Origin of the sequence: Actinomadura sp. SCN-SB (assembly GCF_043906805.1) — a bacterium.
Taxonomy (GTDB): Bacteria; Actinomycetota; Actinomycetes; order Streptosporangiales; family Streptosporangiaceae; genus Spirillospora.
The window spans coordinates 1-45,956 of the sequence record NZ_JBIMPP010000063.1 but is presented as its reverse complement, the minus strand read 5'-3'; the positions used below and the strand labels follow the sequence as shown (position 1 = coordinate 45,956).

At 72.0% G+C, this 45,956-nt stretch carries 38 protein-coding genes; 21 read left to right on the top strand and 17 right to left on the bottom strand.

What is annotated here, in order from left to right; all coding sequences use genetic code 11:
- Positions 1–103 precede the first annotated feature (103 nt).
- Positions 104–2,470, bottom strand: a complete 2,367-nt coding sequence (locus tag ACGWYJ_RS30895) for an MMPL family transporter (RefSeq protein WP_395109973.1) — start codon at positions 2,468–2,470, stop codon at positions 104–106.
- 183 nt (positions 2,471–2,653) lie between these two features.
- Here ACGWYJ_RS30895 and ACGWYJ_RS30890 point away from each other — a divergent pair, with 183 nt between their 5' ends.
- Positions 2,654–3,499: a TetR/AcrR family transcriptional regulator gene (locus tag ACGWYJ_RS30890; protein WP_395109972.1), complete on the top strand. Its 846-nt coding sequence runs from the start codon at positions 2,654–2,656 to the stop codon at positions 3,497–3,499.
- A 7-nt stretch (positions 3,500–3,506) separates the two neighbouring features.
- Here ACGWYJ_RS30890 and ACGWYJ_RS30885 read toward each other — a convergent pair whose 3' ends face one another.
- Together ACGWYJ_RS30885 and moeZ are read right to left on the bottom strand one after the other, a co-directional pair.
- On the bottom strand, positions 3,507–4,517 hold the full coding sequence (locus ACGWYJ_RS30885; RefSeq protein ID WP_395109971.1) for a carcinine hydrolase/isopenicillin-N N-acyltransferase family protein: 1,011 nt from the start codon (positions 4,515–4,517) through the stop codon (positions 3,507–3,509).
- Positions 4,518–4,585: 68 nt separating this feature from the next.
- On the bottom strand, positions 4,586–5,767 hold the full coding sequence (moeZ, locus tag ACGWYJ_RS30880) for an adenylyltransferase/sulfurtransferase MoeZ (RefSeq protein WP_395109970.1): 1,182 nt from the start codon (positions 5,765–5,767) through the stop codon (positions 4,586–4,588).
- Positions 5,768–6,202: 435 nt separating this feature from the next.
- On the opposite strand from moeZ, the gene ACGWYJ_RS30875 reads away from it, so the two are divergent.
- The 3 genes from ACGWYJ_RS30875 to ACGWYJ_RS30865 are packed head-to-tail and all read left to right on the top strand — an operon-like array spanning position 6,203 to position 8,749.
- Complete coding sequence (locus ACGWYJ_RS30875) at positions 6,203–6,934, top strand: hypothetical protein (protein WP_395109969.1); 732 nt, start codon at positions 6,203–6,205, stop codon at positions 6,932–6,934.
- A complete protein-coding gene (locus tag ACGWYJ_RS30870) occupies positions 6,935–8,386 on the top strand; it encodes a S8 family serine peptidase (protein ID WP_395109968.1) in 1,452 nt (483 codons plus the stop codon).
- A gap of 57 nt (positions 8,387–8,443) precedes the next feature.
- Positions 8,444–8,749, top strand: a complete 306-nt coding sequence (locus tag ACGWYJ_RS30865) for an MGMT family protein (protein ID WP_395109967.1) — start codon at positions 8,444–8,446, stop codon at positions 8,747–8,749.
- 25 nt (positions 8,750–8,774) lie between these two features.
- On the opposite strand, the gene ACGWYJ_RS30860 is transcribed toward ACGWYJ_RS30865, so the two are convergent.
- Together ACGWYJ_RS30860 and ACGWYJ_RS30855 are read right to left on the bottom strand one after the other, a co-directional pair.
- Positions 8,775–10,049 carry an MFS transporter gene (locus ACGWYJ_RS30860; RefSeq protein WP_395109966.1) on the bottom strand — a complete coding sequence of 425 codons (1,275 nt, stop codon included), beginning with the start codon at positions 10,047–10,049 and terminating at the stop codon, positions 8,775–8,777.
- A 19-nt stretch (positions 10,050–10,068) separates the two neighbouring features.
- Positions 10,069–11,256, bottom strand: a complete 1,188-nt coding sequence (locus ACGWYJ_RS30855; RefSeq protein WP_395109965.1) for an LLM class flavin-dependent oxidoreductase — start codon at positions 11,254–11,256, stop codon at positions 10,069–10,071.
- Between the two features lie 220 nt (positions 11,257–11,476).
- Between ACGWYJ_RS30855 and ACGWYJ_RS30850 the strand changes: the two genes are divergently transcribed.
- Positions 11,477–13,186 carry a thiamine pyrophosphate-requiring protein gene (locus tag ACGWYJ_RS30850; protein WP_395109964.1) on the top strand — a complete coding sequence of 570 codons (1,710 nt, stop codon included), beginning with the start codon at positions 11,477–11,479 and terminating at the stop codon, positions 13,184–13,186.
- Between the two features lie 14 nt (positions 13,187–13,200).
- On the opposite strand, the gene ACGWYJ_RS30845 is transcribed toward ACGWYJ_RS30850, so the two are convergent.
- Positions 13,201–14,118 carry a LysR family transcriptional regulator gene (locus ACGWYJ_RS30845; protein ID WP_395109963.1) on the bottom strand — a complete coding sequence of 306 codons (918 nt, stop codon included), beginning with the start codon at positions 14,116–14,118 and terminating at the stop codon, positions 13,201–13,203.
- A gap of 139 nt (positions 14,119–14,257) precedes the next feature.
- Here ACGWYJ_RS30845 and ACGWYJ_RS30840 point away from each other — a divergent pair, with 139 nt between their 5' ends.
- From ACGWYJ_RS30840 to ACGWYJ_RS30825, 4 genes are all read left to right on the top strand, one after another.
- Positions 14,258–17,497, top strand: a complete 3,240-nt coding sequence (locus tag ACGWYJ_RS30840; RefSeq protein ID WP_395109962.1) for an ATP-dependent helicase — start codon at positions 14,258–14,260, stop codon at positions 17,495–17,497.
- A 119-nt stretch (positions 17,498–17,616) separates the two neighbouring features.
- Positions 17,617–20,970 (top strand): ATP-dependent helicase, encoded by a 3,354-nt coding sequence (locus tag ACGWYJ_RS30835; protein WP_395109961.1) that lies wholly within the window; start codon positions 17,617–17,619, stop codon positions 20,968–20,970.
- 169 nt (positions 20,971–21,139) lie between these two features.
- A complete protein-coding gene (locus ACGWYJ_RS30830) occupies positions 21,140–21,976 on the top strand; it encodes a class I SAM-dependent methyltransferase (protein ID WP_395109960.1) in 837 nt (278 codons plus the stop codon).
- A 54-nt stretch (positions 21,977–22,030) separates the two neighbouring features.
- Positions 22,031–22,336 carry a hypothetical protein gene (locus ACGWYJ_RS30825; RefSeq protein ID WP_395109959.1) on the top strand — a complete coding sequence of 102 codons (306 nt, stop codon included), beginning with the start codon at positions 22,031–22,033 and terminating at the stop codon, positions 22,334–22,336.
- Here ACGWYJ_RS30825 and ACGWYJ_RS30820 read toward each other — a convergent pair.
- The 5 genes from ACGWYJ_RS30820 to ACGWYJ_RS30800 form a co-directional block, all read right to left on the bottom strand.
- Positions 22,333–23,919, bottom strand: coding sequence for an AMP-binding protein (locus ACGWYJ_RS30820; protein WP_395109958.1), 1,587 nt, complete (start codon positions 23,917–23,919; stop codon positions 22,333–22,335). The two genes, ACGWYJ_RS30825 and ACGWYJ_RS30820, sit on opposite strands and share 4 nt — an antisense overlap.
- A gap of 74 nt (positions 23,920–23,993) precedes the next feature.
- Positions 23,994–25,088: a type III PLP-dependent enzyme gene (locus ACGWYJ_RS30815; RefSeq protein WP_395109957.1), complete on the bottom strand. Its 1,095-nt coding sequence runs from the start codon at positions 25,086–25,088 to the stop codon at positions 23,994–23,996.
- Positions 25,085–26,707 carry an IucA/IucC family protein gene (locus tag ACGWYJ_RS30810; protein WP_395109956.1) on the bottom strand — a complete coding sequence of 541 codons (1,623 nt, stop codon included), beginning with the start codon at positions 26,705–26,707 and terminating at the stop codon, positions 25,085–25,087. Before ACGWYJ_RS30810 ends, ACGWYJ_RS30815 begins: the two co-directional genes overlap by 4 nt.
- Positions 26,698–28,218 carry an IucA/IucC family protein gene (locus tag ACGWYJ_RS30805; protein WP_395109955.1) on the bottom strand — a complete coding sequence of 507 codons (1,521 nt, stop codon included), beginning with the start codon at positions 28,216–28,218 and terminating at the stop codon, positions 26,698–26,700. The genes ACGWYJ_RS30810 and ACGWYJ_RS30805 overlap by 10 nt, the downstream gene beginning before the upstream one ends.
- Positions 28,215–29,426: an acetyl-CoA carboxylase biotin carboxylase subunit family protein gene (locus tag ACGWYJ_RS30800; RefSeq protein WP_395109954.1), complete on the bottom strand. Its 1,212-nt coding sequence runs from the start codon at positions 29,424–29,426 to the stop codon at positions 28,215–28,217. The genes ACGWYJ_RS30805 and ACGWYJ_RS30800 overlap by 4 nt, the downstream gene beginning before the upstream one ends.
- 145 nt (positions 29,427–29,571) lie before the next feature.
- Here ACGWYJ_RS30800 and ACGWYJ_RS30795 point away from each other — a divergent pair, with 145 nt between their 5' ends.
- Positions 29,572–30,210: an HD domain-containing protein gene (locus ACGWYJ_RS30795; RefSeq protein WP_395109953.1), complete on the top strand. Its 639-nt coding sequence runs from the start codon at positions 29,572–29,574 to the stop codon at positions 30,208–30,210.
- Here the strand turns inward: ACGWYJ_RS30795 and ACGWYJ_RS30790 are convergent.
- The gene (locus tag ACGWYJ_RS30790; protein ID WP_395109952.1) at positions 30,207–30,470 is read right to left on the bottom strand and encodes a DUF4031 domain-containing protein; all 264 of its coding nucleotides are present in this window, start codon (positions 30,468–30,470) and stop codon (positions 30,207–30,209) included. The two genes, ACGWYJ_RS30795 and ACGWYJ_RS30790, sit on opposite strands and share 4 nt — an antisense overlap.
- 98 nt (positions 30,471–30,568) lie before the next feature.
- Between ACGWYJ_RS30790 and ACGWYJ_RS30785 the strand changes: the two genes are divergently transcribed.
- Both ACGWYJ_RS30785 and nudC read left to right on the top strand, forming a co-directional pair.
- Entirely contained in the window at positions 30,569–31,957 is a 1,389-nt protein-coding gene (locus tag ACGWYJ_RS30785) for a dipeptidase (protein WP_395109951.1), read from the top strand.
- A gap of 67 nt (positions 31,958–32,024) precedes the next feature.
- Positions 32,025–32,963, top strand: coding sequence for an NAD(+) diphosphatase (gene nudC, locus ACGWYJ_RS30780; RefSeq protein ID WP_395109974.1), 939 nt, complete (start codon positions 32,025–32,027; stop codon positions 32,961–32,963).
- Here the strand turns inward: nudC and ACGWYJ_RS30775 are convergent.
- Complete coding sequence (locus ACGWYJ_RS30775; protein ID WP_395109950.1) at positions 32,960–33,253, bottom strand: mycoredoxin; 294 nt, start codon at positions 33,251–33,253, stop codon at positions 32,960–32,962. The genes nudC and ACGWYJ_RS30775 overlap by 4 nt on opposite strands.
- A gap of 231 nt (positions 33,254–33,484) precedes the next feature.
- Here ACGWYJ_RS30775 and ACGWYJ_RS30770 point away from each other — a divergent pair, with 231 nt between their 5' ends.
- The 5 genes from ACGWYJ_RS30770 to ACGWYJ_RS30750 all read left to right on the top strand — a co-directional run bounded on the left by ACGWYJ_RS30770 (position 33,485) and on the right by ACGWYJ_RS30750 (position 38,179).
- Positions 33,485–35,572 carry a UvrD-helicase domain-containing protein gene (locus ACGWYJ_RS30770; protein ID WP_395109949.1) on the top strand — a complete coding sequence of 696 codons (2,088 nt, stop codon included), beginning with the start codon at positions 33,485–33,487 and terminating at the stop codon, positions 35,570–35,572.
- A 401-nt stretch (positions 35,573–35,973) separates the two neighbouring features.
- Positions 35,974–36,834: an acyl-CoA thioesterase II gene (gene tesB / locus ACGWYJ_RS30765; RefSeq protein WP_395109948.1), complete on the top strand. Its 861-nt coding sequence runs from the start codon at positions 35,974–35,976 to the stop codon at positions 36,832–36,834.
- Positions 36,835–37,147: 313 nt separating this feature from the next.
- Entirely contained in the window at positions 37,148–37,474 is a 327-nt protein-coding gene (locus tag ACGWYJ_RS30760) for a hypothetical protein (protein ID WP_395109947.1), read from the top strand.
- Positions 37,475–37,595: 121 nt separating this feature from the next.
- Positions 37,596–37,874: a WhiB family transcriptional regulator gene (locus ACGWYJ_RS30755; protein WP_395109946.1), complete on the top strand. Its 279-nt coding sequence runs from the start codon at positions 37,596–37,598 to the stop codon at positions 37,872–37,874.
- Positions 37,875–37,882: 8 nt separating this feature from the next.
- On the top strand, positions 37,883–38,179 hold the full coding sequence (locus tag ACGWYJ_RS30750) for a hypothetical protein (RefSeq protein ID WP_395109945.1): 297 nt from the start codon (positions 37,883–37,885) through the stop codon (positions 38,177–38,179).
- Positions 38,180–38,361: 182 nt separating this feature from the next.
- Here the strand turns inward: ACGWYJ_RS30750 and ACGWYJ_RS30745 are convergent, their stop codons facing one another.
- Positions 38,362–39,684 carry an ABC1 kinase family protein gene (locus tag ACGWYJ_RS30745; protein ID WP_395109944.1) on the bottom strand — a complete coding sequence of 441 codons (1,323 nt, stop codon included), beginning with the start codon at positions 39,682–39,684 and terminating at the stop codon, positions 38,362–38,364.
- 185 nt (positions 39,685–39,869) lie between these two features.
- On the opposite strand from ACGWYJ_RS30745, the gene ACGWYJ_RS30740 reads away from it, so the two are divergent.
- On the top strand, positions 39,870–40,691 hold the full coding sequence (locus ACGWYJ_RS30740; RefSeq protein WP_395109943.1) for an enoyl-CoA hydratase/isomerase family protein: 822 nt from the start codon (positions 39,870–39,872) through the stop codon (positions 40,689–40,691).
- Positions 40,692–40,715: 24 nt separating this feature from the next.
- On the opposite strand, the gene ACGWYJ_RS30735 is transcribed toward ACGWYJ_RS30740, so the two are convergent.
- On the bottom strand, positions 40,716–41,087 hold the full coding sequence (locus ACGWYJ_RS30735; protein WP_395109942.1) for a hypothetical protein: 372 nt from the start codon (positions 41,085–41,087) through the stop codon (positions 40,716–40,718).
- 411 nt (positions 41,088–41,498) lie between these two features.
- On the opposite strand from ACGWYJ_RS30735, the gene ACGWYJ_RS30730 reads away from it, so the two are divergent.
- On the top strand, positions 41,499–42,023 hold the full coding sequence (locus tag ACGWYJ_RS30730) for a M48 family metallopeptidase (RefSeq protein ID WP_395109941.1): 525 nt from the start codon (positions 41,499–41,501) through the stop codon (positions 42,021–42,023).
- Complete coding sequence (locus tag ACGWYJ_RS30725) at positions 42,020–42,688, top strand: hypothetical protein (RefSeq protein ID WP_395109940.1); 669 nt, start codon at positions 42,020–42,022, stop codon at positions 42,686–42,688. Before ACGWYJ_RS30730 ends, ACGWYJ_RS30725 begins: the two co-directional genes overlap by 4 nt.
- On the opposite strand, the gene ACGWYJ_RS30720 is transcribed toward ACGWYJ_RS30725, so the two are convergent.
- Together ACGWYJ_RS30720 and ACGWYJ_RS30715 are read right to left on the bottom strand one after the other, a co-directional pair.
- Positions 42,678–43,241: an NUDIX hydrolase gene (locus ACGWYJ_RS30720; protein WP_395109939.1), complete on the bottom strand. Its 564-nt coding sequence runs from the start codon at positions 43,239–43,241 to the stop codon at positions 42,678–42,680. The two genes, ACGWYJ_RS30725 and ACGWYJ_RS30720, sit on opposite strands and share 11 nt — an antisense overlap.
- Positions 43,242–43,413: 172 nt before the next feature.
- Positions 43,414–44,778, bottom strand: coding sequence for a zinc-dependent metalloprotease (locus tag ACGWYJ_RS30715; RefSeq protein ID WP_395109938.1), 1,365 nt, complete (start codon positions 44,776–44,778; stop codon positions 43,414–43,416).
- Between the two features lie 134 nt (positions 44,779–44,912).
- Here ACGWYJ_RS30715 and ACGWYJ_RS30710 point away from each other — a divergent pair, with 134 nt between their 5' ends.
- A complete protein-coding gene (locus ACGWYJ_RS30710; RefSeq protein WP_395109937.1) occupies positions 44,913–45,953 on the top strand; it encodes an NAD-dependent epimerase/dehydratase family protein in 1,041 nt (346 codons plus the stop codon).
- Positions 45,954–45,956 lie beyond the last annotated feature (3 nt).

Here is a 45,956-nt window from a genome sequence, read left to right as displayed (position 1 = left end):
GCCCCCCCACATATGTCACAGCCCCCCCACATATGTCACAGCCCCGGCGGCCTGGTCCAACCGCCGGGGCTGTTTCTCCCGCCCCGTTCTCCCCGTGGCAGGTCTAGGTGCCGGCGGGTTCCAGCGTGCGTTCGTCCGCGGTTTCGTTGGCGCGTTCGCGGACGGGTGGTGTCGTTTCGCTGATTCCGTACCGGCGGTGGATGCGGGCGAGGGGGCCGGGCGCCCACCAGCACGCCGGGCCGAGCAGCCGCATCGTGGCGGGGACGAGCAGGGCGCGGACGATGGTGGCGTCCACCACGATCGCGATGACCATGCCGATGCCGACCATCTTGATGAAGGTGATCCCGGAGGTGGCGAACGCGCCGATGACCACGACGAACAGCAGCGCGGCGCTGGTGATGACCGTGCCGGTGCGGCGTAGCCCGCCGGCGACCGCGAGGGTGGTGTCGCCGGTGGCCTCGTAGCGTTCGCGGATGCGGGACAGCAGGAAGACCTCGTAGTCCATGGAGATCCCGAACAGCATGGCCAGCATGAGGATCGGCATGGCGGGGGCGATGGATCCGGTCGCGGTGAAGTCCAGCGCCCCGGATAGCAGCCCGTCCTGGAAGATCACGACGACGGCGCCGAAGGTGGCCGACAGGGACAGCAGGTTCATCACGATGGCCTTGACGGGCAGCACCAGTGAGCCGAAGGCGAGGAAGAGCAGCACGAACGTGGCGACGCCGACGGTCAGCGCGAGCCATGGCAGGTGCGAGCCCATGCTTTCGAGCTGGTCGACGACGACCGCGGTGACGCCGCCCACGTACACCTGCGCGCCTGCGGGCGCCTGTACGTCGCGGACCTTGCCGACGAGGTCGCGGGCGGCGCCGGAGTTGGGGTCGGCGTCGTACAGCAGCGCGATCCGGGTGGTCTTGCCCTCCTGACCGGTGATCGTCGCGCTGGTGATGCCGGGCACCGTGGACAGCCGCGTCTTGTACGCCTGGATGGCCGCCTGGTCGTCGGTGCCGTGGACGACGGCGACGATCGGGCTGGTGATGTTGCGCGGGAACTGGGCTTCCATCGTCTCGGCGACGACCCGGGGTTCCGCGCCTTCGGGGAGCACTTTGGCGTCGAATCCGCCCCAGTTGACGCGGAGGAAGGGGGCGCCGAGCGCCAGCAGCAGCGCCATGGCGGCCACGGCGTACACGGCGGGGCGGCGCATGACGCTGTGCCCGAGCCGCAGCCACCAGCGTCCTGGCTCGTCGGACCCCTTCGCCTGCTTCTTGCGCCGCCGTACGGGGAGGGCGTCGACCTTGGTGCCGAGTACGGCGAGCAGTGCGGGCAGGATGGTGAGCGCGCCGAGCATGCAGACGAAGACGGTCGCGATGCCGCCGTACCCCATGGAGAGGAGGAAGGTCTGGTCGAACAGCAGCAGCCCGGCCAGCGACACCGCGACGGTGATCCCGGAGATCGCCACTGTGCGGCCGGCGGTGGCCATGGTCGCGGCCAGCGCCCGCTCAACGTCCGGCACGCCCTTGACGACACGCCCGTTCCCGTTGCCGTTGGAGCGCCCGTTGCCGTTCCCGTTCGAGTGCCCGTTCCCGTTCACAGAGAAGTTGAACTGCACCTTCACAGGCGGGACGAACTGCCCGTACCCGTTGGTGGCCATGCTGTTCGCCGGGATTCGCTGCCCGGCTGAGGACGTCCGGCGCAGCTCCTCGCGGAAGCGGCCGACGATGAACAGCCCGTAGTCGATGGCCAGGGCGAGCCCCAGGAACGTGGTGATGTTGATCGCGAAGATCGACACGTCCGTGACGTAGGTGAGCGCGTGCAGCGCGACGAACGAGCCGAGGATCGCCAGGCCGCCGACCACGAGGGGCAGGCTCGCCGCCACCGCCCCGCCGAAGATCACCAGCAGCAGCGCCAGCAGCACGGGGAACGCCATGCCCTCGGCCTTGCCGATGTCGGAGGACACCTGCTCGTTGATGGTGGTCTGCGTGACCAGCGCGCCGCCGACGGACGCGGTCACGCCGCCGCCCACGTCGTGCAGGTCGTCGCGGATCTCCTCGTAGGCTTTCTGCCGTGCCGCCTCGTCCCCGGCCAGGCGGAGCACCGCGTACGTGATCGTCCGGTCCCGGCCCACCATCTGCGGTGAACCGGTGTCCCAGTAGGTGGCGCTGGAGGTGATCAGGTGGCCGGGCAGGGAGTCGAGCGATCCCAGGACGGCCCGCCGGTAGCCGGGGTCGTCCACCGTCCGCCCGTCGGTCGAGCGGTAGAGCACCACGACGTCGGCGTCGTCGCGGCCGAGTTCGGACGCGGCGACCCGTTCGGCGAGGTCGCTGCCGCTGCCCGGAGTGTCGAAGCCGCCGGACGCGGTGAGCGCGCCGAACACGCCCGTACCCCACACTCCGACGGTGAAGATCGCGGTCAGCGCCGCCGCGAGAATGGTGCGGCGCCACCGGTAGGTCAACCGGCCCCAGGCTGCGAACATGGGCCTCACCCGCGTTCCTCGCTCCACGTCGTCACGGAAGTGAACAACGTTTACTCGCGAATAGTGTTAACTTCGCATACGGCGTAAGCTTCCGTCAACGGCGTTAGTGAGAGAACATGCAAGTCTGGTCCGCGGTCCCGGACTTGAACCGGACACCGTCGGACATGCAGGCACAGAGGCGACATGGCGGAGGTGACTGTGGGCGGCTTGGGGGAGTCACGGCGCGACCGGCTGCGCGCGGCGACCGTCCAGGAGATCACCGAGACGGCCCGGCGCATTCTGGTCGACCAGGGACCCGAGGCGGTGACGCTGCGCGCGATCGCCCGCGAGATGGGCATGACCGCGCCCGGGCTCTACCGCTATTTCGGCAGTCATGCCGAACTGCTACGGCATGTGGTCGGCGACATCTTCAACGATCTCACCGCGGCCCTGGAGGAGGGGCTGCGCGCCGTCCCCGACGGAGACCTCAGCGGACGGCTCCTGGCGGTCGCCCGCAGCTTCCGCCGGTGGGCGTTCGCGCACCGGCGCGAGTACGGGCTCCTGTTCGGCTCCCCGCTGCCCGGCCTGACCAACCGCAAGCAGATCGACGTCGCCGAGGAGAGCGCCCAGAAGTTCGGCTGGACCTTCCTCTCCCTGTTCCTCGAACTCTGGCAGAAGGCGCCTTTCCCGGTTCCCTCCGACGATGAGATCGAACCGCGCCTGCGCGGCCAGCTCCGCCGCTACCGCGACCTCACCCTGGAGGGCGGCGCGGAACTCCCGCTCGGCGTGATCCAGACCTTCCTCCAGTCCTGGGTGAGGCTCCAGGGCGCCGTCAGCCTGGAGATCTTCGGCCACCTGGAGTTCGCCCTGGAAGACCCGGAGCCCATGTTCGAGCTGATGCTCGCCGACATGGCACCCCAGCTCGGCCTCAAGTACACACCCCCACCCGGCGACCCCGCCAAGGCCGCCGGCCGAGGCCGCAGCGGCAACGGCCACGCCAAACACTGGCCCAAACCCCCCACCGACAACGAAGAGCCGGACCACCGCTGAACGGTTCTCAGTTTGGTTTGAGGTGGAAGGTGTGGTGTTTGGAGTAGTCGCGGTCGAGGGTGAGGTGGAGGGTGCCTTGGGTGAGTTCGTAGACGGCTGACCAGCGGGTGTGGCGTTGGGCTACTTCGGAGAGGAGGTCCATCGCCTCGGTTGGGTTGAGGCTGTTCTTGGTGGCTCGCAGTTTGCTGGTGATGGTGCGGTAGCGGAGGTCCTTGCGGTCGGTGGTGCCGGTCAGGACGAAGTTGGTGATGGCGTGTGGGGTGTCGCGTATGACGTGCATGCGGCCGTTGACGAACTCGATGGCCGCGGCCTGGCCGGTCGCGTCGGCGAGGAGGTAGTGCAGTGCCGGCTCGTCCGGGGGGAACTCGACGTTGTAGCGGCCGAAGATGGCGATGGCCTGGTCCACCGTGCGGGCCTGGTCGAGGACGAGGCGTTGGACGCGGGCGCTGCCGGCTGTGGGGCGGTTCGGTACGCGTGGAGGTTGGGCGGCCGGGACTTGGGCGAAGCCTATGGCGAGGCCGTGCTCGTTCAGGCCGTCGAAGGGGATCTTCACGGCTTGCAGGAGCTTGCGTTGGACGGCCGGGTCGTTTCTCGCGCGGGTGGCCTCTTGGGGAGTCACGGCCGCGTACGAGAGGTCGACCAGGGAGATCGACGTGGGGCCGCGGGGTGGGCGGTTGGTGACCAGCATCGCCGCGTTCGGGGCCCAGTCGAAGTTGCGGCCGAAGAGCGGGCCGCGTGGGCCTTTGGTGGCGACGAAGAGGGAACACGCGAACGAGCGGCCGACGTGGGCCTTGGCGACGGGCCGGGTCGCGTCGTACGGGCCGTAGTTCGTCATGGCCAGGAGGGGCAGCTTCGCGTCGATCACGCGCAGTGTCGCGAGGGAGCGTTTCTCGGCCGCTGTGAACTCATCGGACGATCGGGAGGGCTGCCACCACAGGAAGGCCGCGGCCAGGGCGACGGGGAGGATGAACGCGAGCCCTAGATGTGCTGGCCGGGGCCGCGGCGCGGAGAGGCTCACGCTTTTTCTGTATCACCGTTCGCCCTGGACGGCCAGAGCCCCGGCCTGGAGGCCGGGGCTCTTCGGGGTCAGTACGACGGGAGGCTCGGGTCCACTTGCTTGACCCAGGCCAGGACGCCTCCGCCTACGTGGACGGCGTCGGAGAAGCCGGCGTTCTTCACCACGGCCAGCGCCTCGGCGCTGCGGGCGCCCGACTTGCAGTGCAGGACGATCTTCTTGTCCTGCGGGAGGCGCTCCAGGGCGCTGCCGTCCAGGAACTCGCCCTTGGGGATCAGCGTGGCGCCCGGGATGGAGACGATCTCGTACTCGTTGGGCTCGCGGACGTCCACCAGGAAGATGTCGTCACCGCGGTCCTGCATGGCCTTCAGGTCGGTGGCGGAGATGGTGGAGTCCTTGACGGCCTCGGCGGCCTCGTCCGACACCGCGCCGCAGAACGCCTCGTAGTCCTCCAGGAGCTCGGTCTGCGTGGGGTTCTTGCCGCACAGCGGGCACTCGGGGTCCTTGCGGACCGTGACCTGGCGGTAGGTCATCTCCAGGGCGTCGTAGATCATCAGGCGTCCGACCAGCGGCTCGCCGATGCCCGCGAGGAGCTTGATGGCCTCGTTCACCTGGATGGAGCCGATCGACGCGCACAGGACGCCGAGGACCCCGCCCTCCGCGCAGGACGGGACCATGCCGGGCGGCGGCGGCTCGGGGTAGAGGCAGCGGTAGCAGGGGCCGTGCTCGGCCCAGAAGACGGACGCCTGGCCGTCGAAGCGGTAGATCGAGCCCCACACGTACGGCTTGCCGAGCAGCACCGCCGCGTCGTTGACCATGTAGCGGGTGGCGAAGTTGTCGGTGCCGTCCAGGATCAGGTCGTACCCGGAGAAGATGTCCATGATGTTGTCGCGGTCGAGCGCGGTGTTGTGCTCGATCACGTCGATCAACGGGTTGATCTCACGGACGGTGGCGGCGGCCGACTCGACCTTGGGCTTGCCCAGCGACGACTGCCGGTGGATGACCTGCCGCTGCAGGTTGGACTCGTCCACCACGTCGAAGTCGATGATGCCGAGCGTGCCGACGCCCGCCGCGGCCAGGTACATCAGCGCCGGGGAGCCGAGGCCGCCGGCGCCGACCACCAGGACCTTGGAGTTCTTGAGCCGCTTCTGACCGGCCATCCCGACGTCGGGAATGATCAGATGCCGTGAGTAACGGTTGACCTCGTCGCGGGTGAGCTCCGCGGCGGGCTCTACCAGAGGTGGCAACGACACTGTGGGTGCTCCTGTGCTGACGCTGGGCTGTGACGGGGCGGGGACGGTAACGTCCCACCACGGCACAACCTTGCCATGCCTTTGCGCATTCCCCGAACGCCCGTGTGATGGAAGGCGCACGTCAAAGGGTATGGCCCCGGTTCGCCCGAGGCGGCGTGCCGGGCCGGGAACCTGACTGATCACCCTGACGCAAGGGCGGAACGGGGCGATTCACAGCTAATCTTGGCGCTTGTGGCGTTCCTGCCCCCTTCTCACCCCCCAGGCGCGCCCGGCCCTCCGGCGGCCGAGCCGCCCGGCGGCCGGCCTGGGGGCGCTCCCGTGCCCGGTGCCCGTCCGACCATGACGGGGCCTCATTACGCGCGGCAGGGGCCGATGCCCGGCACGGTACAGGCGGCTCCTGCTTTCTATGGGGGTAACCCGGCGACCGTCCTCGGGTTGCGCGCGCGGCAGTGGATGGTCGTGGCGATCGTCCTGGGGTGCTGCTACGCGATGGTCTGCGCCGCGGCGGGCGCCGCCGCGTGGACGACGCTGACCCGTGAACCGACCACCGCCGAGCTGGAACGTGCCGCGAACGCGGAGGTGGCGCGGCGCTGGCAGGTCTGGCCCGCGGGACGGATCTTCCCCGCGCGGCTGCCCTACACGGTCCGCAGGGACAAGACCGAGTACGCGTCCCGGCTCGGCATCGCCGCCGAGGGCAACTGCCAGAACACCGTGGACCCCGAGATCGCCTCGGTGCTGAGCCGGCACGGCTGCCGCGCGGTGCTGCGCGCCACGTACGCGGACCAGTTGCAGGGGATCGTCGTGACGGTGGGCGTGGCCGCGTTCCCCGACGCCTGGAGGGCCGACCGCGCCTACCGCGAACTGCCCAAGACCCCTGTGGCGGATCGGTCGAGCGGCGTGCGCCCCGCGCTGCGCGCCGTCTCGTTCCCCGGTACCGCGTCGGCCCGGTTCCTGGACGCGGCCCGCCAGGACCGAACCAGCGACCGCGGCGGCCCGTACGTCATGCTGACGACCGCCGGCCACAGCGACGGCCGTCCGGCGGCCGCGATCACCAAGAGGCTCCCGGGGAACCCGTACGCGTTCGCGGCCCAGCTCGCCGACGCGGTCGTCCGGCCACTGTCCACGCGGGCCGTGCCGGACTGCTCCAGCCGAGAATGGCGGTGCTGAATGGGTTCGTTCGGGGGTGGCGCCCGCCGGGCAGCCGTGGCGGCCCTGGCCGTGCTGGCGGCCGGGTGCGCGACCGCCCTCGTCCCCGCCGGACCGGTTCCCGCGGCCGCCGCCGACGAGGTCCGTGACCGGCAGCGCGCCATGATGACCACGCTGGACGTGCGGTCCGCGTGGCGTATCACCCGGGGCGCCGGGGTGACCGTCGCGGTGGTGGACTCGGGCGTGGACGCGCGCCACGCCGACCTGACCGGCTCGGTCACCACCGGGCCCAACATGCTGAGGTCCGTCGACGCGGGCACCCGGCCGGCGCGGCTGCACGGCACCGGGATGGCCTCGCTGATCGCCGGGCACGGGCACGGGCCGGGACGCCGGGACGGGATCATGGGCGTCGCGCCGGAGGCGAGGATCCTGGCGATCCGCGCCATCGCCGAGCGCGAGGACGCCTCGTTCCCGGCGTTCCGCGCCTCCGAGCGGGCGCAGGGCGCGGTGGCGCGCGGCATCCGGTACGCGGTCGACCACGGCGCCGACGTCATCAACCTCTCCCTCGGCCGGAACGAGGAGAACCCGGACGACCGCGCGGCCGTCGCCTACGCCATCTCCAAGGGCGTCGTGGTCGTGTCGGCGGCGGGCAACGACGGCGCGAAGCGCAGGCTGCTCGACGACGACGGTTTCGCCCCCTACTCGTACCCGGCCTCGTATCCCGGTGTGATCGCCGTGGCGGCGACCGGCGAGGACCATGCCCGCGCGCCGTTCTCCAACCGCAACTACTCGGTGCTGGTCGCCGCGCCCGGTTCCGGGCTCCCGGTGGCGGCCCCCGGCGGCGAGTACTTCCTGACCGACGGGACGAGCGACTCCACCGCCCTGGTCTCGGGCATCGCCGCGCTGATCAGGTCCAGGCATCCGAAGCTGCCGCCGACGCTGGTCGCGCAGGCCATCATCGCCGGGACCCGGTACGGGGCCAGCGGCACCTACAACCCCGATGTCGGCTTCGGGGAGGTCAACGCCGCCCGCGCCCTCACCGCCGCCGACGCGCTGACCAAGCCGCGTCCCGGCGCCGCGGGCAAGCCCGCCGGGCAGCGCTTCGGCGCCGGTGAGCCGGGGCCGGTCGAGGTCATTCCCAGGCCCGCGTGGGTGACGGTCGTCATCATCGTCGTCGTCAGCGTGGGCGTCGTGGGCGCGCTGGCCGCCGCCGCCATCGGGATCACCCTGGCCCGCCGTCATCCGCGCGACCAGCGACCGGACCTCGCGGCCATGGGCCTCGCCGGACCGGCCGGTGGCGGCGGCTTCGCGATGGCGGGACCCGCGTATCCCCCCGCCCGCCGGGACTACTGGACGGCCCCTGAACCGGGATCGCCCGGCGCGGGCGCTCCGGTCGGCCGGCCACGGCTGCAACCTCCGGGGCCGGACGGGGACCCCGCCCAGGAGTGGAAGTGGCCGGACTCCCCGCGCTAGACGGCGGGCGCCCGCCTGTGGTGGCGACGCCTACCGCCGGCGGGCCAGAATCGGCGGGTGCGAGCGGACCCTGACGACTATGCCGAAGCCGTGCTGGACACCGTGGAGCGGATCCCGCCCGGCCGCGTCCTGGCGTACGGCGACGTGGCGGAGATGGTGGGCAGCGGCGGGCCACGCCAGGTGGGCCGTGTGATGTCCCTGTACGGGGGAGGGGTGCCGTGGTGGCGGGTGGTCCGTGCGGACGGCAGTCCTCCTCAGGGGCACGAGGTCAGCGCCTTGCAGGAGTACCGGGCCGAGGGCACGCCCTTGCGTCCGGACGGCCGCCGTGTGGACATGCGCCGCGCCCGCTGGGACGGCCGCTGACCACCGGCGTGAGCGCACCGCGCGCTCACGCCTTGAGGCCGTCCGCCGCCCCCTCGGGCATGGCCGCCTTGCGGCGGGCCACGAGGCGCGGTGCCGTCTCCTGGACCGACATCGCGGCCAGCCCGGCGACGACCACGGCCCCCGCGGCCAGCAGCATCGGCGCGGTCAGCCCGAGACGGTCGCCGAGCTGCCCGCCGATGATCGGCAGCAGCGTGGTCCCGATGATCACGCCGGCGAAGTTGACCGCGCCCATGGCGGTGGCCTGGATCCGCGCCGGCACCTGCTCGACCACGCAGGTCGCCGAGCCCAGCGGGATCAGCACGCCCTGGAAGAACCCGCTGGCCGCGAGCAGCGCGGCGGACATGACGACGCCGAACCCGCCCAGCACGTAGAAGGTGAGGAACGCGCCGCTGGCCAGCCCGGCCGCGACCAGCATGGTGCGCCGCCCGATGTAGTCGGAGACGGTCGGCAGCACCAGCGTGCCCGTCAGGGTGGCGAGCCCGAAGACCGCGAGCACCGAGCCAGCGTCCACCAGGCTCAGCCCGCGCGCGTCGGTGAGGAACACCGCGTTGAAGGCCACCGAGACCTGGAGCCAGCCCAGCGCGCCGCTCTGCACGATCATGAGCGCGACCACCCGGCGGTTCCGCACGACCTTCAGGGCCTCCAGCAGGCCGGGCCTCTCCTCCTTGCCCGCCGGCAGCGCAGGTTCCCGCATGACGACGTACAGGCCCAGGACGACCAGCAGGAACACCCCGCCGATGATCGGCCACACCGGGCGCCAGCCGAACGCGTCGGCCATCCGGGTGATGATCACCGCGCCCAGGACGCTGCCGAACAGCGGGTACCCGGCGGTGAAGATCGACTGCACCAGCGCGCGCCGCTTGGCGGGGAACTCCGCGGCCAGGACGGCCTGCGCGTTCGGCCACCCGACGCCGTCGCCGAGACCGACGAACTCGCGGACCACGAACATCGACCAGAAGTTCCACGTGCCGCCCATGGCCGCCGTGGAGACGCAGGCCAGCGCGGCGCCGGGGATCAGCACGGCGCGCCGTCCGTGCCGGTCCGACAGCCAGCCGGCGAGCCAGCTGGAGAACGCCCAGGCCAGCGAGGTGCCCGAGATGAGCAGGCTGGCCTGGGTGTAGGTCATCCCGAACTCCGGGATGATCACGGGGAACAGATACGAGATTCCCAGCCGGTTCAGCCCGACCAGCCCCCAGAAGGCGGTCAGCAGGCCGAGCACCAGCCAGGGACGCGGGATGAACGGCCTGCGGGCTGCGGGCGCGACTGGCATTGCGGGCATGGCGGACCTCCGCCTCGGCTCATCGCAGCGATTCGGGGATCGCGGGCTCGTACTCGTGCAGGGCGGGGAGCACGTCCCGCGCGAACCGGCGGATCTGCTCCTGGAACATCTCGCCCGGCATCGACCCGCGGTTCAGGTTGACCAGGACCTTGCCGGCGCCTGCCTGCCGTGCCTGGTCGAGGATGCGGTCGCGGACCTCGTCGGGCGACCCCCACGCCCAGTTCGCGGCCTGGCGTTCGATGTCGGCCATGGTCTGGTCGCGATAGTCGGACTTGGCGCGGCGCGCGGCGGGCAGGTTCTCCGGGCGGACGTAGTCGAGCGAGCTCGCGCTGACGTAGCCGGTCCTGCGTTGCGCGCCGACCTCGGTCTCGTTGCCGTGGCTGAACAGGGTGCGGTTGAAGTAGAGCAGGTGCGGCCCGGCCTCCCGTACGGCCTGGTCCTTGTCGTCGGCGACGTACGCGTCGACGTTCAGGTGCACGTGGTCGGGTGTCAGCGTGTGCCCGGCCGCGCGCAGGCAGGACGCGTAGTAGCGCAGGACGTCGTCACGCAGCCCCGGATGCCCCAGGCCGGGTGTGATGGCGACGTTGTTGCGGCCCGCCCATTCGATGGTCTCCTTGCTGCTGGTGACCGGCACCCAGGTCGGCGGGTGCGGCTGCTGGACGGGACGGGGCCAGATCGCCACGTCGCTGTAGGACCAGAACCGGCCCTTGTAGGTGGTCACCTCGTCCGTCCACAGGGCGCGCACGATCTCGTACGCCTCCTCGAAGCGCGCCCGCGACTCGGCCATCGGCACGCCGTAGACGGTGTGCTCGCGCGGGATGCCGCGGGCGAACCCGGCCACGACCCGGCCGCCGGACATGCAGTCGAGCATGGCCAGTTCCTCGGCGACGCGCAGCGGCTCGTGCAGCGGCAGCAGGTTGGCGTAAATGTGCAGCCGCAGCCGCCGGGTGCGCTGGGACGCGGCGGCGGCGAGCAGGTTCGGCGAATTCATCAGGCCGTAGGGGGAGGTGTGGTGCTCGTTGAAGCCGACGCCGTCATATCCCAGTTCGTCGAGCAGTTCCCAAGCGCGCAGATGGTCGGCGTAGGTGCGGACCGCCGTGTCGGGGTCGAAGTGCCGCCGTTCCAGCGGCCAGGGCAGTTCGCCGTCCTCGGCCAGGTGGTCGACGCGGGCGGCGTAGGGCATGAGATCGAAGACGACGACTTCCATGAAGCTCCATTCGGCCGACGTTTCCCTGGATTCGGAGGAAGGGAGCGTAGGGGAGTGGAGGGGGCGGAAAAGCGTGGTCCACTGATATTTCAACTACTTTACGATCACGGTAACCCGCACCATTCATGGCGACAAATAATTGTTCGTGCATCACTGATGACTCAAAGTCATCAGTGGCGCCTCCCTGGGCATGGGGTCCCCGCCGCGCTATGAAAGGCACATGATCCATGAGAGTGAGACGGCACCCCCCGCCGCATCGGAGCTGGTCGCGACCCTGGCCGATGAGGGCGTCACCCATCTGTTCATCAACCCGGGAACGGACACCGCGCCCGTCCAGGAGGCCCTCGCCGCGGCGCGCGTGGCGGGCACCCCGCACCCCCGCTCGATCCTGTGCACGCATGAGTTCATCGCGCTGTCGGCCGCCATGGGGCACTACTTCGCCACGGGAGAGCCGCAGGCCGTGATGGTGCACGTCGACGCCGGGACGCTGAACCTCGGGGGCGCGATCCACAACGCCCAGCGCAACCGGCTGCCCGTGGTGGTGTTCGCCGGCCGCACGCCGTACAGCACGTCCCCTGACGTGCCCGGCCACCGGGACACCTTCATCCACTGGCCGCAGGAGCAGCCGGACCAGCAGGGCGTGATGCGCGGGTTCGTCAAGTGGACGATGGAGGTGCCGCGCGGCCGTGAGCTCGGCACGATCGTGCGCCGCGCGTACCAGGTGGCACGTTCCAGCCCCACCGGCCCCGCGTACGTGACGCTGCCGCGCGAGGCGCTGATGGAGCCGGGTTCGTGGCCACCGGCGGCCCGCCTGCTGACGCCGCGTCCCGCCGCGCCCGATCCCTCCGGCCTGGCCGACCTCGCGGCGATCCTGGCGGACGCGCGCCGCCCGGTCATCGTGACCGCGCGGACGGGGGCCAACCCGGCCGCCGTCGACGCGCTCGTGAAGGTGGCCGAGCTGCTGGGCGCGCCGGTCATCGACCAGAAGCACCGGCTCAACTTCCCGCCGCGGCACCGGCTGTACGCGGGCGCGGACACCACGCCGCTGCGCACGGCCGACGCCGTCCTCCTGCTCGACACCGAGGTGCCCTGGGTGCCCGCGCTCGAAGGGCCGCCCGCCGACGCGGCCATCGTGCAGATCGACATCGACTGCGTGAAGGCGACGATGCCCACCTGGACCTATCCGGTGGACGTCGCCCTCAACGCCGACACCGCGCTCGCGCTTCCTCTGCTGGAGGAGGAGCTGCGCGGCCTGGCCACACCCGAACGTGAAGCCCGCTGGGCGTCCCGCCGCGAGGAGGCCGCCGCGGCGATGGCCGAGCTGCACCTGGCGTGGGAGGCGCTCGGCGGCTCCTCCGAACCCCACGCGGCGGCCGACGCGATGCTGCACGCGCTGAACAAGGCGCTGCCGCCGGAGGCGGTCGTGCTGGAGGAGGCCGTCACCAACAAGCCCGCGGTGGCCCGGCAGATCGTCCGGGAACCCGGGCAGCACTTCGAGACGGGCTCACCGGCGCTCGGCTGGGGCGTGGGCGGCGCGCTCGGCGTCAAGCTGGGACGTCCCGACGCGCCCGTGGTGACGATCACGGGGGACGGGTCGTTCAACTTCGGCGTGCCGACGGCGGCGCTGTGGACCGCGCACAACGCGGGCGCGCCGTTCGTCTCGGTGATCCTGAACAACCAGGAGTACCGGGCGTCCCGGCTTCCGGTGCAGGCCCTGTTCCCGGGCGGCAGCGCGGTCGAGGGCCGCGACTTCCCCGAGACCGTGCTGTCGCCCGCGCCGGACTACGCGCGGCTCGCCGAGGCGTTCGGCGGTCACGGCGAGGTCGTGGAACGTCCCGACGACCTGCCCGCCGCGCTGGGCCGCGCCCTGGAGACCCAGGCGGACGGGCGCTGCGCCATCGTCGACGCGCGTCTCCCGTCGGGAGGCTGACCTCCGGCCCGGCCTCAGCAGGCGCCCGGCCCGCCCTCGCCGAGGCCGGGCGCCTGTTCCGCGTGCCAGGGACGGGTGCGCAGGAAGCCGTCCAGCAGCGGCCCGGGGTCGCCGCGCCAGGCCGCGGCGAGCCTGAACCGCGGCTCCGGGTCGCGCAGCGGACGGTAGACGACCCCCGCGCGGGCCATCACCCGCGTGGACGCCGGCACGAACGCGATCCCTACGCCGGAGGCCGCCAGCCCCACGGCCACCAGCGTGGTGGTCACGCCATGCTCGACGCGCGGGTCGAAACCCGCCTCGCGGCACAGCGTCACGTAGTAGTCGTGCAGCTCGGGCTCCTGCGAGCGGGGAATCATCACCAGCGGCTCGTCCTTCAGCGCGGTCAGCGGCACCTCGGGGAGCGACGCCAGCGGGTGCTCGGCCGGGATCGCGGCGACCACCGGCTCCTCGTACACGGTCTCGTGGCGCAGGTCGCCGGACTCGAACGGTATCCGCGCGAAGGCGATGTGCAGCTTTCCGGTCAGCACGCCGTCGATGGCGGCGCGGTTGGTCAGCTCGCGCACCACCAGCCGCACGTCGGGGCATTTCTCCCGGTACGCACGCAGGGCCGGGGGCAGGACGCTGTTGAGCGCCGGAGGGATGAACCCGATCACCAGCTCGCCGCCCTCGCCGCGTCCCATCGCCCGCATCCGTCCGGCCGCCCGTTCGGCGCGGGCGAGCACGTCCAGGGAGTCGGCGAGGAAGGCGATGCCCGCGTCGGTGAGCCGCACCCGGCGCTTGGTGCGTTCCAGCAGCAGGACGCCCAGTTCCTTCTCCAGGGCCGAGATCTGCTTGCTCAGAGCGGGCTGGACGACGTGCAGCCGCTCCGCGGCCCGCCCGAAGTGCAGTTCCTCGGCGACCGCGACGAAGTACCTGAGATGCCTCAGTTCCACGCGCCGATTGTGCTCCGCGGACCCGGGCCCGCCAACGCCGCAACCGTCAGCCGGAAAACCGCAGGTGCCGGCGGTCTCATCCGCGACATGCGGCCGATGTGGTCAGAGGAGCCCCGGTGATCTGCTGCAATGAACTGTTGTGCCACAAGCCTCCTACCGTCTCGTGCGCCGCGCGGGTCCCGCGCGGGCCGTCCCGCCGGTGCTCGACGAGCGGCAGCGGCGGGTGGTCGAGCATGCGGGCGGGCCGATGCTGGTGCTGGCCGGGCCGGGGACGGGCAAGACGACCACCATCGTGGAGGCCGTCGTCGACCGCATCGAGAACCGCGGCACCGATCCCGAGCGGGTGCTGGTCCTCACCTTCAGCCGGAAGGCGGCGGGCGAGCTCAGGGAAAGGATCACCGGGAGGCTGCGCCGCACGACGCGCACGCCGCTGGCCCTGACCTTCCACAGCTACGCATACGCGCTGCTGCGCCGCAGCGCGGTGATGAACGGGGAGGACCCGCCGCGCCTGCTGTCCGGCCCCGAGCAACTGCTGGAGGTGCGCCGGTTGCTCGAAGGCGAGCTCGCCGACGGGGCTCGCGACTGGCCCGAACACCTGCGGGCCGCTCTGGGGACGCGCGGGTTCGCCGAAGAACTGCGCGACTTCACTCTGCGAGCCTCCGAACGCGGTTTCCTGCCCGAAGATCTGGTGGCGGCGGGCCGCGCCCGCGGGCGGGACGGCTGGACGGCCATCGGCCGGTTCATGGACCGGTACACGGCGCGGTTCGCGGTGGACCCCGTGCAGACCTACGACTACACCGAGCTGATCCACACCGCGACGTGGCTGCTGGAGGAGGACGAGGACGTCCTCGACCGCGAGCGGGGCGCCTACGACGTGGTGTTCGTCGACGAGTACCAGGACACCGACCCCGCCCAGGAGGCGCTGCTGCGGCGCCTCGCGGGGGACGGGCGCGACCTGGTGGTCGTGGGCGACCCCGACCAGTCCATCTACGGGTTCCGCGGCGCGGACGTGCGCGGGATCCTGGAGTTCCCGCAGCGCTTCCGGACGATCCACGGCGACCCCGCGCCGGTGGTGGCGCTGCGCGACTGCCGCCGCATGGGCCCGGAGATCCTCGGCGCGTCCCGGCGGATCGCGCGGCGGCTGCCCGCCGGCGTGGCGTCGGCCGAGCACCGCGCCCTGCGTCCCGTCGAACGTCCCGAGAGCGACGGCGTGGGCGACGAGGTGAGGGCGGTCATCGCGGACTCCGAGAGCCAGGAGTCGGCGCTGGTGGCCGACGAGCTGCGCCGCGCCCACCTGCTGGACGGGGTGCCGTGGTCGCGGATGGCGGTGCTGGTGCGCAGCGCCGTCCGGCAGGTCCCCGCGCTGCGGCGCGCGCTCGCGCAGGCGGGCGTGCCGGTGGTCGTGGCGGGGGACGAGGTGCCGCTGATCGCCGAGCCCGCGGTGCGCCCCATCCTGACCCTGCTGCGCGCCGCGCTGAAGAAGGGGTTCCTGGACGAGGTCGTCGCCGAGGACCTGATGACCGGTCCGCTGGGCGGCGCGGACGCGCTGGGCATGCGGCGGCTCAAGCGCGCGCTGCGCGACCTTGAGGACCTGTCCGGAGGACACCGTCCGCTGAACGAGCTGCTGGTCGCGGCGATCGAGGACCCGCGCGAGCTGATCCCCGTCCACGAGAAGGTGCGGGCGCCCGCCGAGCGGATCGCGGCGCTGGTCAAGCTGGCCCGCGACACCACGAGCCAGGGCGGCACCGCCGAGGACGTGCTGTGGGCGGTGTGGCGCGAGAGCGGCCTGGCCGACACGCTGCTGGAGCAGAGCGTCAAGGGCGGGACGCGCGGCGCCGCGGCCGACCGCGACCTGGACGCGGTGGTCGCGCTGTTCGAGCACGCCGCGCGCTTCGTCGACCGGGTGCCGCAGGCGGGACCCGAGCTGTTCGTCGACAACATCGCCGCGCAGGAGATCGCCGGTGACACCCTCGCCGAGCAGGCGCCGCAGGGCGAGGCGGTGCGCATCCTGACCGCGCACCGCTCCAAGGGCCTGGAATGGGACGTCGTGGTGGTCGCGGGCGTCCAGGAGGGCGTCTGGCCCGACCTGCGGCTGCGCGGGTCGCTGCTGGGCGTCGAGGAGCTCGTCGAGCTGGCGGCGGGCAGTGAGCTGGAACGCGAGGCGGGCGACCACGCGCTGACGCGCGGCGGTGGACGGGACGGCGGCGGGACGGCCGCGGCGGCGGGCGCGTCGATGGCCGCGAAGATGATGGACGAGGAACGGCGGCTCTTCTACGTCGCGGTCACCCGGGCGCGGCACCGGCTGGTGGTCACGGCGGTCGGCGGCGACGACGCGGAGGAACGCCCGTCCCGGTTCCTGAACGAGCTGCTGCCCGGCGCGATCGAACGCTCCCAGCTCGACGAGAAGACCCGCTGGCTGTCGCTGCCCGCGCTGGTCGCCGACCTGCGCTCGGTGGTGGGCGACCCGGCCCGTCCCGAGCCGCTGCGGCGCGCCGCCGCCGGTCACCTGGCGCGGCTCGCGCGGGCGGGGGTGCGCGGCGCCCGTCCCGAGAACTGGTACGCCATCACCGCGCTGTCCGACCCCGGGCCGGCGTTCGACGAGGACGAGCAGATCACCGTCTCCCCGTCCCAGGTGGAGACGTTCACCACCTGCGGTCTGCGCTGGCTGCTGGCCTCGGCGGTGGGCGCGCGGGAGGGCGGGCCGGACGAGTTCAGCACCATGGGCAAGGTGATCCACGCGGTCGCGGAGCTGGCGGGCGCCGACGACGGCGTGACCGAGGTCGACCTGGCGCGGCGGCTCGACGACATCTGGAACGACCTGGAGTTCCGCAGTTCCTGGTATTCCGACAAGCAGCGGCGGCAGGCCGCCGAGATGGTCGACAAGTTCCTGGACTGGCACCGCGGCAACCCCAACGAGGTCGTCGCGCTGGAGGAGTCGTTCAAGGTCGACCTGGGCCGGATCGTCATCAAGGGCCGGATCGACCGGGCCGAGCGGGACGAGGACGGCCGCGCGGTCATCATCGACATCAAGACCGGGTCCGCCGCCGTCCCGAAGGAGGACCTGGCCCGGCACCCGCAGCTCGGCGTGTACCAGTACGCGGTGATGCTCGGCGCGTTCGAGCGGCACGGGCTGATCGAGCCGGGCGGCGCCAAGCTCGTCCAGGTCGGCAAGGCGTCGTTCACCGCGAAGGCGCGCGAGCAGGAGCAGCCGCCGCCGGGGGAGGACCCCGACCCCGAGTGGCCGAAGAAGCTCGTCGAGCTCGTCGCGACGGGCATGGCCGGGGACGTCTTCCAGGCCCGCGCCAACGACAAGTGCCGCACCTGCCCGGTCCGGTCCTGCTGCCCGGTGCACGAGGAGGGCGGCCAGGTCGGCCCGTAAGCCACCGGAAGGCCGTTGTGACGAGCCGGAGACGCCCGGGAGCGGCTGGGAGTCGCTGGGAAGGCGTCGGCGCGGCATGAGACCCTCGTAAGTCGTCGCGGCGTGAGGGGGGAGAGCGGGTGATCACTCCGGCGGAGCTGGCCCGGCTGCTGGAGATTCCCGAGCCGACCGACGAGCAGGCCCGGGTCATCGAGGCGCCGATGGCGCCGATGGCCGTCATCGCGGGCGCGGGCTCGGGCAAGAGCGAGACGATGGCGGCGCGGGTGGTGTGGCTGGTCGCCAACGGGTTCGTGCGCCCCGAACGCGTCCTCGGGCTCACCTTCACCCGCAAGGCCGCGGCCGAGCTGGGCACCCGTGTGCGCAGGCGCCTGGACAGGCTGCGGGAGGTGCTGCCCGCCGACGAGCTGGCGCGGCTCGGCGGCGAGTCGCTGTTCGACGGCGAGCCGGTGGTGTCGACGTACCACTCGTACGCGGCGCGGCTGTTCGGCGACCACGCGCTGCGCGAGGCGCTGGAGCCGACCACGCGGCTGATCTCCCCGGCGGTGGCGTGGCAGATCTGCTCCCGCGCGGTGGACGCCTACGACGGGCCCATGGACAAGATCGAATGGCAGCCCGACACGGTCACCAAGGCGGTGATGGAGCTGTCCGGGGACCTGTCGGAGCACCTGCGCACCGCCGACGACGTCCGCAGGGTCGGGGCCTGGCTGGACGAGCGGTTCGCCGCGTTGCGCAAGCCGCTGAAGCCGCAGAAGGACATCCTGGCCAAGCACGCGGTGCGCGAGCAGCTCATGCCGCTGGTCGAGGCGTACCGGCGCGCCAAGGCCGACCGCGAGGTGATGGACCACGGCGACCAGATGGCGCTCGCCGCGCGCATCGCCTACAAGCACCCCGAGGTCGGCGTCATCGAGCGGTCACGGTTCTCGGTGGTGCTCCTGGACGAGTACCAGGACACCAGCCACGCGCAGCTCGTCCTGCTCAAATCGCTGTTCTCCGGGGGACATCCGGTGACGGCGGTGGGCGACCCCTGCCAGTCCATCTACGGCTGGCGCGGCGCGAGCGCGGGCAACCTGCTGCGGTTCGCGTACGACTTCCCGCTGAACGCGCCCGTGGCGGGGCGGCGTCCGGAACCGGCGCCGGTGGTGCAGCTCAGCCGCAGCTTCCGCAACGGCGAGCACATCCTGGACGCGGCGGCCAGGATCCAGGAGGAGCTGCGGGCGGACACCGCCGCCGTGCCGCGTCTCGTCCCGGGCGCCGGACGCGAGGGACGCGGACGGGTCGAGTGCGCGCTGTTCGAGACCGTCGAGGAGGAGGCGCGGCGGATCGCGGCCCGCGTCGTGGCGCTCATGGCCCCGGACCCGTTCGTCGCCCCGGACGGCGGCGAGTGGACGGGACCCGAGCCGCTGCGGTTCTCCGACATCGCGATCCTGGCCCGCAAGCGCTCCCAGTTCCCGGTGCTGCGGCGCGCCCTGGAGGACGTCGGCGTGCCGGTCGAGGTGGTCGGGCTCGGCGGGCTGCTGACCGTCCCCGAGGTGCAGGACGTGGTCGCCACGCTCCGCGTGATGCACGACCCGACGGCGGGCGCGTCCCTCGCCCGGCTGCTGACCGGGCCGCGCTGGCGGCTCGGCCCCCGCGACCTGGTCGCGCTCGGCCGCCGCGCCCGCGCCCTCGCGCAGGAGGCCGCCCGCGACCTCACGCCTCCCGAAGGCGTGGAACCGGCCGAGGACGAGGCCGCCCCGGCGGAGGACGACCCGCTCCGGCAGCTCGTCGGCGAGCTGAACCAGGAGACGGGCAGCCTCGTCGACGCGCTCGACGACCTCGGCCCGCCCGGCGCGTACTCCCCGGAGGGCTACGGCCGGCTGCGGCGGCTGCGCGACGAGCTGCGGCATCTGCGCGGCCAGGTCGGGCTGCCGCTGCCCGACCTGGTGAACGAGGTGGAACGGGCGCTCGGCCTCGATATCGAGGTCGCCGCCCGCACCGGCCTCGACCCGGTCACCGCGCGTGCCGACCTGGACGCGTTCATCGACGCCGCGTCCACCTTCGCCGGCGACGCGGAGGACCCGACGCTGGGGGCCTTCCTGGCGTACCTGAAGGCGGCCGAGAGCGAGGAGTTCGGGCTGGAGGCCGGGCGGGTCGGCGAGACCGACAGCGTCAAGCTGCTCACCGTGCACGCGTCCAAGGGGCTGGAGTGGCCGGTCGTCATCGTGCCGGGCCTGTCCTCCAGCGCGCGGAAGAACGGCGCCCCGGCCAAGGGGTCGATCTTCCCCTCGCCGCCGCAGAACGCCACCCGCTGGACCGCCAACCCGCGCGTCCTGCCGTTCATGCTGCGCGGCGACCGCGCCGACCTGCCCGCGCTGCGCGGCCTGGAGAAGGACGACCTCGCCGCGTTCGACGCCGCCTGCTCCGAACGCGACCTGAGGGAGGAGCGGCGCCTGGCCTATGTCGCCGTGACGCGGGCGTCCAGCCTGCTCATCGCCACGGGGTACTGGTGGGGCGCCTCGGGGCGCCCGCTGGGCCCGTCCCCGTTCCTCGAGGAGATCCGGCAGGCGTGCCTGGCGGGCGCCGGGACGGTGCCGGCCTGGGCGGAACCGCCCGAGGAGGGCGAGTCCAACCCGCTGCTCGCCGAACCCGACACGTCCGCCTGGCCGCCGGAGCCGGGCGCCGTCGGCGACCGCGCGTCACGGCGGCGGTACGAGGCGGTCGTCGAGGCCGCCCGGATGGTCGAGGACGCGATGCTCGGCCGTGCCCGTCCCTGGGCGGGCAACGCAGGGCTGAGCGACGCCGACCGGCGCCGCATGACCGCCTGGGCGCGGGACGTGGAACTGCTGCTGGCCGAGCGCGACCGCGGCCGCGGCGGCGACGGGACGCTGGTCGAGCTGCCCGCGCACCTGTCGGTGTCGTCGCTGGTGTCGCTCGCCCGCGACCCCGCCGAGCTGGCCCGGCGGATCCGCCGCCCGATGCCGCGCCCGCCCGCCCCGTACGCGCGGCGCGGCACGGCCTTCCACGCCTGGCTGGAGGGCCGCTGGGGGCAGCAGCGGCTGCTGGACCCCGACGAGCTGCCCGGCGCGGCCGACGAGGGCGCCGGGGAGGACGCCGAACTGGACGCGCTGCGGGAGAGCTTCGAGGCGTCCGAGTGGGCGGCGCGCGAACCCGTCGACATCGAGGTCCCGTTCGAGACCGTCATCGGCGACCGCCTCGTCCGGGGCCGGATGGACGCGGTGTTCCGCTCGGCCGACGGGCAGGGGTACGAGGTGGTCGACTGGAAGACCGGCCGCCCGCCGTCCGGCGACGACGCGCGCTTCGCCGCCGTCCAGCTCGCCGCGTACCGGCTGGCCTGGGCCGAGCTGGCGGGCGTCCCGCTCGACCGGGTCAGCGCCGCCTTCCACTACGTCCGCGCCAACCTCACCGTCCGTCCCGCCGACCTCCTGGACGCCGACGGTCTGACGGCTTTGCTGGACGCGATCCCGACCGCGTGAGCGCCACCGCTCGGCGAAAGGGACATACCTGACTCTGGTCACGCTGGGTGCCATCGGGGATGATGCGCGCAACATCTCGCGAGCGGAAGGGCGATCGAGCGAGGCAGGGCCGAACGGGGACAGGTAGGCGGCGCCGGAGGGCGCTCCTGGAGGCGAGCGGAGGTAGAGCGTGGCGGTGGCTCACGACGACGCGGTGGCTCACGACGACGCGGTGGCTCACGACGACGCGGTGGCTCACGATGACAAGGTGGTGCGGGAGTTCTCCAAGCAGGCCGAGGGGTTCGGTGATCCGCGGTTGAACGTGCCGCTCACGCGGCATCTGGGGCGGCTGGTGGACTTCATGGAACCGGAGCTCGACCTGGAGGACGTCGTGCTGGAGGTCGCCGCGGGCACCGCCCTGGTGTCGCGGGCGATCGCACGGCGGGTCCGCCATGTGACGGCGCTGGACCTGACGCCCGCGATGCTGGCGCAGGGCAAGGGCGAGGCCGACCGGGAGGGCATCACCAACATCACCTTCACCCGCGGCGACGCGACCGCCCTGCCCTATCCCGACCGTTCGTTCACGCTGGTCGTGACCCGGTTCTCGCTGCACCAGGTGGCCGATCCCGCCGCGGTCGTCGCCGAGATGGCCCGGGTCGGCCGTCCGGGCGCGGCGATCATCGTCGCGGACCTGGTGCGGCCCGCCGGCGCGGGCGGCACGGACCCGGACCGGATCGAACGGCTGCGCGACCCCTCGCACAACACGATGCTCACCGAGGACGGGATCGGCGCCCTGCTGGAGTCGGCGGACGCGGAGGTGCGGCGGGCCGACCGGTTCGACTACGTCCGCCCGCTGGAGCCGTGGCTGGAGCTGGCGCGGACCGACCCGGAGGCCGCCGCGCAGATCCGCACGGAACTCCAGAAGGAACTGGACGGCGGCCCCGCCACCGGCATGCGCCCGAGCCTGCGGGACGGCGAGCTGCACTTCACCCAGACCTACGCCTTCATCCACGCCTGCGCGTCCTGAGAAGCTTCGCGGACCTCGGCGAACCCGTCGCTCATGTGTTCTAGGGTGTCGAACATGAGTTCAACGGTGCGTGCCATCGGGGGGCGCGAGCCCGCCGCCCTGGCGATGCGGATCGGTGTCGTCGCGGCGGAGGCGGCGCTGGCGACGTTCGCCCGCAACCTCGACCTGGAGGACGTGGAGAGCGGCGAGATCGACTTCCGCGGGGCCATCTCGCCCGCGGAATGGCCGGTGTTCTCGCTGGTCATCGACACGCTCGCGGAGGCCGCCCCAGGCGATGACCGCCCGCTGGACGAGCGCCGTGTCGACGCCCTCAACGACCTGGCCCGCATCTGCTCCGCCGCCAAGGGCCGCGTCGCCTAGCGCTTCACCTTGCCGGTGCTGGTGCGGGGGAGCGCGTCCACGAAATGGACGTCGCGCGGCACCTTGTAGCGGGCCAGGTGCGAGCGGACGTGGTTCTTGAGGTCGTCCTCCGTGACGGTCGCGCCCGGCGCGCGGACGACGTACGCGGCCAGCCGCTGCCCGAACCGCTCGTCCTCGACGCCGCCGACCGACACCTCCGCGACGCCGGGATGCGCGCCCAGCAGGTCCTCGACCTCGCCGGGGAACACGTTCTCGCCGCCCGACACGATCATGTCGTCGGCGCGGCCGTCGACGAACAGCCGGCCCCGCTCGTCGACATGCCCGAGGTCGCCGGTGGCGACCAGGCCGTCCCGGACGGGTCGCGCGCCGCCGCCGGTGTACCCGGCGAAGCGCAGCCCGCCCCCGGTGTAGATCTCGCCGGTCTTCCCGGCCGGCACCTCCTCGCCGTGCTCGTCCAGGATCCTGAGCCGGACCCCCAGCGAGGGCCGCCCCACGGTGCCGGGCCGTTCGCGCAGGTCGCGGGGTGTGGCGATGGTCGCCCACCCGGTCTCGGTGGCTCCGTACACGTTGTGGATCACGTCGCCGAACGCGTCCATGAACGCCTCGCACAGGTGCGGGTGCAGCGCGGACCCGCCGCACACCACGACGCGCAGCGACGTGGGACGCGGCCCGTCCAGGGCGTCGAGGAGGCGCTGGAGCATCACCGGCACCGCGATCAGCGTCTCGGCCCGGAATCGCTCGATCGCCTCCAGGACCCGCTTCGCGTCGAACCGGCGGAGCAGCACCAGCGGCGCGCCCAGGGCGAGTCCCGCCGACAGGTAGGCGAACCCGAGCACATGGAACAGCGGCGGCCCGATCACCATCGGTGCCCCGGACCGCACGGGCACGCGCATCGTGTGGGTGAGCGCGACGGGCAGGATCGTCCCGATCGACAGGTCATGCCGGGCGCCCTTGGGCGTTCCCGTCGTCCCGGACGTCATGAGGATCACTCTGCTGTGCCTCGCGGGCCGCGGCGTCTCCGGTCGGGCCCCGGCGAGTTCGTCGAGCGTCTCGTGCGGGCCGGACCCGTCCCGCCAGGCGTGGACGCGGTGCCCGGTGAAGGACGCCTCGTCCACGACCTGGTCGAACTCCTCGTCGTGGATCAGCAGCGCCAGCTTCTCGCGCTCGGCGACCCGCCCGAGCTGCGGCCCCGAGAAGTCGGTGTTGAGCAGCACCACGTCGTTGCCGAGCCGGGACGCGGCCAGCGCCGCCTCGACGAACCCGCGATGGTTGCGGCACAGCACGCCGATCGTGCCGTCCTCCGCCACCCGGGCGCGCAGGGCGGTGGCCAGGCCCGCGGCGCGTCGTTCCAGTTCCGCGTACGTCAGCGTGCCGCGTTCGTCGATGAGGGCGGTCCGGTTCGGAAAGCGCAGCGCCGCCATCGCCCCGACCGTCGCGGGCACCGGTCCGAACCGCCGGTACACGAACGGCAGCCGCACGGCCCGGTCGGGGCGGACGGGATGCAGCGCACCCACGTCCCGCACGGCCGTGGCGGCGCGACGACCCAGGCCGACCACCGTACGAACGCGATCGAGCAGCGGCACGGCACCCTCTCCTCCGTTCGACCCTCCGGGCTTGAGGTACCCGGTGCTCGCGATGCGATGCACCCTGGGTGGGCTCACTCCAGGTAGTGGAAGTCAGGCCGGGGGTGCATCAGGAAGTCGTGGTGAGAGATGTTCCAGGCGTACGCGCCCGCCATGGCGAAGGCGATGAGGTCGCCTGGGCGCAGGCTCGCGGGGACCGGCACGTCGGCGGCGAAGACGTCTTTGGGTGTGCAGAGCTGCCCGACCAGGGTCGCCGCTCGGTTTTCCCCTGCGCGGGTCAGGACGGTGAAGGGTTGGTCGTGACCCTTCGTCACGGGGGTGCGGAGGTGCTGGGTGCCGCCGCGCAGAACGACGTAGGTCTCGCCGTGCGTGGTCTTCACATCGAGCACGTCGGTCACGTACCAGCCGTGGTAGGCGGTCAGGGCCCGGCCCGGTTCTATGCGGAGTTTCGCGGGCACGTCCGGTAGCCCGGCGGCGTAGGTCTTCCAGTCGAAACGGGTCTCGGGGTCGGTGTAGTCGACCGCCATGCCGCCCCCGAGGTTGATTTCCGGGGACGCGACGTTGTGCGCCTCCAGCCAGGGGATCGCCCAGTCGATGATGTGCCGTGCCAGGTCGAGCATGGCGGTGGCGTCCAGGCCGGAGGCCAGGTGGGTGTGGATGCCGTGCAGGGTGAGGTGGGGACCGCTGCTCGCGATGGTACGGGCGCATGCGGTGAGGGCTTTTTCGTCCATGCCGAAGGCGCCGCGCATTTGGAGGGCGGCACCGGTCGTGGGCAACCTGAGGTTGGCCCGGAGGAGGACGTGGGCGGGGCGACCCTTGGCTGCGAGGCGGGCGAGCTCGTGCGGGCTTTCCACGTGGATGCGCTCGACTCCCAGGTCCAAGGCCAGGGACAGTTCCTCGTCGGTCTTTCCGGGGCCGCCGAAGGCCAGGCGTGCGTTGGGGAGGGTTCGCCGTACGTGAGCCAATTCGCCTCCGGAGGCGACCTCGATGCCGTCCACATGGGGGGCGAGTGCGCGCAGTATGGCCGGGTCGGGGTTGGCTTTGGCGGCGTAGAAGAGTTCCGGCCCGAGGGAGCTTCGGATGGCCGCGACGTGCTCGCGCAGTCCGTTCAGGTCGTACACGTAGGCGGGGAAGCGGGTGAGGTCCCGCATGTAGTCGTGGGGGGTCATCCGCAGACTCCGGCGAAGGGATTGGGCACCGGGACGTAGGTGGCCGTGCGGTCCGCGCTGCGCGACCACCGTGCGCGCAGGTTGGCCTTGGCAGGGAAGGGGACGCCCGCCAGCAGAGCGCGAAGCTGAGGGTGGTCGCCGCAGGATGCGAAGTGGGGACGGGCCGCGGGCCACAGGTCTTGGTCCAGGTCGGGGTGGAGGTCGGCAACGGCGGCGGCTATCTCCGTCAGGTGGTTGACCAGCAGGCAGTACACAACCCGGTTCCAGGCGCGGTTCGGGTCGTAGGTGAGGGACTCGCGGACCCGGGCCGGGAGGTCGGCGATCCGTTCGTGCCAGGCGGGGGTGAGCTTGGTGCCCTCCAAGTCACGGAAGGCCGTTTCCACGGGCATGCCCTCGTCGTCCACCACGACCAGGACGTTCTGCAGATGTGCCTCCAGGACGATGCCGTGTTCCAGATAGGCGCGCAGGGCAGGGCGTGCGACGTGCCGTACATAGGCGTCCCACCAGGCGAGGGCGCCTTCCTGGGTGGCGAGGGCGGGCAGCGTGGCGAGGGTGGTGCCGTACGGGTCGGCGAGGGCGGCGGCCAGGAGCGGGGTTCCGTTGAGAGCGCCCACACCTTGGCGCAGGATTACCCCGAGCCCTTCGTGAAGCCTGCGGTCGGCCAGGGCGACGCTGCGGTACGCGGGTTCGGCCAGGAACGTGCAATCGTCCAGAGCGGCGAAGACGGGCTGGACGAGCTTGTTGAGAGCCACCGCACCGGCCAGTTCGTACCAGGCGTTCTTGCGCACGCAGTTGGTGATGCGGATGTCCAGGCTGAACTTGCAGAACACGTCCGCGTCCGCCACGTAGGCGGTACGCACCGACGATGTGGGGACGACCTCGGGAGCGGCCGGGCCGAGGTCGACGATGAGCCCCGTTCCAAGGGCCTGGCGTAGGGCGGGACGGTCTGTGAGGAGGGCGAGCTGCCAGGGGTGAGCGGGCAAGAGCCGGTATCCGGATGGGGTGTCCGGGCCAAGGCCGTCGAGCCTTGCGAAGGCGGAACCGTCACCCTCCTGGACGAGGACGTCCTCGCGTACCGCGAGCCAACGAGGATGAAACCGCGCCCTGGCCTCTGGCGCGTATCGCATCCATTCGGCGGGGTCGCCTTGGCGGGCCTTGGGCGAGGGATGGAAACGGTGGCCCGACAGCAGGGATTGCTCGGATTCCAGGTAGCGGTCCAACGGGTGCGAGCCGGGATGCGCCGGCTCCACTCGTGCGGTCAGGATCGCGGCCAAGGCGGTGTGACTGTCCCGCACCTGTGTGAGGAACTCCGGGTTCGCCTGCCCGGTGGACAACTCCAGTTCGCCCGCCACAAGGTCGGCCAGGCGATCCCAGCCCGCGGCCATCCATGAGCCGTCACGGTGTTCCTCGAAGGGGGGAACGAGGCGGTACGTGGGCCCGGACGGGGGCCTGGCCAGCCCCGCGCGCAGCGTGACACCGACGCGGGGGAGCCGGACGACGAGGCGCCCGCCGTCCGCCCGTACCTGGTGCTCGGGTGCGCACACCTCGCGGACGAGGCAGTTCAGCAGCGCGGTGGCGGTGGCGTCGTCGGCGGTGAGAGCCGGTCGTGTCAGCAACACGTGTCGTCCCGAAGGTAGTTGGGCCCCGGCGGGCCGTAGTGCTTGTTGATGTCGGCGGATCCGGTGCGCGCCTTGTCGACCAGGGTCCCGGCGGTGACCATCGCCTTGGCCGGCAGCGTTCCGGCGTCCAGGGTGCGTGCGCGCAGGAAGGCGTCACGCGGCCCGAGCGCCGCGTCCAGCCGTTCCCGGATCATCGCCAGGCCGGTCGGCAGCGGCAGCAGTCCCCGCTCGGCCAGCCCGAAGGCGGGCGCGGCGGCGCACAGATGGAGGGTGATGGTGACGAAGACCCGGGCCAGCGCCTCGTGGTCCGGTGTCACCATCCGGGGATCCAGGAACGCCTCGTCGGCGCCTTGGGCGAGCCCGTCCTCGCCGAGGAAGAGCGTTCCGTCGTAGTCCTTGATGAGCAGCTTGAGGTCGTCGCCGTCCAGGACGAGCGACACGTTCTGCTGGTGGGCTTCCAAGGCGATGCCGCGCCGGAAGAGGGCGACGTTCCATGCCAGCAGCGCGTCCAGGTACGCCCCGAAGAGGGTGGGCACGTCCCATTGCTCGATGACGCATCCTCCCTGGGGCGAGGGCGCCAGCAGGCCCGCGACCGGGATGACATGCGCGTCGGCCGTCTCGGGCGGGAATCGCCGTACGAGGTAGGCGAGCCAGGGGGAGTCGGCGTGCCCGTAGGTCTGCTCGTCCGCGAGCAGGATGGGCAGCTTGGGCTCCTCATCCAGGACGCGACGCAGAAGCCGTTCGGCCAGGGCGCCGTCGTGCAACGTACGCGGGACGATCGTCCTCTTGTTGCGAAGTCCCAGCGTGCTTGTGTGCAACGGCACCTTCAGGTGCGTGGACGCATCCACGGCGACGGTGCGCATGGAAAGCGTGGGAGAGACGCTGAGGTACGGCTTGGCGGCGAGTGTCACCCCTGTCATCCCGTCGAGGTGGGGCACGGTCAAGGGATGGACGGGGAAGAGGCCGTCGTCCTGCCACCAGTCGGGCCGTACGCCATGGGCGGTCACCCGATCCGGGGGCACGGTGGCCCAGCGCAGTTGGAAAACGGGCGCGAACTCGGGGGCGTGGTTCCTCAGATCCTCCGCGTCCAAGCCGATCCTGCAGCGTCCCATCGGGTGGACGGGGTGGTCGGTGTAGGCGGCGAGCGTTTCGTAGTAGGTGCCGGGGCCATGGCGCGCCTCGTCCGGAACGCGCGCCATCCGGCGCAAAACCTCATCGAGGGACGCCTCCTGGAGCCGGACGGTTGCCAAGGTCTCTTTGCACTCGCGCTCAAAGGCGGCCACGTTGTCGCTGGGGTCGGCCAGGGATCGGACGGCGGCGAACACATCGTCAAGCCGCAGCCCTTGGGCGGGGTCCACCGACACCTCGGCCATGAACCCATCGCCTCTCCTGAGCCGCACACGCCGCCCTGGCAGGTCGAGCGTGCGTCCCTGGACGAACCGGCGCAGCCCCGCGTAGTCCTCGCGCAGGAGGGCGTCCAGGACTCGCGCGGCGAGTGCGGCCTCGGTCACGAGATCATCCAGGTGTTGGAGGCCCGGAAACGGTCGATCGCCGCCTCCACCTCGGTGGCCGAGGGGCCGATGGCGCGGATCGTTCCGAGGTAGTCGCGATTGGTGCGGGTCAGCGCGATGCGTTCGCCGAGCGGGCGCTGGGGACGGTACGACAAGCGGACGGACCCGTCGGTCAGTTCGACCGCTTCGGGCGCGGTGGTGAGGACACCATCGCGTGTGGCAAGGACGACCTCGGCGATGGCATGGCGTCCCAGGCTTTCGTGCGACGTCTCAAGAGGCGGCAGGCGCTCGCCCATGTGGACGCGGAGAATCCAGTCGAAGAGGGGGATGTTCAGCAGGTCGGCCATGAGGAAGTCGCAGTGGTCTCCGATGAGCCGGTAGTTGACCTCGATCAACCGTGCGCGGCCCTCGTGAACCACGAACTCCGTATGGCACGCCCCAAAACCCACCCCCAGCGCCTTCAGTTGCGAGAGAACCTGGTCGGTCCCAGGGGGAGGCGCGGCCCACTCAAGGCGTTCCTCGATGAAATGCGGCGGAGGCGACACCGTCGTATGGAAGGAGCCGAGCACCCGCAGCTCGTGCCCGTCCCCAAGCGTTTCCAGGGTGTGCAACTCGCCCGGAAGGTACTCCTCGACCACCAGGGGGTCGGAGCGCCGTGACTTGACCTCTTCGCGGCGGGCGGCAAGCTCGGTGGCGTCCCCTACGAGGAAGACGTCCTCGCTGGCCACCCCTTCGCGTGGCTTGAGGACGAGCGGATATGGGGCGTCCTCGGGCACGTCCTCTGCGGGCGAGGAGAAGACAGGGTCGATCCGCTGGAGATAACGCCGCATGAGGGCCTTGTTCTTGGTGCGGGTGGCGGCCTTCCAGTCCTTGCCGGGCAGTCCCAGATAGGACGCGGCGAGTGCGGTGGGAGCTTGGAGGAAGTCGCTGTTGGAGAACAGCGCCGCGGGCTCGCCCGGCAGGTCCGTGACGCGGGCGATGATGTCGCGGAAGTCGGTCACGTCGCAGGGGATCACGGGACCGTCGAACGCCTTCCCGTGCTCCTCCGGCCGGTCGGTCAGCAGCGCGACCGCCAGGCCGCGGGCCGTGGCCAGCCGTCCGGCCGCGGGCAGGAACCCGAAGGTCACCGAGTCGGTGACCTTCCCGGCGACGAGCGCCAGGACGGGAGGGGCCGACGAGGAGAGCACGGAGGGAAGCACGGAGCCCACGGCCACCTTCCTGTAATGAGGTAAGGCTTGCCTAACTCAAGGAAGGCACCATAGTGACGGCGCCACGATTCCCTTGCAAGGAAGGCGCCGCGCGTGTCTCGCCCCTCTGTGAGCGGGGCGCGCGGGCATCCGCGAGGATGGGGTCATGCAGTTAGTGGAGCGCTGGGTCGCGCTGGCCGGTCCTCGAACACGGCGCATCGGCGCCGACCTGGATGCGCGTTACGGGGAGGAGCATCGCCGCTACCACACGCGCGAGCACCTCACCGCCGTCCTGGACCTTGTGGACGAACTGTCGGCCTACGCGGACGCGCCCGACACCGTACGGCTCGCGGCCTGGTTCCACGACGCGGTCTACGACCCCCAGCGTGCCGACAACGAGGAACGCAGCGCACGCCTGGCGGAACGCATGCTCGCCGACACCGACCTTCCGGCGGACACCGTCAGCGAGGTCGCGCGGCTGGTCAGGCTCACCGAAACGCATGCGCCCGCCCAGGACGACCGCAACGGACAGGTCCTGAGTGATGCCGACCTGGCGATCCTGGGCTCGGACCCTGAGCGGTACGCCGCGTACGCGGCTGCCGTACGGGAGGAATACGCCTTCGTCCCCGAGGAGATCTACCGGGCCGGACGCGCAGAAGTCCTCAACGGGCTCCTCGCCCTTCCCGCCCTCTTCCACACCCCGCCTGCCCGCGAACGCTACGAGGACCGGGCCCGCCACAACCTCGATACCGAGTTGACCCTGCTCAAGGCCACACCGCCTCAGGACACGCCCCCGCAACGCTAGGCGCGGGCGAATTTGGGGCGGCGTAACCCCGCCTGGGTCAGCCTGCGCACCAGTTCCTGGCAGCCGACCTCCTTCGCGCCCAAGCTCACCGCGGCCCGGTACAACTCCGAGGGCACGTCGTAGTGGTCCCGCTCGAACGCCCTGGCGGGCATCCCCAGGTCGGCCGCGAACGCGTGCAATTCCTGGAACGACACATCGCTGACCATGTGCGACCACAGGCGCCCCCGCGCGGGCCACAGCGGCGGGTCAATCAAGATCAAGGCGCGCCTCCCGTTCCTGCTTCGCCTGGTCAAGTCCTATGCCTGTGGCACCTCTCCCCGCAAGTTCCCAGGGACGCCCCTAGGATCGAGCAATGCCCATGGACGTTCGCGAATACATCACGGCCGGCAAGGAGCGGTTCTTCGCCGATCTCAAGGAGTGGCTGGCCATCCCCTCCATCTCCGCCGACCCGGCCCGCCACCCGGACGTACGGCGCTCGGCCGAGTGGCTCGCCTCCTACCTGCGGGAGACGGGGTTCCCCACGGTCGAGGTGTGGGAGACGGCCGGGCTCCCCTCGGTGTTCGCGGAATGGCCCGCGGCGGACCCGGATGCCCCGGCCGTGCTCATCTACGGGCATCACGACGTCCAGCCGGTCGAACCGCTCGACGAGTGGGAGACCGACCCCTTCACCCCCTTGGAGAAGGGGGACCGCCTCATAGGGCGCGGTGCGTCCGACGACAAGGGACAGGTGCTCTTCCACACCCTGGGTATCCGGGCCGGGCTCACCGCGTCCGGCGCGACCGCGCCCCCAGTGACCATCAAGTTTCTGGTGGAGGGCGAGGAGGAATCCGGCTCGGTGCATTTCCCCGAGCTGCTGCGCGCCCAGCGCAGGCGGCTCGCCTGCGACGCCATCGTCATCAGTGACACGACGATGTGGTCCGAGGACGTCCCGTCCATGTGCACGGGCATGCGCGGCCTCAGCGAGGTGGAGGTGGCGCTGTACGGGCCGGACACCGACCTGCACTCGGGTTCGTTCGGCGGGGCCGTCCCCAACCCTCTGCACGCCATGGCGACGCTTCTGGCGGCCCTGCACGACGCCGACGGCCGGGTGACCCTGCCCGGGTTCTACGACGATGTCGTCCCGCTCACGGACGAGGAGCGGGAACTGTTCGCCCGGCTCCCGTTCGATGAGGCCCAATGGCTGCGCACCGCCGGGAACAGCCGCGTCGCGTACGGGGAGAAGGGCTTCACCACCCTGGAGCGCATCTGGGCCCGCCCGACCGCCGAGGTCAACGGCATGTGGGGCGGCCACACGGGCCCCGGCCACAAGACGATCGTCCCGCGCGAGGCGCATGCCAAGCTCTCCTTCCGGCTCGTCGCCGGACAGGACCCGGTCAAGGTGCAGGAGTCGTTCCGTACGTGGGTGGAGCGGCACACCCCACCCGGCATACGCGCCGAGGTCACCACCTTGGCCGGCAACGTACGCCCATGCTTCTCGCCCATCGATTCGGCGGGGGTGCGCGCGGCCAAGCGCGCCATGGAACGGGCCTTCGGCAAGGAGGTGCTGTTCACCCGGGAGGGAGGCAGCGGACCCGAGGCCGACCTGGCGGACATATTGGAGGCCCCTCTGGTGTTCGTAGCGGTGGGCCTGAACAGCGACCGCATTCACGCTCCGAACGAGAAGGTCGAGATGCCCCTCCTCCTCAAGGGGGCGGAGGTGTCCGCCTACCTGTGGGGCGAGCTGGCCACCGCCCTGCGTCCGGAGTGACCGGCCGGGCGGAGGCCGTACAAGGGGCCGTACGAAGGGCCGGACAGGAGGAGAGCCGTTGACTGGCATCGAGGCAAGGGTTCCCGCCGAGCCGCTCACTGAGTCGACGCTGGAGTGGCTTGCGCTGGCTCGCGGCACCCTGGACAGGGTGGCCGAGCACCGCCGTAACGAGGAATGGGTGGCGTCGGCTTGGGCGGACCCGCGTACCCGGGTCTTCGCCGTCCAGGGCGGTCGTGCGCTCGTCGCCTACGACCCGAGCCCCGGCCTGGTCTTCACCTCACCCGGCGACGCTCCCGAAGGCGACCGCTACCTCCTTGGAGTGGACGACGAAGGCGTGGCCTACTTCGCCGTACAGGCACCGCTGCCCTCCATCGAAGGCGCCGAGTCGGCCAGCCTGCGGCGCGTAGGCGCCATCCTGGGAGACCGGGATTCCGGCCTGATGACCCATGCGGTCGCATTGGAACACTGGCACGCGTCCAACCAGTACTGCCCGCGCTGCGGAAAGGCCAACGAGCTCACGGCGGCGGGGCATGTGCGCGTATGCCCGTCCGACGGATCCGAGCAGTTCCCCCGCGTCGACCCTGCGGTCATCATGCTCGTCCGGGACGAGCACGACCGCGTCCTGCTGGCGCGCGGCCCAAGCTGGCCCGAGAACCGGCGCTCCATCCTGGCCGGATTCGTCGAGCCCGGGGAGTCCCTGGAGCAGGCCGTCGTCCGCGAGGTACGCGAAGAGGTCGGCATCACGGTGAGCGACATCCGTTACATGGGAAGCCAGCCGTGGCCGATGCCGCAGAGCCTCATGCTGGGCTTCTTCGCCCGCTCCGAGGGCTCCCAGGAGTTGAGTCCCGATCCCGAGGAGATCCTGGACGCGGCCTGGTACACGCGCGATGAGCTGAAGGGGGCGATCGAGAGCGGCCGGGTGGTGTCACCCGGGCCGCTCTCCATCGCCGCCCAGCTCATCGTCCGCTGGTACGGGGGACCGCTGCCCGACATGCCGCCGTTCTAGCGCCCCGCGCCCAGGAGGCGCTTGACCTCCTTGGCGCTGGGGTTGGTCAGCACGTGCCGCCCGGCCTCCGGCGTGTCGACGACCACCGTGGGGACCACCTGGTTGCCGCCGTTGACGCTCATCACGAACTCCGCCGCCGCGGGGTCGCGCTCGATGTCGATCTCCACCATCTCGATGCCGTCCCTGGCCAGCTGGCTCTTCAGCCGCCGGCAGAAGCCGCACCAGGTGGTGGTGTACATGGTGAGCGGGCCCGTGGGCCCGGTCGCCTGGTCCGGAGTGGGCGTGGCCATCGGCGAGTCGTCTCCTTCGTGCGCGGTCCCCGAGAGGGGCCGTCCCCGTACGGGCGTTGCCGTCAGGTCGTGATGTCTGCGATTCATGTGAGGTGCCTGACCGGATGTCCGGATGCGGACTCCCGGGCGATTGCGTCAACAGCCTGCCGCCGTCCCGCATTCCGCGGACGAGGTTATCCACAGACGCGGGCGGGTGCCCGTCCCGTCTCCTGGGGCTGCCAGGATGGGGGGATGCTGGCTGAGGGCGTTCTGGCGGGTCTGGACCCGGAGCAGCGGGCGGTGGCGGAGGCCGTGCAGGGCCCGGTGTGCGTGCTGGCGGGCGCGGGCACCGGCAAGACCAGGGCGATCACCCACCGCATCGCGTACGCCGTGCTCACGGGCGTGGTGGCGCCGCAGCGGGTGCTGGCGGTGACCTTCACCAACCGGGCCGCGGGGGAGCTGCGGGCACGGCTGCACCGGCTCGGCGCCCCCGGCGTCCAGGCCCGCACCTTCCACGCGGCGGCGCTGCGGCAGCTGTCCTACTTCTGGCCACGGGTGGTGGGCGGCGAGCCCCCCAAGATCATCGAATCCAAGATCGGACTGGTGGCGGACGCGGCCCGCGCCTGCCGGCTGGCCTTCGGCCGCAGCGAGCTGCGCGACATCGCGGCCGAGATCGAATGGGCCAAGGTCACCCAGCACCGTCCGGAGGACTACGCCGGCGCGGTCGCCACCGCCGCCCGCAAGCTGCCCGCCGACGTGGCCGACGTGGCCCGGATCTACACGATGTACGAGACGCTGCGCCGCGAGCGCAACCTGCTCGACTTCGAGGGCATGCTGGAGCTGACCGTCGCCGTGCTCACCGAGCACCGCGAGGTCGCCGCGCAGGTCCGCGAGCAGTACCGGTACTTCGTCGTGGACGAGTTCCAGGACGTCAACCCGCTGCAGAAGCTGCTGCTGGACGCCTGGCTCGGCGACCGCGACGACCTGTGCGTCGTCGGCGACCCCAATCAGACGATCTACTCCTTCACCGGGGCGAGCCCGTCCTACCTGCTCGGCTTCACCCGCGAGCACCCTGACGCCAAGGTGGTGAAGCTGGTCCGCGACTACCGTTCCACGCCCCAGGTCGTCGCGCTCGCCAACGGCGTCATCGGCCAGGCCACCGGCGGCGCTGCGGGGCGGCGCGTCCTGGAGCTGGTGGCGCAGCGCCCGGACGGCCCCGAACCGGTGTTCGCCGAGTACGACGACGAGGTCGCCGAGGCCGACGACGTGGCGCGCCGGGCCCGCAAGCTGATCGAGGAGGGCGTGCCGGCGCGCGAGATCGCGATCCTCTACCGGATCAACGCCCAGTCCGAGGCGTACGAGTCGGCGCTGGCCGCCGCGGGCGTCCCGTACGTGCTGCGCGGCGCCGAACGGTTCTTCGAGCGCCCCGAGGTGCGCGAGGCGGTGATCCGGCTGCGCGGCGCCGCCCGCGCCGGCGCCGACGCCGAGACCGACGGCACCGGGCTGATCGCCACCGTCCGGCACGTCCTGTCCGGCGCGGGCTTCACCGACCGGCCGCCCGAGGGGACGGGCGCGGTCCGCTCCCGCTGGGAGTCGCTGGCCGCGCTGGCCCAGCTCGCCGAGGACATCGCCGCCGACGACCCGAGCGCCGGCCTGCCCGAGTTCGTCGCCGAGCTGGAGGAACGCGCCGCCGCCCAGCACGCCCCGCCGCTCGAAGGCGTCACGCTGGCCTCACTGCACGCCGCCAAGGGCCTGGAGTGGGACGCGGTCTTCCTGGTCGGCCTGGTCGAGGGCACCCTCCCGATCGTCTACGCCGAGACGCCCGATCAGATCGAGGAGGAGCGCCGCCTGCTCTACGTGGGCATCACCCGGGCCCGGGAGCATGTCACCCTCTCCTGGGCGCTGTCGCGCTCGCCCGGCGGCTCCAGGCGGCGCCGTCCGTCCCGTTTCCTGTACGGCCTCGCGCCCATGACCACGACCCCGACGCCCGCCCGCGCCGAACGCGCGCAGCGGCGCACCACGAGAGGGCCCCAGCCCTGCCGCGTGTGCGGCCGCCCCCTCACCGCCGCCATCGAACGCAAACTGGGACGCTGCGAAGACTGCCCCGCCCAGCTCAACGAAGAGCTGCTGGTGGCCCTCAAGGAGTGGCGCGCCAAGGTCGCAGCCGAACAGAGGATCCCCGCCTATGTCGTCTTCACCGACGCCACCCTCCAGGCCATAGCCGAACGCTCGCCCGAGACCCTCGAAGACCTGGCCGCGATCCCAGGAGTAGGCAAAGTCAAACTGGACCGCTACGCCAAGCCCGTCCTAGCCCTCTGCACCGGAGCCACCCCAAACTGAGAGGCCACCGCCACCACCCCGGAAGCCCAGCCCACCCCAACCGAGGAACCGTGGTCCCCAAGAAGCCGCCACACCCCACCTAAGAGTCCACGTCGCACCAAGCTGAGAGCCCGTGACGTGCCAGGTTGAAAGGTGAGGCGCGCCGAGCTGAGAGGCCGCCTCACACGGGACCGGGAGGTGGTGGTGCGCCGAGGCTGAGGAGCCGCAGCACGCCTGGCTGAGGGGCCGCAGAGCCCCGAGCTTGGGCCGTGGTGGCCTGGGCTAGGGGGCCGCGTCACGCCGGACTGGGAGATCGAGGGGCGCTGGGTTGAGGAGGTGTGGTGCGGCCGGGTTGAGGGATTGGCGGATCCGGTTGAGGGGGTGTGGTGTGGGTGGGGGTGGGGTTTGGGAGACTGGCGGCCGTGAAGGAGTCATTGAAGGCGCTGCTGGATCTTCTCGATCTTGAGCAGATCGAGCATGAGATCTTCCGGGGGCGTAGCCCCGAGGAGCGACGCCAGCGGGTCTTCGGCGGTCAGGTCGCGGGGCAGGCGCTGGTGGCGGCCGGCCGGACGGTGCCGGTGAACCGGCCCGTGCACTCGCTGCACGCCTACTTCATCCGGCCCGGGGACCCGCTCGTCCCGATCGTGTACACGGTCGACCGGGTGCGGGACGGGCGGTCGTTCACGACCCGGCGCGTGACGGCGATCCAGCAGGGGAAGGCGATCTTCGTCATGTCCGCCTCCTTCCAGATCGTCGAGGAGGGGCCGTCGCACCAGGCGGCGATGCCCGAGGTCGAGCCGCCCGAGACGCTGCCCACGTCCCTGGAACGGCTCAGGCCGATCTTCGGTGAGACCGGGGCCACCGAGTTCGTCCACCAGCGTCCCTTCGACGTCCGGCACGCCACGCCGCTCACCTGGGAGGCGGCCGAGGACCCGTCCCTGGCCACGCCCGAGTCCAAGGTGTGGCTCAGGGTGGACGGCGAACTGCCCGACGACCCGTTGCTGCACGTCTGCCTGATGACGTACGCCTCCGACCTGACACTGCTCGACACCGTCCTGCTCAACCACGGGCTGGCCTGGGGCGACCGGCGGACGATGGGGGCCAGCCTCGACCACGCGATGTGGTTCCACCGGCCGTTCCGCGCCGACGAATGGCTGCTCTACTACCAGGACACCCCGTTCGCGGGCGGCGCGCGCGGCCTCGCCCGCGGTCAGGTCTTCACCCGGTCGGGCGAACTCGTGGTCTCGGTCATGCAGGAAGGGCTCATCCGCACCAAGGACTGACCGATCCGGATACCCAGGTGTATGCCGGACGGTATTTCTCGTGGGGCGCATGTCGGCGAATATCGAGTGGAACTCGTTCCCCGGGAGGAGGCGCCGCCTTCATGGCGCTGCCATCCTTGTATTGGACGCGCGTCACAGGGCGCGGGTTCGGCTCGCAAGAGGTGAACTCGCCCACAAAACCGCAGGTCAAAAATACCTTGATTGGTTTGCGGAAGTCCCCGTACGCTCGATGCGAGCATTCAGCCGGTCCGGCCGTGTGGATCATGGATCCGTCGGCCGGCCACGAGTAGCCAGGAAGGTGGTGTGCAGCCCGGTGAGCACTGTGAAGCCCGAATCGGCCGCGAGCTGGACCGCCGCCGCCCGCCCTGGCAGCACGCCCCTGATCGGCTTGGCCAGGTATGGCGACGGCGACGCCATGTGGCCCGCGCAGCGGTACGAGGCCGGCCTGTCCGGCCCGGCACCGCGCGTCCTGCGGGGCCGGTGTGTCTCGCGTGGCCAGCGGCCAGTCCAGCGTGAGCTGGGGCGCAGTGTCTTCGCGCACCTGGAGGACGACGCGCTCATCGCTCCGGCCACGGCCCACGTGGACGCCACTTCCGTGAAGGGCGACTCGGGTCCGTACTCCTGGAGGCGACCGGTTTAGATTTACGCCGGAAAGCCCCCAGGCCGCGGATCCCGACACCGGATCCGCGGCCTCTTTCTTTGCCCGGAAGACCCACCGACACATCCGTTGCGAACCAACGAGAGGAACAAGGGTGACTGTGATGCAGGGGGCTCTCGCAGTAAGCGAGGAGGACCTCACGCTTCCGTGCCGTACCGACCCGGAGCTCTTCTTCGCCGAGGCTCCCGCCGACGTCGAGCTCGCCAAGGCCCTGTGCCTGGAGTGCCCGCTCCGTAAGGAATGCCTCGCCGGCGCTCTCGAGCGCAAGGAGCCCTGGGGCGTCTGGGGCGGGGAGCTGTTCGTCCGCGGCGTGATCGTGCCGCGCAAGCGTCCGCGTGGACGTCCGCGTAAGAACCCGCTCCCCGACGAAGTGAGCGTGTGAGGCCCTCGATGGCCACCGTCGTACCGACGACCGACAAGGAAACCGGGGGCGCGGTCCCCGCACAGGGGCCGCGCCCCCGCGCCACCGGAGACCACGACATGACCTTGCTCGGCCATGACCTGTTCAGGGGCCGGATTCCGGAATCCGAGGAGGGACTGGCGCAGCGCGTGCGCGTGCTGCGGCGAGCCCGCCGGGACGCCAGGACGCGGAGTGCCCGCGTCAGGCGCGTCCTGCTCGCCCCCACCTCGGCCCCCGTCCAGTACAACGTGACGGCCGCTCAGTACACGACCCGGCACGTCCGTTAGTCCCGCGCGGTAGCAGGCCGCCCCGCCCTTCTTGGATGGTTTGGCGGGCGAGTGGCCTCCCGGCGGGCATCCGGGCGCGTGCCCGGCGACCCCCTCGCCGGGCACGCGACCACACCGGGCCCCGCGCGTCTCACCAGCGCGCGGGGCCCCATCACGTCAAGGGCCGGTCATCGCGGCGGCGGTCAGCCGGCCGGCTCGTCCTCGGCGAAGCCGGGCACCCAGCGCAGCGACTCCGCGCGGGCGGGGATCTCGCATTCGAGCTGGCACAGCACTCCCGTGCCCGCCGACAGGACACGGTGGACGATCACGTACTCCGGCGGCAGGTTGAGCTGGCGGACGACGTTGGTGGGACGCAGGTCGGTCACCCGCGCCGCCATGTCCCGCAGCCACTCGCGGGAGAACGTGAACGAGTCGGTGACGAACGGCTCGGTGATCGGTGCCAGGAAGGACTGCAGCGCCTCGGCGTCGATCTCCACGCCCTCGCGGATGAAGTCCTCGTTGCGCAGCGCGTCCTCGATCTCGTCGATGTCGGCCATGGTGCCGATCCGCAGCAGCCGCCCCATCCGGTGCTGGAAGTCCTCGGGGATCCGGTCGACGGCGCCGAAGTCCAGCACGCCCAGCCGCCCGTCCGCCATGATCCGGAAGTTGCCGGGGTGCGGGTCGCCGTGCAGCAGTCCGGCGCGCTTGGGCCCCGACAGCAGGAACCGGCAGTACAGCAGGGCGGCGTGGTCGCGCTCGTCCTGGTCGCCGGAGCTGATGATCTTCGACAGCGGGGTCCCGTCGATCCACTCGGTGACCAGCACGTCGCCGGACTGGGCGATCACCTCGGGGATGACGAAGTCGGGGTCGCCGGGCGGGAACCCCTCCCGGAACGCGGTCTGCGAGGCGGCCTCGACGGTGTAGTCGAGCTCCTCGGCCACCCGTTCCTTCAGCTCGGCCAGCACCGACTTGACGTCCAGGCCGGGCATCAGCACGGCGAACAGCCTGGCCAGCCGCGCGAGCTGGTTGAAGTCGCTGATCAGGGCCTTGCCCGCGCCCGGGTACTGGATCTTGACCGCGACCTCGCGGCCGTCCGCCCAGACCGCGCGGTGCACCTGGCCGATGGACGCGGCGGCGGAGGGCTCGTCCTCGAACGAGGTGAACCGGTCGCGCCAGTCCTCGCCGAGCCCCTCGGCCAGCACGCGGTGGACGACGGTGGCCGGCAGCGGCGGCGCGGCCTCCTGGAGCCTGGTGAGGGTGGCCCGGTAGGGGCCGGCGATCTCCGGCGGCAGCGCGGCCTCGAAGATCGACAGCATCTGGCCGAGCTTCATCGCCCCGCCCTTGAGCTCGCCCAGCACGGTGAACAGCTGCTCGGCGGTGCGCTGCTGGATCTCCATGGCCACCGCCTCGGCGGACCGGCCGAAGGTGCGCTTGCCCACGCCGAGTGCCGTGCGCCCGGCGAAACCGAGGGGGAGGGACGCCAGCTTCGCTGACCGCGTCACGGCGCGGCGGGGGAGATCGCTCACGACGACCATTGTCGGCGATCGGTCGCCGTTCTCGCCATACGCGTGCGAAACAACCTATCGATGTTGTCTCACCGCGCCCGCCCGACCTGCGACGACCCGGTAAGTGTGCGCTTTCTCACCTCGCTGGCGGGCTTGCGGGCACTGTGGTAGGAGCTCCCGGACGGGCGCACGGTAGCGTGCGGGCCATGCCGCACGAGTCGTCGCCCACGCCATCCCCCGAGGCCGCCCCCGTCCTGCTGGAACGCCGACCGGACGGGGTCGCCGTCATCACCCTCAACGACCCCGACCGGCGCAACGCCATGTCCGACGAGATGACCGCCGCCTGGAAGGAGGCGATCGCCGGCCTGCGCGCCGACGACAAGCTGCGCTGCGTCGTCGTCACCGGCGCCGGCAGCGCCTTCACCTCGGGCGGGAACCTGTCCTGGCTGGCGGACGGCAACGCCGTCGCCGTCCCCGCCCTGCGCGACCGGATGCTGGAGTTCTACCGGACCTGGCTGGGGATCCGCGCGCTGGAGGTGCCCACCATCGCCGCCGTCAACGGGCACGCGATCGGCGCGGGTCTCTCCCTCGCGCTGGCCTGCGACCTCCGGTACGCGGCCGCCGACGCCAAGCTCGCCGTCCCGTTCACCTCGCTCGGGCTGCACCCCGGCATGGCCACGACCTGGCTGCTGCCCGAGGTGGCGGGCCTGCCGCTGGCCCGCGAGCTGCTGTTCACCGGACGGTCCGTCACCGGCACCCAGGCCGAGTCCTACGGGCTGATCAACCGGGCGGTGCCGCGCGAGCGGGTGCTCCAGGAGGCGCTGGACGTGGCCGCCCGGATCGCCGCCCAGGCGCCCATCGCGACCCGGCTCACCAAGGTGGCGCTGTCCAACGGCGGCCACCCGGACCTGGAGTCGGCACTGCGCTGGGAGTCCCTCGCCCAGCCGATCACGATGGCGTCGAAGGACATGGTGGAGGGGCTGACCGCCCAGCGCGAGAAGCGCCGCCCCGTCTTCACCGGCGAATAGCGCCCGGCTCGCCGGAGCGGAGGGTCAGAGCGGGACGGGGCCGGGCGGCTCGTCCGAGAACCCGCCGGTGGCGATCATGCCCGCCCTGGCGCGGGCGCGGCGCCTGGCCAGGCGGGTCATCGCCACCGACAGCACGATCGGGACGGCGATGTCGATGCCGCGCACCAGGGCGTCGGCGGGCAGCCCGTACCGCCGGGCCGCGCGGCGCGCCACCGGCCGCAGCGCCCGGCCCGCGACACCGCCCGCCACCGCCCCGGCGAGCCCGCCGCCCGCCTGGGACGCCACGGACCGGGGCGGCGTGCCCAGCCGCCGCCCGTCCGGTGTCTCCAGGATCTCCGGCGCGGTCTCGGCACCCGTGCCGCTCGCCCGCCGCCGTTGGCCGGCCACCTCGATCACCCCTGTCTCCCGGCACGGACACGCGTGCCGGCTCGACGGTCCAGCCCCGACGGTACCCGCGCGAGCGGCGGGTAAAAGCGAACAGGCCCCGGGCCGCCGGGACCCGCCTCCCTTCCCCTTCGAGGCGGTCCCCGACGGCGCGGAGCCATCGTGACCTCGACGGTAGGAGCGGCCGCCGCCACGGTCAACGCGGGGTTGTGGACAGGGTGTGGAGATCCCTGGGGACGGGTCGGGGTGTTGGTGTGGAAACCGTGCGAAGACTCTGTGGAAACTCTCTGGGGACGGTGGAAAACAATGGGGTTGACCTGCAAAAACTCCCAACACCCCCTGTGGAGGAAGCAAATTTTTGGGTACGGTTCTGGCGTGCCCCCTAACGTTGAGGTCCGCCGTAGCAACCGACGCCGGCGGACGGTGTCCGCGTATCGCGATGGGGACAAGGTCGTCGTGATGCTCCCCTCCCGGCTGAGCAAGGCCGAGGAGGAGCAGTGGATCGCGACCATCCTCGAGCGGCTTGAGGAGCGGGAACGCCGTCGCCGGCCGTCCGACGCCGATCTGGAGGCCAGGGCGCGCGAGCTGTCCCGGCGCCACCTCGGCGGACGCGCCATGCCCGCGAGCGTGCGCTGGGTCGGCAACCAGCGCACCCGCTGGGGCTCGTGCACACCGGACGACGGCACCATCAGGCTCTCCACCCGGCTGCGCGGCATGCCGCCGTGGGTGGTCGACTACGTGCTGGTCCACGAGCTGGCCCATCTGATCGTCCCGGGGCACGGGGCGGACTTCTGGAAGCTGGTGGGCAACTACCCCAAGGCCGAGCGGGCCCGCGGCTATCTCGAAGGCGTCGCCGCCGCGGCCCACCTCCCCATGGAGGGGGACCTGGCGGCCGGGGACGCGGGCGACGACCTGCCTCCCGAGTACCGCCACGGGGTCGCCGGGTGACCGGCGGCATCACCCGTTTCGTCGCAGTCCTGTCCTCCGCGAGGCGGCCTTCCGCGGACCCGTCCTCAGGGGATCCGCTGAGCCCCCCCGGGATCGACCCCGAGGAGTTCCGGCTCGCCCTGCTGGAGGACACCTACGAGGTCGCGGCCGGGCTCGACCTGGTCACGCCCGCCCTCGTCCTGGACCCACCGGACCAGCCCGACGCCGAGGCGATCACCTGGCCGGGCACCCCGATCGTCCGGGAACGCGGCCTCGCCGCGGCCTTCGCCGCCCTGGGCGCGCTGGGCGCGAAGGAGGCCGTGCTGCTGGCCGGGGACGCCCCCGACCTCCCGCCGCTGCTGATCGGCAAGCTGTTCCGCGCCCTGGGCTCCGCGCCCGCGTCCGCCTGCCAGGCCCGCGGACCCGGCGGCCCGGACGGGCTGGTGGCCCTGGCCGCGCGGCTGCCGCCGCCCCCCTGGCTGGACGCCGCCCTCGCGGACGTCGATCTCGACACGCCCGACGCGCTCGCCCGCCTCCGCGCCGCCGCGCCACGCCCGGGACAGGTGCCCCAGGGCCCCGCCTGGCACCGGCTGCGGACGCGCTCCGACCTCGGCGTCCTCGACCCCGGCCTCGAAGGCTGGGAGAACACCAGGGCCCTGCTGGAAGGCCACCCGCTCAGCTCGTGAGGCGGCCCGTCAGACGGCGGACGTGACCGGCCAGGCGCCGGACGACCTCGTCGCCCGGGTCGGGAAGGGCGTCCATCGGGAACCAGCGCAGGTCGTCGGACTCGTCGCTGATCGCGGGGACCGCGCCCGGCGGGGCCAGCGCCACGAACTCCACGTCCAGATGCCACGACCCTTCCGGATGGCAGCGCACCCGGTGCCGGTCGAGCTGCACCGGGAAGGGATACAGCCGCAGCCCCTCGATGCCCGACTCCTCGGTCGCCTCCCGCAACGCCGCGTCGGCCAGGGTCGCGTCCTCGGGCTCACAGTGACCGCCCAGCTGCAACCACGCCCCGATCTTGCTGTGCAGGGTCAGCAGGACGTTCGCGCGCGCGTCGTCCACGACAAGCGTGCTGGCCGTGATGTGCCCCGGGACGCACTCACGCCACACGCCGTCCGGGTGCGCCTCCAGATGGCGCAGATAGTCCTGGCGCAGGCGCTCCTGGTCAGGGGAGGGCGCCCGCCATTCGGTCAGGACGTTCACGACGTCCGCGTACAGGGACGAGCCAGAGGTCATACGCGGCGGACCCTCGGGTAGTGAGAGGCCGCCCGGTGCATGCGGCGCCGCTCCTGGTCACTGGGACGCTGCCAGCACAGCCCGGCCCCCGCCACCTCGCGCCTGACCAGCGCGGACGCGGTGGCCGGCTCGAAACGGCAACCGGGAACGCGCGAGTAACCCGTCCGCGACCTCACGCGCGGGGCTCCGGGCCGTCACCGCCGGGCTCGTCATCGCCCTTGCCGCCGCTCTCGTCGCCCCGCTCCTCGGTGAGCGCGGAGATGTCCAGATCGGACAGACCCTCGATCTCGTCCTTGCCGTGCAGGAAGCCCTCGGGATCGTTCAGGTCCTCGGCGTTCGGCAGCAGGTCCGGGTGACCCCAGACGGCGTCACGGCCCTGCACGCCGCGCAGCTCGGTGAGCGAACGCCACAGCGCGCCCGCCTCGCGCAGCCGCCGCGGCCGCAGCTCCAGGCCCACCAGCGTCGCGAACGTCCGCTCGGCGGGGCCGCCGGTGGCGCGGCGCCGCCGCACCGCCTCGGCCAGCTTCACCGAACCCGGCAGCCGGTCGCGGGCCACCTCGTTGACGACCGTGTCGACCCAGCCCTCGACCAGCGCCAGCGTGGTCTCCAGCCGGATCAGCGCGGCCTTCTGCTGCGGGGTCTCCTCGGGCGTCAACTGGAGCTCGTTGCCGAGCGCCTGCTGGATCGCCTCGGGATTGCTGAGATCCAGGCCCTGGATCGCCCGCTCGATGCCGGACAGGTCCACCGTGATGCCGCGGGCGTAGTCCTCCACCGCCCCCAGCAGGTGGGACCGCAGCCACGGCACGTGCGCGAACAGCCGCTGGTGCGCGGCCTCCCGCAGCGCCAGATAGAGCCGCACCTCATCCTCGGACAGCTCCAGGCCCTCGCCGAACGCCTCCACACCGGCCGGCAGCAGCGCGCCCACGCCGTCCGGCGCCAGCGGCAGGCCCACGTCGGACGAGCCCACCACCTCACGGGCCAGCGCGCCCAGCGCCTGCCCCGCCTGGCCGCCCACCATCGCGCCCGCCATCTGCTTCACCATGCCGATCAGCGGACCGGCCATCGCCTGCATCTCCGGCGGGATCTCACCCGAGCCCAGCGCGCCGCCCATCGACTCGACCATGCGGGACGCGATCGGGTCGCACACCTTCGACCACACCGGCAGCGTCCGCTCGATCCACTCCGAACGGCTCCACGCCTCAGGGTTCCGGATGCCCGCGGGCAGGGTGGTGCCCTCGTCCAGCCACAGGTCGGCCAGCCGCAGAGCCTCCTGGACCTGCCGCCGCTCGGCGTCCACCACAGAGGGGTCACCCTGCTCCGCCACCGAGTGACGGGCTATGTTCTTGGCCAGATCCCAGTTCAGGGGGCCGCCACCGGCGCCGGGCGCACCCTGGCTGCCGATCATGTCGGCGAAACGGTGGAGCATGTCGGCGAACTGCCGCATGTCGCCGCCCATGGCCTTGAATGGATCCTGGGGCTTGTCCTTGTCGTCATCACCGTCGCCGGGACGGTTGAAGCCGAACGGGGTATCGCTCATCGGTTCGCCCCTGGGATGCATGATGGGCTCATATCCGCAACGTTAGCCGGTCCCGGCGAAGTCGCGAACACAAGGAAGGGGGCACCTCCGTGGCAACGGGCAAGGTTCGCCCTGGGCGTAGACAGGGCCCGGTCGTGGCCGTCACCGGCGCGGCCACCGGCGCGGGCCGGCTGCTGGCCGCCGGGCTCGCCGGGCGCGAGGAGATCCGCAAGGTCGTCGCGATCGACGACCACCGCGGCGACGTACCGAACGTCACGTGGCGGGTGACCGACATCCGGGACCCCCTGCTGTCCAACCGGCTCTCGGACGTGGACGTGATCGTCAACCTGGACCTCCTCAGCTCCCCCGAACTGGACCCGCGCGAGCGCCGTACCCACAACGTGCGGGGAGCGCAGACCGTGGTCACCGCCGCCGCCGCGGCCCGGGTACGGCGGGTGATCCTGGTCACCAGCGCCATGGTGTACGGGGCCGGGCCCGACAACCCCGTCCCGCTCGCGGAGGACGCCCCGCTGCTCGCCGAGGCCGACACCAGCATCGCCGGCGACTACGTGGAGATCGAGGAACTGGCCGCCGGCGCCGCCCTGACCCACCCCGGCGTCGACGTCACCGTGGTCCGCCCGGCCGCCCTGGTCGGACCCGGAGTGGACACCGTGATCACCCGGCACTTCGAGGCGCCCCGGCTGCTGTCGGTCAAGGGCAGCACCCCCGGCTGGCAGTTCTGCCACATCGAGGACCTGGCCTCCGCCCTCGAACTGATCGTCACCGAGGGCCTGACCGGCCCCATCGCCGTCGGCTCCGACGGCTGGCTCGGCGCCGACGAGGTGTCCGCGATCACCGGCAAGCGCGGCTTCGAACTGCCCGCCGCCCTCACCTTCGGCATGGCGCAGCGCCTGCACCGCCTCGGCATGACCCCGGCGCCCGCGACCGACCTGCGCTACGTCGCCTACCCGTGGGTCGTCGACTGCGCCAGGCTCCGCGCCGCCGGCTGGAAACCCGCCCACGACAACGCCGGCGCGCTCCGCGTCCTCCTGGAGGAGACCGCCGGCCGCCACGCCGTCGTGGGACGCCGCGTCGGCGGCCGCGAAGCCACCATGGCCACCGCCGCCGGAGCCACCGTCGCCGCCATCGGCGCCGCGGCGGCCATCCGCCGACGCCGCCAGCGGCGGCGTGCTTGATTG

Coding starts and splice junctions, on each gene's coding strand:
- ACGWYJ_RS30850 (WP_395109964.1), top strand. CDS start 11,477: ATGATCCATGAGAGTGAGACGGCACCCCCCGCCGCATCGGAGCTGGTC.
- ACGWYJ_RS30770 (WP_395109949.1), top strand. CDS start 33,485: ATGCTGGCTGAGGGCGTTCTGGCGGGTCTGGACCCGGAGCAGCGGGCG.
- ACGWYJ_RS30755 (WP_395109946.1), top strand. CDS start 37,596: ATGCAGGGGGCTCTCGCAGTAAGCGAGGAGGACCTCACGCTTCCGTGC.
- ACGWYJ_RS30815 (WP_395109957.1), bottom strand. CDS start 25,088: ATGACCCCCCACGACTACATGCGGGACCTCACCCGCTTCCCCGCCTAC.
- ACGWYJ_RS30825 (WP_395109959.1), top strand. CDS start 22,031: ATGAGTTCAACGGTGCGTGCCATCGGGGGGCGCGAGCCCGCCGCCCTG.
- ACGWYJ_RS30785 (WP_395109951.1), top strand. CDS start 30,569: ATGGACGTTCGCGAATACATCACGGCCGGCAAGGAGCGGTTCTTCGCC.
- ACGWYJ_RS30715 (WP_395109938.1), bottom strand. CDS start 44,778: ATGAGCGATACCCCGTTCGGCTTCAACCGTCCCGGCGACGGTGATGAC.
- ACGWYJ_RS30855 (WP_395109965.1), bottom strand. CDS start 11,256: ATGGAAGTCGTCGTCTTCGATCTCATGCCCTACGCCGCCCGCGTCGAC.
- ACGWYJ_RS30775 (WP_395109950.1), bottom strand. CDS start 33,253: ATGGCCACGCCCACTCCGGACCAGGCGACCGGGCCCACGGGCCCGCTC.
- ACGWYJ_RS30895 (WP_395109973.1), bottom strand. CDS start 2,470: ATGTTCGCAGCCTGGGGCCGGTTGACCTACCGGTGGCGCCGCACCATT.
- ACGWYJ_RS30750 (WP_395109945.1), top strand. CDS start 37,883: ATGGCCACCGTCGTACCGACGACCGACAAGGAAACCGGGGGCGCGGTC.
- ACGWYJ_RS30860 (WP_395109966.1), bottom strand. CDS start 10,049: ATGCCCGCAATGCCAGTCGCGCCCGCAGCCCGCAGGCCGTTCATCCCG.
- ACGWYJ_RS30795 (WP_395109953.1), top strand. CDS start 29,572: ATGCAGTTAGTGGAGCGCTGGGTCGCGCTGGCCGGTCCTCGAACACGG.
- ACGWYJ_RS30870 (WP_395109968.1), top strand. CDS start 6,935: ATGGGTTCGTTCGGGGGTGGCGCCCGCCGGGCAGCCGTGGCGGCCCTG.
- ACGWYJ_RS30720 (WP_395109939.1), bottom strand. CDS start 43,241: ATGACCTCTGGCTCGTCCCTGTACGCGGACGTCGTGAACGTCCTGACC.
- ACGWYJ_RS30890 (WP_395109972.1), top strand. CDS start 2,654: ATGGCGGAGGTGACTGTGGGCGGCTTGGGGGAGTCACGGCGCGACCGG.
- ACGWYJ_RS30740 (WP_395109943.1), top strand. CDS start 39,870: ATGCCGCACGAGTCGTCGCCCACGCCATCCCCCGAGGCCGCCCCCGTC.